The organism is Sediminibacterium goheungense (assembly GCF_004361915.1).
In the GTDB taxonomy this organism is placed as follows: domain Bacteria; phylum Bacteroidota; class Bacteroidia; order Chitinophagales; family Chitinophagaceae; genus Sediminibacterium; species Sediminibacterium goheungense.
The window spans coordinates 115343-173013 of the sequence record NZ_SNWP01000013.1; the positions used below are offsets into that span (position 1 = coordinate 115343).

General features: G+C 41.4%; 46 protein-coding genes (2 of these 46 running past the window's edge). 23 read left to right on the plus strand and 23 right to left on the minus strand.

Features of this window, described 5'->3' with window-relative positions:
- From BC659_RS14305 to BC659_RS14320, 4 genes are all read right to left on the minus strand, one after another.
- Positions 1 to 1283 carry the 5' portion of a TolC family protein gene (locus BC659_RS14305; RefSeq protein WP_133475499.1) on the minus strand. The gene continues 160 nt to the left of window position 1, outside the view, so the window shows 1283 of its 1443 coding nt (coding positions 1-1283); it begins with the start codon at positions 1281 to 1283; the stop codon falls past the left edge of the window.
- Between the two features lie 11 nt (positions 1284 to 1294).
- Entirely contained in the window at positions 1295 to 4465 is a 3171-nt protein-coding gene (locus tag BC659_RS14310; protein ID WP_133475500.1) for an efflux RND transporter permease subunit, read from the minus strand.
- 6 nt (positions 4466 to 4471) lie between these two features.
- On the minus strand, positions 4472 to 5488 hold the full coding sequence (locus tag BC659_RS14315) for an efflux RND transporter periplasmic adaptor subunit (protein ID WP_211340794.1): 1017 nt from the start codon (positions 5486 to 5488) through the stop codon (positions 4472 to 4474).
- A gap of 206 nt (positions 5489 to 5694) precedes the next feature.
- Positions 5695 to 6102 carry a hypothetical protein gene (locus BC659_RS14320; RefSeq protein ID WP_133475502.1) on the minus strand — a complete coding sequence of 136 codons (408 nt, stop codon included), beginning with the start codon at positions 6100 to 6102 and terminating at the stop codon, positions 5695 to 5697.
- Positions 6103 to 6209: 107 nt separating this feature from the next.
- Between BC659_RS14320 and BC659_RS14325 the strand changes: the two genes are divergently transcribed.
- Both BC659_RS14325 and BC659_RS14330 read left to right on the plus strand, forming a co-directional pair.
- Positions 6210 to 6791 (plus strand): thymidine kinase, encoded by a 582-nt coding sequence (locus BC659_RS14325; protein WP_133475503.1) that lies wholly within the window; start codon positions 6210 to 6212, stop codon positions 6789 to 6791.
- 57 nt (positions 6792 to 6848) lie between these two features.
- Positions 6849 to 7508 (plus strand): heme exporter protein CcmB, encoded by a 660-nt coding sequence (locus BC659_RS14330; RefSeq protein ID WP_133475504.1) that lies wholly within the window; start codon positions 6849 to 6851, stop codon positions 7506 to 7508.
- Positions 7509 to 7587: 79 nt separating this feature from the next.
- On the opposite strand, the gene BC659_RS14335 is transcribed toward BC659_RS14330, so the two are convergent.
- Positions 7588 to 8358 (minus strand): AMP nucleosidase, encoded by a 771-nt coding sequence (locus tag BC659_RS14335; protein WP_133475505.1) that lies wholly within the window; start codon positions 8356 to 8358, stop codon positions 7588 to 7590.
- A gap of 87 nt (positions 8359 to 8445) precedes the next feature.
- Between BC659_RS14335 and BC659_RS14340 the strand changes: the two genes are divergently transcribed.
- Entirely contained in the window at positions 8446 to 8889 is a 444-nt protein-coding gene (locus BC659_RS14340; protein ID WP_133475506.1) for a type I restriction enzyme HsdR N-terminal domain-containing protein, read from the plus strand.
- A 165-nt stretch (positions 8890 to 9054) separates the two neighbouring features.
- Here the strand turns inward: BC659_RS14340 and BC659_RS14345 are convergent, their stop codons facing one another.
- The 4 genes from BC659_RS14345 to ccsA form a co-directional block, all read right to left on the minus strand.
- Positions 9055 to 15150, minus strand: coding sequence for an HYR domain-containing protein (locus tag BC659_RS14345; RefSeq protein WP_133475507.1), 6096 nt, complete (start codon positions 15148 to 15150; stop codon positions 9055 to 9057).
- 673 nt (positions 15151 to 15823) lie between these two features.
- Positions 15824 to 17245 (minus strand): Glu/Leu/Phe/Val family dehydrogenase, encoded by a 1422-nt coding sequence (locus tag BC659_RS14350; RefSeq protein WP_133475508.1) that lies wholly within the window; start codon positions 17243 to 17245, stop codon positions 15824 to 15826.
- Between the two features lie 87 nt (positions 17246 to 17332).
- A complete protein-coding gene (locus tag BC659_RS14355; RefSeq protein ID WP_211340795.1) occupies positions 17333 to 17548 on the minus strand; it encodes a CcmD family protein in 216 nt (71 codons plus the stop codon).
- Positions 17541 to 18221: a cytochrome c biogenesis protein CcsA gene (gene ccsA, locus BC659_RS14360; RefSeq protein WP_211340796.1), complete on the minus strand. Its 681-nt coding sequence runs from the start codon at positions 18219 to 18221 to the stop codon at positions 17541 to 17543. Before ccsA ends, BC659_RS14355 begins: the two co-directional genes overlap by 8 nt.
- A 176-nt stretch (positions 18222 to 18397) precedes the next feature.
- Here ccsA and BC659_RS14365 point away from each other — a divergent pair, with 176 nt between their 5' ends.
- Entirely contained in the window at positions 18398 to 20131 is a 1734-nt protein-coding gene (locus BC659_RS14365; protein ID WP_133475509.1) for an ABC transporter ATP-binding protein, read from the plus strand.
- A 51-nt stretch (positions 20132 to 20182) separates the two neighbouring features.
- Positions 20183 to 21232, plus strand: coding sequence for a tRNA preQ1(34) S-adenosylmethionine ribosyltransferase-isomerase QueA (gene queA, locus BC659_RS14370; protein WP_133475510.1), 1050 nt, complete (start codon positions 20183 to 20185; stop codon positions 21230 to 21232).
- Positions 21233 to 21463: 231 nt separating this feature from the next.
- On the opposite strand, the gene BC659_RS14375 is transcribed toward queA, so the two are convergent.
- Complete coding sequence (locus BC659_RS14375; protein WP_133475511.1) at positions 21464 to 21967, minus strand: SRPBCC family protein; 504 nt, start codon at positions 21965 to 21967, stop codon at positions 21464 to 21466.
- A 1-nt stretch (position 21968) separates the two neighbouring features.
- Positions 21969 to 23075, minus strand: a complete 1107-nt coding sequence (locus BC659_RS14380; protein ID WP_133475512.1) for an ABC transporter permease — start codon at positions 23073 to 23075, stop codon at positions 21969 to 21971.
- 102 nt (positions 23076 to 23177) lie between these two features.
- On the opposite strand from BC659_RS14380, the gene parS reads away from it, so the two are divergent.
- Together parS and BC659_RS14390 are read left to right on the plus strand one after the other, a co-directional pair.
- Complete coding sequence (gene parS, locus BC659_RS14385) at positions 23178 to 23600, plus strand: type II RES/Xre toxin-antitoxin system antitoxin (protein WP_133475513.1); 423 nt, start codon at positions 23178 to 23180, stop codon at positions 23598 to 23600.
- The gene (locus BC659_RS14390; RefSeq protein WP_133475514.1) at positions 23597 to 24061 is read left to right on the plus strand and encodes an RES family NAD+ phosphorylase; all 465 of its coding nucleotides are present in this window, start codon (positions 23597 to 23599) and stop codon (positions 24059 to 24061) included. Before parS ends, BC659_RS14390 begins: the two co-directional genes overlap by 4 nt.
- Here the strand turns inward: BC659_RS14390 and sppA are convergent.
- Positions 24047 to 25807 (minus strand): signal peptide peptidase SppA, encoded by a 1761-nt coding sequence (gene sppA / locus BC659_RS14395; RefSeq protein WP_133475515.1) that lies wholly within the window; start codon positions 25805 to 25807, stop codon positions 24047 to 24049. The two genes, BC659_RS14390 and sppA, sit on opposite strands and share 15 nt — an antisense overlap.
- 94 nt (positions 25808 to 25901) lie before the next feature.
- On the opposite strand from sppA, the gene folK reads away from it, so the two are divergent.
- The 3 genes from folK to BC659_RS14410 are packed head-to-tail and all read left to right on the plus strand — an operon-like array spanning position 25902 to position 28342.
- A complete protein-coding gene (folK, locus tag BC659_RS14400) occupies positions 25902 to 26381 on the plus strand; it encodes a 2-amino-4-hydroxy-6-hydroxymethyldihydropteridine diphosphokinase (RefSeq protein ID WP_133475516.1) in 480 nt (159 codons plus the stop codon).
- A gap of 51 nt (positions 26382 to 26432) precedes the next feature.
- A complete protein-coding gene (locus BC659_RS14405; protein WP_133475517.1) occupies positions 26433 to 27065 on the plus strand; it encodes a deoxynucleoside kinase in 633 nt (210 codons plus the stop codon).
- Between the two features lie 32 nt (positions 27066 to 27097).
- Positions 27098 to 28342 (plus strand): MFS transporter, encoded by a 1245-nt coding sequence (locus BC659_RS14410; RefSeq protein WP_211340797.1) that lies wholly within the window; start codon positions 27098 to 27100, stop codon positions 28340 to 28342.
- A gap of 263 nt (positions 28343 to 28605) precedes the next feature.
- Here the strand turns inward: BC659_RS14410 and BC659_RS14415 are convergent, their stop codons facing one another.
- The 5 genes from BC659_RS14415 to BC659_RS14435 form a co-directional block, all read right to left on the minus strand.
- Entirely contained in the window at positions 28606 to 30477 is a 1872-nt protein-coding gene (locus tag BC659_RS14415; protein ID WP_133475518.1) for a M1 family metallopeptidase, read from the minus strand.
- A gap of 147 nt (positions 30478 to 30624) precedes the next feature.
- A complete protein-coding gene (gene rsmI / locus BC659_RS14420; RefSeq protein WP_133475519.1) occupies positions 30625 to 31293 on the minus strand; it encodes a 16S rRNA (cytidine(1402)-2'-O)-methyltransferase in 669 nt (222 codons plus the stop codon).
- 76 nt (positions 31294 to 31369) lie between these two features.
- Positions 31370 to 31618 carry a phosphoribosylformylglycinamidine synthase subunit PurS gene (gene purS, locus BC659_RS14425; RefSeq protein ID WP_133475520.1) on the minus strand — a complete coding sequence of 83 codons (249 nt, stop codon included), beginning with the start codon at positions 31616 to 31618 and terminating at the stop codon, positions 31370 to 31372.
- Complete coding sequence (locus BC659_RS14430; RefSeq protein WP_133475521.1) at positions 31615 to 32379, minus strand: CDP-alcohol phosphatidyltransferase family protein; 765 nt, start codon at positions 32377 to 32379, stop codon at positions 31615 to 31617. Before BC659_RS14430 ends, purS begins: the two co-directional genes overlap by 4 nt.
- 83 nt (positions 32380 to 32462) lie before the next feature.
- The gene (locus tag BC659_RS14435; RefSeq protein ID WP_133475522.1) at positions 32463 to 33755 is read right to left on the minus strand and encodes an aminopeptidase P family protein; all 1293 of its coding nucleotides are present in this window, start codon (positions 33753 to 33755) and stop codon (positions 32463 to 32465) included.
- A gap of 267 nt (positions 33756 to 34022) precedes the next feature.
- Between BC659_RS14435 and BC659_RS14440 the strand changes: the two genes are divergently transcribed.
- Entirely contained in the window at positions 34023 to 34775 is a 753-nt protein-coding gene (locus BC659_RS14440) for a hypothetical protein (protein WP_133475523.1), read from the plus strand.
- 110 nt (positions 34776 to 34885) lie between these two features.
- Here BC659_RS14440 and BC659_RS14445 read toward each other — a convergent pair whose 3' ends face one another.
- The 3 genes from BC659_RS14445 to recG are packed head-to-tail and all read right to left on the minus strand — an operon-like array spanning position 34886 to position 41858.
- Complete coding sequence (locus BC659_RS14445; RefSeq protein WP_133475524.1) at positions 34886 to 35905, minus strand: PorP/SprF family type IX secretion system membrane protein; 1020 nt, start codon at positions 35903 to 35905, stop codon at positions 34886 to 34888.
- 9 nt (positions 35906 to 35914) lie between these two features.
- Positions 35915 to 39634, minus strand: coding sequence for a T9SS type B sorting domain-containing protein (locus tag BC659_RS14450; RefSeq protein WP_133475525.1), 3720 nt, complete (start codon positions 39632 to 39634; stop codon positions 35915 to 35917).
- Between the two features lie 58 nt (positions 39635 to 39692).
- Positions 39693 to 41858, minus strand: a complete 2166-nt coding sequence (recG, locus tag BC659_RS14455; protein WP_342775751.1) for an ATP-dependent DNA helicase RecG — start codon at positions 41856 to 41858, stop codon at positions 39693 to 39695.
- 189 nt (positions 41859 to 42047) lie between these two features.
- Here recG and trpS point away from each other — a divergent pair, with 189 nt between their 5' ends.
- From trpS to BC659_RS14470, 3 genes are all read left to right on the plus strand, one after another.
- Positions 42048 to 43058, plus strand: coding sequence for a tryptophan--tRNA ligase (gene trpS / locus BC659_RS14460; protein ID WP_133475527.1), 1011 nt, complete (start codon positions 42048 to 42050; stop codon positions 43056 to 43058).
- Positions 43059 to 43237: 179 nt separating this feature from the next.
- Positions 43238 to 43873, plus strand: coding sequence for a deoxynucleoside kinase (locus BC659_RS14465; protein ID WP_133475528.1), 636 nt, complete (start codon positions 43238 to 43240; stop codon positions 43871 to 43873).
- 268 nt (positions 43874 to 44141) lie between these two features.
- Positions 44142 to 44786, plus strand: coding sequence for a DUF998 domain-containing protein (locus BC659_RS14470; RefSeq protein WP_133475529.1), 645 nt, complete (start codon positions 44142 to 44144; stop codon positions 44784 to 44786).
- 12 nt (positions 44787 to 44798) lie between these two features.
- Here BC659_RS14470 and BC659_RS14475 read toward each other — a convergent pair whose 3' ends face one another.
- Positions 44799 to 45206: a VOC family protein gene (locus BC659_RS14475; protein ID WP_133475530.1), complete on the minus strand. Its 408-nt coding sequence runs from the start codon at positions 45204 to 45206 to the stop codon at positions 44799 to 44801.
- Between the two features lie 69 nt (positions 45207 to 45275).
- Here BC659_RS14475 and BC659_RS14480 point away from each other — a divergent pair, with 69 nt between their 5' ends.
- The 6 genes from BC659_RS14480 (at position 45276) to BC659_RS14505 (ending at position 51547) form a co-directional block, all read left to right on the plus strand.
- Positions 45276 to 45740 (plus strand): GNAT family N-acetyltransferase, encoded by a 465-nt coding sequence (locus BC659_RS14480; RefSeq protein WP_133475531.1) that lies wholly within the window; start codon positions 45276 to 45278, stop codon positions 45738 to 45740.
- Positions 45741 to 45838: 98 nt separating this feature from the next.
- Positions 45839 to 46543, plus strand: a complete 705-nt coding sequence (locus BC659_RS14485) for a DUF2490 domain-containing protein (RefSeq protein ID WP_133475532.1) — start codon at positions 45839 to 45841, stop codon at positions 46541 to 46543.
- Positions 46544 to 47008: 465 nt separating this feature from the next.
- Positions 47009 to 47254, plus strand: a complete 246-nt coding sequence (locus BC659_RS14490; RefSeq protein WP_133475533.1) for a hypothetical protein — start codon at positions 47009 to 47011, stop codon at positions 47252 to 47254.
- Between the two features lie 12 nt (positions 47255 to 47266).
- The gene (locus BC659_RS14495; RefSeq protein ID WP_133475534.1) at positions 47267 to 47512 is read left to right on the plus strand and encodes a hypothetical protein; all 246 of its coding nucleotides are present in this window, start codon (positions 47267 to 47269) and stop codon (positions 47510 to 47512) included.
- A 724-nt stretch (positions 47513 to 48236) separates the two neighbouring features.
- Entirely contained in the window at positions 48237 to 49385 is a 1149-nt protein-coding gene (locus tag BC659_RS14500) for an HlyD family secretion protein (RefSeq protein WP_133475535.1), read from the plus strand.
- Positions 49382 to 51547, plus strand: a complete 2166-nt coding sequence (locus tag BC659_RS14505; protein WP_133475536.1) for a peptidase domain-containing ABC transporter — start codon at positions 49382 to 49384, stop codon at positions 51545 to 51547. The genes BC659_RS14500 and BC659_RS14505 overlap by 4 nt, the downstream gene beginning before the upstream one ends.
- Before the next feature lie 251 nt (positions 51548 to 51798).
- On the opposite strand, the gene pckA is transcribed toward BC659_RS14505, so the two are convergent.
- The gene (pckA, locus tag BC659_RS14510; RefSeq protein WP_246027153.1) at positions 51799 to 53391 is read right to left on the minus strand and encodes a phosphoenolpyruvate carboxykinase (ATP); all 1593 of its coding nucleotides are present in this window, start codon (positions 53389 to 53391) and stop codon (positions 51799 to 51801) included.
- A 272-nt stretch (positions 53392 to 53663) separates the two neighbouring features.
- Between pckA and BC659_RS14515 the strand changes: the two genes are divergently transcribed.
- A complete protein-coding gene (locus tag BC659_RS14515; protein WP_133475538.1) occupies positions 53664 to 55085 on the plus strand; it encodes an FAD-binding oxidoreductase in 1422 nt (473 codons plus the stop codon).
- Positions 55086 to 55114: 29 nt separating this feature from the next.
- Positions 55115 to 55711 (plus strand): hypothetical protein, encoded by a 597-nt coding sequence (locus BC659_RS14520; protein ID WP_133475539.1) that lies wholly within the window; start codon positions 55115 to 55117, stop codon positions 55709 to 55711.
- Here BC659_RS14520 and BC659_RS14525 read toward each other — a convergent pair.
- On the minus strand, positions 55692 to 56231 hold the full coding sequence (locus BC659_RS14525) for an LOG family protein (RefSeq protein ID WP_133475540.1): 540 nt from the start codon (positions 56229 to 56231) through the stop codon (positions 55692 to 55694). The two genes, BC659_RS14520 and BC659_RS14525, sit on opposite strands and share 20 nt — an antisense overlap.
- A gap of 160 nt (positions 56232 to 56391) precedes the next feature.
- Here BC659_RS14525 and BC659_RS14530 point away from each other — a divergent pair, with 160 nt between their 5' ends.
- On the plus strand, positions 56392 to 57671 hold the 5' portion of the coding sequence (locus tag BC659_RS14530) for a sodium:solute symporter (RefSeq protein ID WP_133475541.1). 169 nt of this gene lie beyond the right edge of the window; 1280 of the gene's 1449 nt are visible here — the first part of the coding sequence; the start codon lies at positions 56392 to 56394; its stop codon lies beyond the right edge, outside the window.

Below are 57671 nucleotides of genomic sequence, written 5' to 3' on the forward strand. Positions count from 1 at the left end.
GTTACCACAGCCGATTCCAGCGCCTGTGCCTGCTTTTTTTTCAATTCATATACTTCCTCATTATTTACCACCGCAGCCATACTGGTAGCTACTTCATGATAAGCTTTTACAATGGTTTGCTGGTATTCATACCATAATTCAGCCTGCTGTGCCTCTGCTTCTTTTAACATTCCTTTGAGTCTTCCGCGGTTCCATACCGGTCCCGTAATACTACCCAGCAACCCGTACGCAACAGAACCGGGGGTTATCATTTGCGCGGCATTGAAGGAGTTGAATCCGATATAAGGTGTGATATTAAAAGAAGGCAGAAATGATTTCCGGGCAGCACTCAGTTCGGCACCTGCCGACATCAATTTCAGATCCGCAGCCTGTATATCGGGTCTGTTCACCATTAAATCTGAGGGAACACCCGTTTTTACCGTACCCGTCAATTTCAGGCTGAATAGAGATTTTTTTCGTTTTACTGGTTGTGGCAATCTACCCAGTAAACGATTTAACTCATTTTCTGTTTGCACAATGCTTTGCCTGATAACAGCAGAAAAACTCCTGGTGTTGTACAATTGAGCTTCAAATTGCTGAACCGCTAATTCATTGGCCCTCCCTCCTGCTTTCTGTATTTTCACTACGCTTAATGCATCTTCCTGAAGACGGATATTTTTCTCGAGAATTTCCATTTCACTATCCAGTGCCACCAATTCATAATACATATCGGCTACCTGCGCTACCAGTTGTGTTACCAGCCATTGACGTTCTTTTTCTGAAGCCAGTACTTTTGAGAAAGCGGCTTTTTTTCTGTCATTGAGCTTGCCCCATACATCCATTTCCCAGTTACTTTTTAAACCGAGAAAAAGATCAGGGGTCAATACCGGTATTCGCTGGTCTTTTGAAATATTGGGAGAAAGATTCGTATCGAAATTACCCACACCATCAATGGTATACTTACCAAACTTTGTAAATCCCGCCGATGCAACTGCTTCCAGCATAGGTAGTCTTGCATTGGCTGCGATATTCATCTGCGCCTTTGCCATACTGATTCGCTGTACCGCTTTCCGGAGATCGAAATTCTGTTTGAGTGCCACTTCTACCAACTGCAGCAAAGCAGTGTCTGCGAAAAAACTCCGCCAATCCATGTTCTGCATTTTTGAACTATCCTTACTACCCTTATAGGTAGCCGGCAATTCAATTTCCTTGAATGACTGTGTTGACTTTGGTATGGAACACCCCACCATGATCACAACAGAACAGACTATAATGTATATAGATGATTGTATTCTCAGTTTCATGAATAAATGATTTATCGATCAGTATATTGTTCAACATTTTCTTCCGTTACTGTTACCACTGTATTTTGGCTGTTACTTGTTTTTTCAGACAGCTGCGCAAATAAGTAGTAGAGTCCGGGTATTACAATGACGCCGAATAAGGTGCCAATCAACATTCCGGCTGCAGCAGCAGTACCAATAGAGCGGTTACCCATGGCACCTGCACCAGATGCAATACATAAAGGAATGAGCCCCGCTATAAAGGCAAAAGATGTCATAAGAATAGGTCTCAGCCTTGATACAGCCCCTTCAAGGGCAGCATCGATAATACGAAGTCCCTGTTTGCGCCGCAATATGGCAAACTCAACAATCAGAATGGCATTCTTTCCCAGCAAACCAATCAGCATCACCAGTGCTACCTGGGCATAGATATTGTTTTCCAGTCCGAATAATTTCAATCCCAGAAAAGCCCCAAATACACCTGCGGGTAAAGAAAGAATAACCGCCAAAGGCAAAAGGAAACTTTCATATTGCGCTGCAAGCAACAAATACACAAACAATAAACAGATAGCAAAAATGAAAACAGCCTGATTACCTGATAGTATCTGCTCTCTCGTCATACCAGACCATTCATAACTGAACCCTCGTGGCAAAGTTTTTTCTGCGGTTTCTTTCAATGTATTAATCGCATCGCCACTACTGTATCCCGGTGCTGCATCACCTGTAATAAGCGCAGAAGTGTACATATTGTATCTCGTTAGCTGTTCCGGACCGAATACCCTTTCCAGTTTTATGAACGTAGAATAAGATACCATTTCACCCCTGTCATTCTTTACATATAACTGAAGTATATCTTCCGGTTTTGAACGGTATTGCGGATAAGCCTGCACCATCACTTTGTACATTTGCCCGAAACGGATAAAGTTGGTAGCATAATAACTGCCTATCAGTGTTTGGAGTGTGCTCATGGCATTTTCGATGGTAACACCTTTTTGCGCTGCCATATCCTGATCTACATGTATCATATATTGCGGAAAGGAAGGATCGAAGCTGGTAAATGCAGCCCCTATGACTTTTGTTTTTTTCAGTGTATCAATCAATGCGTTGGCCACTGCAGCTGTTTTTGTAAGGTCGCCGGATCCTGTTTTATCAAGAATACGCATTTCAAAACCACTCGCATTACCAAAACCCGGAACAGTTGGCGGAGGAAAAAACTCAATATCGGCATCTTTGATATGTGCGGTTTTCTGTTTCAGCAATGTAATGATCTCATTCACCGATTCGGTTCTTTCCTTCCAGGGCTTCAGGTTAATCATAGCCATTCCATAGGAGGCCCCTGCCACTTCTGTTACAAGACTATAACCTGAAAGTGTAGATATATTTTCAATGGCTCCGATACCCTTCACCGATTCCTGCATCTCATTCATTACGGCTGCTGTTCTTTCCACTGTAGAGCCAGCCGGCGTAGTTACATTCACATATACCATACCCTGGTCTTCTGTTGGAATAAACCCTCCCGGCAATACAGCTGAAATACCCCATGTTGCCATAAAAAATACAACCAATAGTGACAATGTAACCACCCTTTTTCCGGCGATGGCCTTCAAAAGTTTTTGGTATCGGGAAGAAGTACTGTCGTACCTTTTATTGAACCCTGCGAAAAAGCGTTGCAGCCAGTTTTTCTTAGCCGGCAGGTGCTGATGTTTTAACATAATGGCACATAAGGCCGGTGTAAGTGTTACTGCATTAATACCTGAAATAACAATGGAAATAGCCAGCGTGAGTGAAAACTGACGGTAAAACACGCCAACCGGCCCCGAGAGAAAGGCAACTGGCACAAACACGGCCGACATCACCAGTGTAATGGCAACCAATGCGCCACTTATCTCCTTCATGGCTGCAATGGTTGCATCCATGGCCGACATATGGTATTCCTGCATTTTAACGTGTACGGCTTCCACCACCACAATGGCGTTATCTACCACAATTCCAATGGCAAGTACAAGTGCAAACAAGGTCAATAGATTAATGGAGAAACCAAGTAGCTGCATAAAACAAAGCGTACCGATCAATGCAACCGGTACGGCCAATGCAGGAATAAGTGTGGACCTGAAATCCTGCAGGAATAAAAATACCACGATAAATACCAGTATAAAAGCTTCAAATAATGTTTTGATTACTTCTTTAATAGAAGCATCCAGAAAGCGTGATACATCATACGCAAAATTGTATTTCATGCCGGGAGGAAAAGCAGTTGCCTTCAACTCTTCCATCCGTTTTTTTACGTTATTAATAACATCTCTTGCATTTGAACCGGGGCGTTGCTTCAGCATAATGGATGCTGAAGGTTTTCCATCCGTCTTCGATTCCATACTATAGGTCATGGAACCAAATTCAACATCTGCAATATCTTTTAACCGCAATACAGACCCATTTGACTCGGCTCTTATTACAATATTTTCATACTGTACAGCTTCTGATTTTTTTCCGGTATAACGCAAAACATATTGCAATGATCCGGCATCCATACCAGAGCTTTCGCCTGTTTTACCAGGTGCCGCTTCAACATTCTGATTCCGCAAAGCATCTACCACATCCTGTGCTGAAATATTATATGAAAGCATCCGATCGGGTTTCAGCCATACCCGCATGGCATACTCTCTCGATCCCATAATCTCAGCAAAACCTACCCCATCAATACGCTTCAACTCCTGAAGAATATTGATATCCGCAAAATTGTAAATGAATTGTTCATCAGCAGTTGTATCCTCACTCATGATATTGAGGTATAACAACATGCTGTTTACTTCTTTCTCGGTAGTTACCCCGGCCTTAATGACTTCTTCTGGCAACTCATCCAATACAGTTGTTACCCTGTTCTGAACGTTTACAGCTGCCTGATCGGGGTCTGTACCTACTTTAAAAGCAATGGAAATCAGTGTAATCCCATTGTTACTGGATACCGACGACATGTAAGTCATGCCGGGTACACCATTGATCGCTCTTTCAAGCGGTGTAGCAACGGCTTTGGCACATACTTCAGCATTTGCTCCGGTATACTTAGCCGTTACAGTAACAGAGGGCGGAACAATATCTGGAAACTGCGTAACAGGCAATGTAAATAAAGCCAGTAATCCTAACAGGGTTATTAATAAAGAAATCACCAGCGACAACACGGGCCGCTTAATAAATATTTCGAACATGACTGTTTATTTGGAATAAGCAATAAAGTTGGCTTCTGTAATCATACGCGGACTGATCTTCATACCATCACGGATATTCTTCACACCTTCGTACACGATTCTTTCTCCAGGCTGAATACCCTGCTCTACGATATAAAAATCAGCTACCCGGTTTCGATAGGTAAAGCCCCGCATCTTCACTATATTATCATTGCCTACTACAAATACATAGTTCTTATCCTGTATTTCAAACACTGATTTTTGCGGAATCAACATGGCATCTTTTACCACGCTGGTTAATCTGATTTTCCCGGATGCACCGTGTTTCAGTAATTTAGATGGATTCGGGAACCGGGCACGAAACGCAATGGCACCGGTATTTTCATTGATCTCCCCATCCATGGTTTCAATACGCCCTCTCTGCGGATATTCTGTTCCGTCTGACAATACCAGTTGAATGGCCTCTTCTCGTGAGGATGCGTTTGATTTATCTTTTCTGAATCGCAGATATTCACTTTCAGATACATGGAAATAAGCGAACACATCATGTATATCAGAAATAGTTGTAAGTAATGCGCCCGGATCAATCAGACTTCCTATTTTCAAGGGTATACGGTCTATTACACCATCGAAGGGAGACTTAATACTGGTGAATGATAATTTATTCTGTGCACTTGCCAGTTCAGCATTGGCTTCTTCCACTTTAGCTTTAGCAGCCCTCAGTTTGGCAGATGCAAGTTCAAACTCGGTGGAAGAAATCACTTTCTTATCCACCAGCATCTTGATCCGATCAACTTCCAGTTCAGCTGCTTTTGCCTCTGCTACTGCATTTGATACATTGGCTTTTGCCTTGGCCACTTCGGTTACGTATTCAAGGTCATTAATCTGAAAAAGGAGTTGACCTTTCTTTACCTCCTTTCCTTCATCTACAAATATATTTTCGAGAAAGCCATGCACCCTTGCACGGATTTCTACATTGCGTACAGCCTGTATTTCAGAAACATATTCTGTAAGTAACAGGGTATCTTTTTTCTGAATCGCCAAAACCGGCAGTTCAGTATTTTCATTTTGATTTTGCTGACCGTTGTTTTTGTCCTTACAGGACATAAAAAATATAACCAGAAAATATACGAGGGGTAAAAATGATCTCATTGTACTTTTTGATAACTGTGAATGGAATAAATACAGGATTACCCGCACTGTAACTTGTAACAGTGCCGGGGCAAATGAATCAATAAAGTAGCCTGAAATCAGAATGGAGTGAGCCGGAAGAGAAAACCGTGGAAATGCCCCAGTTCGGGTGAGGGGTAAAACCGGTTAAAAGCACCTGTATGCGTTAATGTGTGCGAGGGTGATGGCAGCATTTTTTCCCGCTGTATCGCCACAACTACCCTGGGTAGGGCTGTTTTACCTGTTACCCTGAATATACTATAATGCGCCCCTGACTCTTCGTTATTGGGAATATTATCCTGTAAACCATGCACCGACTCAAGTACATACTCAAGTACCGTAAATGATTCGGTTTTATTAAAGCGCAGCTGACCGGCATCATCGGCGAGGGATCCGGATGAAAAATGACAACCTGGCCGGGCGGTCACCATATTAGCAAAACCCATGAGCAGTAGCACAACAATAAGCTTCTTAAAAAATTCTGTCATATAATCTTTTATTTGCTCAAGGGACGAACCCGGGATATATAAAACAAAAATAGGAAAATAAGGTTCGTTTAAAGTAATTTGCCCCACCCCATTATTAAAACATTAACATGTTTATTGAACCCAATTTAACAGGTGAACGCAGAGGATGGATTGAAGTGATCTGTGGCAGTATGTTCAGTGGCAAAACAGAAGAACTGATACGCAGACTAAAAAGGGCGAAGATTGCTAACCTGAAAGTAGAAATTTATAAACCGGCCGTTGATGTTCGTTATGATGAAACACAGGTGGTAAGTCATGATGCCAACAGTATACAAAGTACACCGATAGATAATTCACAAACCATTCTGCTGATGGCCCAGGATGTGGATGTGGTTGGTATTGATGAAGCTCAGTTTTTCGATGCAGAAATTATGCATGTATGTGAAATGCTGGCACTGAGGGGCACCCGCGTAATTGTTGCGGGACTGGATATGGATTATCTGGGGCGTCCTTTCGGACAAATGCCCAATTTACTGGCCATTGCCGATTATATTACGAAACTGCATGCCATTTGCATGAAATGTGGCAATATTGCCAATGTTTCTTTCCGTAAAGTGGAAAATGAAGGACAGGTATTACTGGGAGAAAAAGAAACCTATGAACCCCGTTGCCGCAAATGTTTCCATGAAATGAGCCCCAGCAAGGGTTGATAGAACCCTCGTAGCAAGGTGCAAATTGAATGGGACAAAAACAATAGTAATGAACACATGAAAAGTAGCAGCACGATACTCGCACTGGTAAAAAAAGACCTGTTGCTGGAAATGCGCCAGCAATACACGCTGTATGGCATACTACTTTATGTAGCTTCCACCATTTTTGTTGTTTATCTGTCAATGGGGCAGCCCGACGACGCTGTCTGGAATGGCCTGTTCTGGATCATCCAGTTGTTTGTATGCGTAAATGCCGTGGCAAAAAGTTTCCTTGCCGAAGGCCGTGGAAGGATGTTATATTTCTACACCGTAGCCGGGCCTGTTGATTTTGTATTGGCCAAACTTATCTTCAACCTTTTACTCATGCTCATCATGAGTTTATTGAGCTTGTTGATCTTCTCACTATTACTGGGTAATCCACTGCAAAATTTTCTGAAGTTTACAGGTATTGTTTGCCTTGGCGGCATCAGCCTGAGTCTGGTATTTACTTTCCTTGCTGCGATAGCCGCAAAAGCACAACAACAATCGGCTATGATGGCCATAATGGGTTTTCCCCTCATTATCCCACAGTTATTGTTGCTGATGAAGATTTCAGGAACCGGCTTCTCTGATGTAATTCAGGCAGGCTGGTGGCAAATGGTAGCCATGCTAGCCGGATTAGACATACTCGTGGTTGCCCTGGCCGTGATATTGTTTCCTTTTTTATGGAAAGACTAAGCGCAAATGTCTGATATCAGATGGCAGATGTCAGATGTAAGACATAGTGAATATCAAATCTGCCATCTGACATCTGACATCAAAACCTTAGGTGCCTTACGGTCTGGCCTTTATTAATGAGTTGTTTTAGTGAGTCTATACCTATTTTGAGGTGTCGTTCTACATAGTCTGCTGTTACTTTTTTATCGCTGGCTTCTGTTTTTACACCTTCGGGAATCATGGGCTGATCACTAACCAGTAATAAGGCACCGGTTGGAATCTTATTGTAGAAACCTACGGTAAAAATGGTAGCCGTTTCCATATCAATGGCATAGGCCCGAACTTTTGTGAGATAAGCCTTAAACTCATCATCATGCTCCCATACCCTTCGGTTGGTGGTATATACGGTACCCGTCCAATAATCTACCTTATAATCGCGAATGGTGGTTGAAATGGCTTTCTGTAAGGCGAATGCAGGCATGGCAGGTACTTCTGCAGGAAAATAGTCATTGGATGTACCTTCTCCTCTTATAGCTGCAATGGGTAATATCAGGTCTCCGAGTTTGTTTCGTCTCTTCAATCCACCACATTTCCCCAGAAACAATACCGCTTCCGGTGCTATGGCCGTAAGCAAATCCATAATTGTGGCAGCACCGGGACTACCCATACCAAAATTAATAATGGTAATACCATTGGCGGTGGCACATTGCATGGGTCTGTCGGCTCCCACCACTTTCACTTTGTTCCATTTGGCAAACATGGTTACATAGTTACTGAAATTGGTCAGCAAAATATATTTCCCGAAATTTTCGAGTTTTTCTCCGGTATAACGTGGTAACCAGTTGTTCACAATTTCTGCTTTCGTCTTCATAATATATTTTTTTAGTGTTCCTGCCCGGTATCTTTGATACAGGTTAATTGGCTAAAATACAAAAAATCAATTCCATTTACAAGCATTATGATCAAAATTGCCTACCCATCCTATCCTTTTAAAATAGAAATGAAAGATGGCAAAGAGCAAATTTTTGACCCTTTGCGCAAAAAATGGATCCGGCTTACACCAGAAGAATGGGTTCGACAGAACTTCCTGCAATACCTGTTACAAATAAAGCAATACCCTCCTTCTCTGATTGCCATTGAGAAAGAAATTACGGTCGGAGAACTTAAAAAACGCTTTGATATTCTTGTCTATAAAAATGATTCCCCCTGGTTATTGGTAGAATGCAAGGAAATGAATATACCTGTTGATGAAACAGTATTTCATCAATTGCTTCGATATCAGTCATCTTTACAAGCCGGATATATCATCATCACCAATGGCAATGAAACAAAGGGCTGGGCTACCATCAATAAAGAAATTGTCTATTTAACTGCCATACCCGACTACCACGACACCCCTTAACCATTCTGCATCATCCAAAATTCAGGGGTTTCTCATATAGGTTTTATATGATCCCAATGTATGGCAATCGATGTTATATTAAAAAACACACAGTAAGCTGAGTATCTGTTATAAAAAAGAGGCTGCCTTAAAGGCAGCCTCTTTACAGACAGTTAATACCCAAAATTAACCTCTGCTTTTTATTAACCTGACAACTTTTCTTTGTGTTCCCTGAATGAATTCAGCATAATAAATACCACTGTTGTAATTATGTCCAACCTGTATAGAACTGTTGGCACCCAGTTTAGATCTAGCATCTACTACTCTACCACCTGCATCTATTATGCGAAGTTCAACCGGAGTCTGGTTTTTACTTTCCAGTTTTAGCGTGAAGTAGGTAGTGCTTGGGTTAGGCATTACTGTTACTTTCAGATCTTCCTCTGTTTTGTTAACTGTGGCAACTTTTTCAGATAAAGTCGTTGACTTCATACTACTACTACTGGCCGCTACAGGCTGTGCCGGTGTGGTGCAATCAAAACTGTTCCAGATGACCGTATTACCTTTACTTTCCACCTCTTCTGCTATGAACAATCCTGTCATATACACATCATCTTCACAACTTGCAGCAGAATGGCCTTTGTGATCACAATCATTGTGATCATGCGATTTATGACGACAGGTTTTGCTGGTATGCGCTTTGTGGTCGCAATTATCCCGATCGTCATCACCTGAATCGGTTGCTGTTACACGAAGCTTACCATCCGGCATATAAATATTGGCTATTATTCTTGTATCACCTCCTTTCACCGTAAATTTCTCTTCATCCTTACGGTTATCACCCATATAGAAAGTTACTTTGTAGTTATCAGGATTTACTAATACCTGACTGCCAAAACTAACTTTAGCACTAACTCGTACACTTGTATTGGGCGCAAAACGGATATAACTGTAAGTATTATTCTTAGCTCCTTTTTCTGCTACCAGATCGCCGATGTTCAATACTGCATTTGTAAACCTGACACTCGCTCCCTCTTCCAGTTTTATAGTACCAAATGTTGTATTGGTAACCGTCACACTGATACCTTTCTTAATAGTCAGGTTTTTATAATTACCAGTTAACGTGGCATTATTTACAGAAGCTGTAAAATTGGGAAGGTTATTGGTATTGGTGTTATTATACTGCATAACAGGCAGACTTACGTTTGCGACACCAATAATCTGTGTTGGAATACCAATACCGGAACCATCTTTATCAATACGTGGTGCTTTTACAAATGCGCCTGGTCCGTTTACCGCACTATTACTTTTGAATTCGGCCTCACCTTTGGCAGTAAGCACACCTACACTTCCTGTTGCTACTTTGTTGTATTTACCCAGTTCTACTTCCTTATAAGCGAGTATGGTATAATTACCCGCTACATTTTGTTTCTGGTAGTTATACACTGCCGGCCTTGCGCTTACACAACCGCTTGCTGTAGCTTTCACAAAGAGATAGTAGTTACCATCTGCATTGCCGAGTCCAAGACTCAATTCAGGATTCGCACTAAAGCTGCCCGCTGCATTAACAGTAGACCAACTATAGGTAGCGGCATTGATACTTGATGCACCTGTTACAGTGGTTTTGTTACAGAAAGCATCTGAATTGCTGCTTACATAAGAAGCTACTGGCAATGGGTTCACCGTTACAGTTGTTTGTGCAGTATGGGTATTACCATTTACATCTGTCACTGTCCATGTAATGGTTGAAGCACCCATGCCGAATACTCCACTTGCATTTAAACCAGTTCCTGTTCTGTTTACCCCACCTGTTACTGTATACATAACAGTTGCAATACCACAGTTATCAGCAGCTGTCGCCGCAGGAACAGTATAGGTGTTGTTTCCATTAGCACTTGCACAGGTTACTTGATTGCCAGGTGCTTGTATGTTTGGTTTTTCTGTGTCTTTAACTGTTACAGTAAATGTGCAACTTGAAGTACCAATCGCATTGGTTGATGTTGCAACGATGGTGTGTGTACCGATGGCAAAGAAGCTACCCGATGTTACAGGATTACCATTCTTTGTATAACTGATGACAGCAGCGGGAATGGCCGTATTATCAGTTGCCGCAAAATTCACAACAGCCCCACACTGACCTGCATCATTTGATACAGTAATATTCGCAGGACAAACAATGACAGGAGGTAATCCTGACACCGTTACAGTAAAGGAGCAACTTGCTGTTAATCCTGCTGCATCAGTTGCCGTGTAGGTAACAGTCGTTGTACCCATCGGGAAAACCGAGCCGGATGGCAATCCAGCAGTTTGGGTTACAGTTACACCGGTACAGTTATCAGTAGCTGTTGGTGCCATATAATTTACGACCGCACCTGCTGCACTTGTTCCGGTAATTGTGATATTCGCTACACATTGAATAGTAGGCGGTGTTACATCCCGGACTATTACTTTCTGTTCAGCAAAAGAGCTATTACCACTTGCGTCGGTAAATGTCCAATGAATGATAAATTCACCCTGTGTTTGATAAGTTAACGGATCTGTTGTTGTTCCTGTAACCTGTCCACTACACGCGTCTGTTGTTATTGGTGCGGTGACTGTAGCTGCGCATTCTGCAGTGATATCTACCAATACCGGTACCACAGGTGGTACATTATCCTGAATATGTACAGCAATCGTATTTGAAGGATTAGAGCTACAACCATTGGCAGTAACAACAACGCTGTAATCGCCACTCGAGGTAGCTGTATAATTTGCAGAAGTAGCATTTATAATATTATCTCCATTCTTTTTCCACTGATAGGTGAATTCATTTCCAGTATTTGCCTGAAGTACTACTGAACTGCCCGGACAAACAGTTGTTGCACCCGCTGCAGAGATAGAAGCAGATATTACAGGGTTCACGGTAATATTGAACTGTCTGGAAGTTCCACAACTCATGGTTGCACCCGCATAGTTTGAAATAGCAATAATACTTGCGGTGACAGGGGCATTGCCGGTATTGACAGTAGTAAATGAAGGGATGGTGTTACCACTTCCATTTACCAAACCAACCGATGCACCGCCAAACCAGGAATAAGTTGTTCCGGCAACCTGCCCAACAAAAGTAACAGGTGTTGTGGTAGAACCCGCACAAACTGTCTGGTTCTGAATAGCAGCAAAAACAGGTATCGGATTTACCCTTATGGTAAAACTTACTGGTGTGCCTACACATCCGTTATAAGATGGTGTTACAGTTATGGTTGCTGTTACAGGGGTGTTACCGGTATTTTGCCCAACGAAAGAAGCTATGTCACCAGTTCCGCTTGCGGCAAGCCCTATAGAAGGCGTATTATTTATCCAGTTATACACGGTACCCGGTATTGCTCCACTAAAATTAATCGCTGTAGTTGCTACAGCATTGTGGCAAACTTCCTGATTGGCCACCGGATTCACCGTTGGAGCCGGTGTTGTGGTGATGGATACGGGATTAGATGTAACGAGACAACCAGACGCGCCTGGCACAGTAACTGTATAATTACCCGCTGAAGTTACTGTTATTGACTGTGTAGTTTGGCCATTGCTCCACTGATACGATGATGCAGCAGGTGCAGTGAGGCTTACAGAACCGCCACCAACACAGAAACTTGTTGGTCCATTGACCGTAATCACAGGTTTAGGCAGGTCTAATTCATCAATAATAACACTTCGTGTCAATGAACAACCATTTGCTGAAGTAATCACCACCGTATGTTCACCTACAGTTAGTCCTGTAGCCGTTTCTGAAGTCTGTCCATTATCCCACAGATAAGTATATGAAGTACCACCACTGGCTAACCCGTAAATGGCACCATCAAATGATTCTTCAATAAATGTAACATTCGCATTTGATTTATCTACCTGCAGAAAATTACTACCTCCTTGATAGTTATCATTCACTACATACAGATTACCACTGGCATCAAATATCATATCGGTAAAGTAATAATATTGATAGCCGGAGTTATAATACAGGTTTCCTATATTGTTTATACTTAAGTTATTAAGATCAATGGTAAATAACTCGAAATCTGTAAGTGCATACAGTTGCCCGTTTGTAGGATCAAACTGAAGAGACTTGAATTCATATCCAAAATAGCCAATATTGGTAACCGAATTTGTATTTAGGTCAACCGTATAAAAGTACCCGTATGCATCTGAAAGATACAATACTCCATTATTGTCAAATACGATCGATCTTGCATAATATGGACCGTTACCATCAATATTTAAAGCAACTGGTGTTGCATTGCCCGTTAAGGGGTCAATCTTCCACAATGGATTATAATAATCGTCAGCTGTCGCATAGATATCACCTGAAGGGCTAACCGCCAATCCAAGAAAATAGGCATATGCGTTCGTTCTTCCGATTTCAGTAGTGGCACCCGTAGCCAGATCGATGGTTAATAGTTTACTATCCGAATAGTCGCCGGTTATAGCATAATTTTTTCCACCGCCACCTTGTATTGATACTGTTGCTGTTCCATTATTAAGGCCAACACAGGTTGCAGTTTTTGTAAAGCTTGCCTGAATGGCATTGATTTTAAATACTTTGGTAACTGATTTTACACAACCGTTTTCATTGATTACTTTGTATGAAACTGTTGCTGACCCACTATCAGCTGTACTAAGCAAGCCATTAGGATTAATGGTTGCTGCATTAGTGTTATTGATGCTCCATTGTCCGCCGGTTGCAGTGTTACTTAGCTGTATATCCGAAGATGGGCATACATTATTTAATCCCATAATGGGCGATAGTTCGGGAAGTGCATTTACGGTTACGGTTTTATTGGCAGAAATGGTACCACAGCCGGCCGGAGCAATACTATACGATATCACTGCTGTGCCGGGTCTGACAGGTGTTACCAATCCATCACTATTTACATTGGCTATACTGGTATTACTGCTGCTCCAACGCCCCCCGGTCGTGGTGGTATTGAGACGGGTAGTAGTATCCATACAAATCACATCATTTCCGGTAATTGGATTTACAACGGGTGTAGATGAGTAGACATTGACTGTTGTAGTAGCTGTATTCACACAACCATTCGTTCCGGTTGCCGTTACCGTGTACGTAGTTGTTGCAGATGGCGAAGCTACCACAGATGATCCGGAACTTGTATTTAGACCGGTTGACGGGCTCCAATTAAAAGTAGCCGGAGAAGAAAGTGGCAGTGAAGTACTCATGGTAGCCTGTATTTCTGCTCTTGACCTCACTACATTCCATATCCTTATTTCATCCAGATTACCTGCAAACGGATTACATCTACAAGTGCTTGGAGACTGTCTGGCTATGTTGATAGGTCCTCCGCCAAAATACAATCCACTTCTATAAAAAAGATCTGTTTGTACACCGTTTACATAGAAGCGCAACTCACCGGTCGAAGCTTCCCATGTACAAGCTACATGTATCCATTCGTTATAAGGAAGCTGATAATCGCTGAATGACCATCCTCCATAGGGATTATAGAAACCCAAACCTCTGCTGTATGCTTTTGCCTGAAAAAGAAAATTATAATCTCCTCTGTCAATAATGGTATTATCCGTTTTGGTACCATCCATTTTAATCCATGCTTCAATGGTAAATTTGCTTTGCATGGTATTGATAACGGAGGCATCGTTCACTTCTATATAGTTACTATTGTAACCTGTACCCATATTAATAGAACCAGATGATGCCGGAATACTAGCTGCGTTTGACCAGGATGGGTTACCCCTGAAATAGCCTGTAAGATTATTTCCACTGTAATCAGTAACGGTACTGCCTGAACCTTCATCCATTTTCCAATACCCTACCAACCCATTGGATTGGGTAGATAAGGTAGATGAGCCTCCAACACAAACATTCGCATTGCTGGATGAAAGAAACAAAGCAGGGCTTGCCGATGCTGTTACAGTTACCGAAACAGGCGTGCGTGCTGAAGATGTGTTACCTCCACTGGTAACATCTACATAATAGACCTTATTTGCTGTAAGGATAGGTGTATTAAAAGACGCTCCTGTAAATAATAGATTTCCACCCACAGCTGCATCGTACCAGTTATAAACCGGAGATGCTGCAATCGACGAAGCTGTTAAAATGGTTCTCGCACCGTTACAAATAGTGGTATTGCCGGTTACAGCACTTATAACGGGCAACTCTACCTTTCTCACTCCTTCGGGGATACGCCCTGCAGCGTCATGACCAATAAAAAGAAGCAAAGTGCTACATAACACAACGCGTACCAACATGTTAACAGTAAATCTGTTCAGGGTAGAAATCAATTTCATAATAGTGATTTTGGTATATATGCACTTATGATGGTTTCACAGAACGCATACAATTCTGCAAAATGGCCTAACCGGGATAATTGGACGGAAATTGGATTAAAAGGCGTGATATAATCCAGACTGAGACGTCAGATGAATATATCCAACAGATTAAATACTTACGTAGTTAATTAGAATGTTAAATTAAATTGCACGGGAATTGCTGAATCAACAAATGGTACCAAACACAAAAGAATGGTTATCAAATGCATTTAAAACAGGTCCATTTTTCAGTTTCACTGCATTTTCAATGTCTTTATAGTATTCCGCAAAATTTGCTATTACCAACGCGTGTTTATAAGGTTCCCTTTTATAGAACTTAATGGCCGTCTCTGACGCTTACCCAAAATTTACCAAGGTTCGTAATATTATATATCAGGAAAGAGAAAATCATTTACATGATCGCACACTTTGTTACTTACAAGGGCTCTCACAAACACCTCACTAGTTGCTAAACACGGAGGCAGATATGGCTTACAAATGGATTTTCAGCGGTTTCAAAAGTAAAACGAAGGATATTAATCACTTAGCACAAAGCTTTCTCTCTCAGGTTTACAAATAGCAAGAGGCTGTATCAGATTTTGATACAGCCTCTTGCTATTGTTTATTATATATACTATGGTTTCCTAAAGTATTATGGGAAAATACCCAGTTCAGCATACGATGTCCCTACTTTATTAATAGCGCATACATAGGCTGCAGTACGCATATCTGGAATATCAGGATTGCTTTTCCAGATTTCCATGATCTCGCGGGTAGCCGTAATCATCGTTTCCTCCAGACCACTGTGAACCAGATCTACTTCTTCCGGGCCATGCAGAATGAATGAGCGTTCCTTATCTGTTACCTGCTTACCTGTAAGTTCTTCAATCTGACCGAGAATATGATTGTTCATATTTTCAGTGAAACGTTTCTCCATACGGCCATAGCGTACGTGGCTCAGGTTTTTCAACCACTCGAAATAAGATACCGTTACACCACCTGCGTTAAGGTACATATCAGGTACTACCAATACTCCTTTTGCAGAAAACACCTCATCAGCTTCCGGCGTTAATGGTCCGTTTGCGGCTTCTCCGATGATTTTTGCTTTTACTCGTGGAGCATTCTCACCATTGATTACATTTTCCAGTGCTGCCGGAATCAATATATCACATTCCAGTTCCAGTGCATCTGTACTTTTAGCCAGATTGGTGGCGCCGGGGAAATTTAAAATAGAACCGGTTTTCTTTCTGAACTGAAATACTTCTTCTTCATTCAATCCTTCCGCATTATAAATCGCACCTTCATATTCTGCAATAGCTACTACTTTAGAACCCGCTTCACGGAAAAATTTAGCAGAATGATACCCTACATTACCTAAACCTTGTACCACTACTGTTTTACCCTGTACACCAACACTCAGGCCCAGTTTCTGCATTACGTCAGACATATTACATACCTCTCGTATGCCATAGAAAACGCCCAGACCCGTTGCTTCTTTTCTTCCACGCACACCACCCTGTGTTACTGGTTTACCAGTTACGCAACCAGCAGCATCAATTTCGCCTGGTTTTAAAGAAGCATAAGTATCTACGATCCATGCCATTTCACGTTCACCGGTACCATAATCAGGAGCAGGAACATCGATACCAGGTCCGATAAAGTTTTTCTTTACCAGTTCCGCAGTATAACGGCGTGTGATTTTTTCCAGTTCATAAGCACTGTGGTTACGGGGATTGATTTTAATACCACCTTTACCGCCACCAAAAGGCACATTTACAATCGCACACTTATACGTCATCAATGATGCCAGCGCCATCACCTCATCCTGATTTACTTCTTCGCTGAAACGAATACCGCCTTTACAAGGTGATTTATGCTGCGAGTGCTGCACACGGTATGCTTCAATGACTTCTATGCGACCGTCATCCATTTTAACAGGGAAACGCATGCTGTAAATACTGTTACAGGCTTTGATCTGTTCAAGCAAACCTTTCTCCCACTTGGTGAATTTGGCCGCTTTATCAAAACTTCTTTCAACACTCTGAAAGAAGCTATACGGTTTGTGTTCTGACATGAGCTAATCGTTTTTGTTTTTGACGTTTATTGTATGGCAAATAGCATATAGATTATGGCTTATGGCCCATTCTCTATTTGCCATAAGCTATTTACTTTTCTCCAGTTTACTGATTTTACGGTCGAGACTTGCCACATAGATGAAGAGGCCGGCTACAATGGTGATGACCACTGCCATTACCACATAAATTTTACCGTTACTTCTCATGATATCTGTGTTAGCTTCTGCATTCTGCGCCATGGTTTCCATCGTCAGGAATAAGGCAGTAAGCATACAGACTGTTTTTTGCAGAATCTTATTCATGTGCTAGTCTTTGTTCTTTAATAATGTCATAGCGGATTTTCAGGGTACTGATCCACACGCCTAATAAGGTCCATCCAATAACTGCAGGATAAAATACCAACCGCATTTTAGCGTCCATATCCTTACCATTTAACCCCGGATTACCTTCACTCCCTTCTCCTCCCGGATGTAATGATTCTGTTAATCTGGGTAATATCCAAAGTGTTGGGAAAAGCATGAAAAAGGCGAAAATATTGTACACAGCACCAATCCTTGCTTTCTTCTCTTCTTCATTCATACTGCCACGCAATACAAAATAAGCGAGGTATATAAGCATGGCGATGGCTGCACCATTCTGTTTCGGATCGCCGCTCCATGGGCTACCCCACTGGTAATTGGCCCAGATGGCACCGGTAGCAAGACCTAAAAAACCAAATAGGGTACCCGTAATGGCAAAAGCCACAGAGTAATGGTCATAAACCGGTTTATTGTTACGCAGATATTTGATGGCATACACAACCGATACCCCTAGTAGAATCATCATGGAAAACCACATGGGGACGTGAAAGAAAAAATTGCGGATCGATTCCTGTAGCCTGTCATCCAGCTTTGGTACCTCTACCAAAAAACCATAGGAGCATACATACATAAGTAACAGAAAGGATAATATCTTCCACCAGGCTTTTCGAATCATGATCATTTTTTTACAGTTTCCCAGCCCACTAATCAAACTAACAACTGTTTGGCGCAAAATTAGGTGAAAGCCCCTCAATAATTGCCAGTAAAGGGTAAAATTATCTATTCACATCATTTCCGAATTTGCCCCCAATCCGGCAGAATCCATAAATCGAACTTATATTGTGGCAGACTATGTCCTTACCCGTTCTCGCTATCCGAAACCTTTGTGTAGATTTCACATCTTCAGCCGGTAAACACCGGGCAGTAGACCATCTGAATTTACACCTGCAAAAAGGCGAAATGCTGGCTATTGTTGGGGAATCCGGCTCGGGAAAATCAGTAACGGCTCTTTCCATCCTGAGACTTTTGTCAGACACACAGGTATCCTATCCTTCAGGTGAGATTATTTTTTTTGACGAAAATGAAGAAACCGATCTGCTGCAACTGCCCGAAGAAGCTATGCAAAGTCTTCGCGGACAAAAAATAGCTATGGTTTTTCAGGAACCGATGACGGCCCTGAACCCGGTTTATACCTGTGGCGATCAGGTAGCCGAAGCTATTCGCCGGCACCTGGATCTGAATGAAACGGCTGTTCAGCAAAAGGTGGTGGAATTATTCCGTCAGGTACAACTCCCAGATCCCGAAAAAATCGGATCCAGGTATCCCCATCAACTCAGTGGTGGACAAAAACAAAGGGTAATGATTGCGATGGCCATGAGTTGCCATCCCACTGTATTGATCTGCGATGAACCTACCACTGCGCTGGATGTAACTGTTCAGCAAAATATGCTGAAGCTCATTAAAGAGTTGCAGTTGCAACATCAGATGGCTGTTATTTTTATTACACATGACCTCGGTGTGGTGGCAGAGATTGCAGACCGTGTGGCGGTTTTATACCGTGGAAAACTATTGGAAGAAGGAAATGTGAGAGAGATTTTCCAGCATCCTTCCAGTCCTTATACCAAAGCCCTGCTGGCCTGTCGACCGGCTTTACACCCGAAAGGCAAAAGATTACCGGTAGTCAGTGATTTTATGGATGGGAAAATGACAACAAACAGGTTGGCATCTTCACATGACCCCATCGAACAAATAAAGACTACCGGCACAGCTAACACGATACTCGAAGTAAAAAATCTTTGTGTCTGGTACCCTGTAAAAAGAAGTTTTCTTGGAAAACCACTTGCCTTTATGAAAGCGGTAGATGAGGTAAGTTTTGTTGTCAAAGAAGGCGAAACATTGGGATTGGTGGGAGAATCAGGTTGCGGAAAAACAACACTTGGCAGAACCCTGCTTGGTCTTAACCCCGTTACCTCGGGCTCCATTATTTACAAAGGACAGGACCTTACGCATGCCAGCCCGAAACAAAGAATGCCATTCAGGCGGGATATGCAACTTATTTTTCAGGACCCCTATTCATCACTGAATCCTCGCATAACCATTGGGGAAGCCATTGCAGAACCCTTAAGGGTACATGGGCTGGTAAAGACCCGAAGAGAAGAAAAAGAAAGGGTCATTGACCTGCTTGAAAAAGTGCAGTTAGAACCCGCACATTATGCGCGTTATCCGCATGAATTCAGTGGCGGACAGCGACAAAGAATTGTAATAGCCCGGGCGCTTGCATTACAACCTTCCTTTATTGTTTGCGATGAAAGCGTTTCGGCACTGGATGTTAGTGTGCAGGCACAGGTTTTGAACCTGTTGAATGACCTGAAAAGAGTCTTCTCATTTACAGCTATTTTCATTTCTCATGATTTATCGGTGGTAAAGTATATCAGCGACCGGATTATGGTAATGAGGGCTGGTAAAATTGAGGAGAGTGGTGATGCGGAAAGTGTTTACCATCAACCCCAGACTGCCTATACAAAACAACTGATTGATGCGATTCCCGGCATGAAAACAGACCTGTTTGGCTCTCAACGAGGCTGATAACAATAAAATACGTACCTTTGCCGACTTCATAAAAAATCATGCCGTAACATGAAATTATCTCAATTTAAGTTCGATCTACCCCTTAACCTCATTGCACAAAACCCTACCAAAAGAAGAGAAGACAGTCGCCTGATGGTAGTAGACCGTAAAAGCGGTCACATGGAGAACAAACATTTCCGTGATATCCTCGAATATTACGATGACAAAGATGTGTTTGTAGTAAATAACACCAAAGTATTCCCTGCGCGTATGTATGGCAGGAAAGAAAAAACCGGTGCAAAAATCGAAGTGTTTTTGTTGCGTGAGTTGAACAAACCCAATCGTTTATGGGATGTTATTGTTGATCCCGCAAGAAAGATTCGTGTGGGTAACAAACTCTATTTCGGCGACAACGAAGAACTGGTTGCTGAAGTAATTGATAATACCACCAGCCGTGGTCGTACCATTCGTTTTTTATGGGACGATGATGATGAAAGCTTCAAAAAGATGCTGGAGTTTTTAGGTGAAACCCCTTTACCTAAATACATCAAACGCAAACCTGATGAGGAAGACAAAGAACGCTACCAGACTGTGTATGCAAAACATGAAGGTGCTGTTGCCGCTCCTACTGCCGGATTGCATTTCAGTAAAGAACTGATTAAGCGCTGCGAAATATTAGGTATCCGCTTTGCTGAAGTTACTCTCCACACCGGTCTCGGTACTTTCCGTCCGATTGAAGTAGAAGACCTCAGCAAACACAAAATGGATGCAGAATATTATGCGATTTCTGAAGAAGCCTGTAAAATTGTGAATAAGGCCAAAGAAGGCGGGCATCGTATCTGCTCTATTGGCACTACCACCATGCGTGCCATGGAAAGCAGCTTTACTGCACAGAAATTACTGAAACCAAGTGAAGGATGGACCAACCACTTTATTCACCCACCTTACAATTTTAATGTGGCAGATAGCCTGGTTACCAATTTCCATTTGCCTAAAACAAGTCTGCTGATTATGACCTGTGCATTTGCAGGTTACGATCTGGCTATGGAGGCATACAAAAAAGCCATCAAAGACAAATATCGCTTCTTTAGTTATGGAGATGCGTTATTGATTATCTGATAAAGGCCCGAAAAAAGATAAAGCCATCCTGCCTGAGCGGGATGGCTTTTTTCATTTAACAACCAACAACTCCCATATACCCTAATCAGAAGTTGTTAAAACTGAATCTAACGTTTCCCTAAACTAACAAACATTAGTTGTAATGCTGGTATAAAACTGCAACTATTTTTTCAAAAACGCAAATAACCGCAACTATTTTTTACAAATTGGGGATAAAATTGCAGAAAAACTCTACAAATTGCTGTTTTTCGCTTCCAGGTATTGCCGGAGTTGTTCCAGATTTTTTTCCATCATGGGGCCAAGTATCTTGTCGTTCATCATCGTCCCCAGCTTTTCCCAGGGCAACCAGCCAACAGATTGTTCAAACTGCCATTGCACAATGGTTACCGCCTGTTGTGGCTGATATAGTAAACGAATGGTGCTTATTTGCATTTTTTTCTGCGGACTGATCCATTCACTCACCACCATAGAATCAGACACCTGTGTAATGCGTACTTCACTTTTACCGATAACAGCTTCCTGAGCAGATCTGATTCGCACAATTGTATCACGCATCCCCTCCACCCAGTTTTTCCAGTGTTCGATATCTTTTATTTCAGCCTGTATTTGTGTTACAGGTGCTTTTATGTTGACAGCCCTTGACACCAATACTTTTGATGGAAGCAATGCACCTATCGCAGTTGCCAGTGCAAATAAAAATACCACACTGATCAACCCAAGTTTCAGCAATTTCATATCATTCCCATTTAAATGTTTTAAATGCTACCGCATATACCACAACGATCCAGGCACCCAATATCATGAGTTCCTTTCCACAAGCCGACAATGCAGCTCCTTCAAATGCAATATTGCGCATGGCATTATTAAAATGAGTCAGGGGTAACACTTTACAGATAGGTTGCAGCCAGGTAGGGAATGCATCAATTGAAAAGAAAGTACCTGCCAATAAAAACTGTGGCAGCGTTATCAGGTTTGCCAATGGAGGAATACTGCTTTCATTTTTAGCCAGACTACTCACTATAAAACCAAAGCCCATAAAAAGTAGCAAGGCGATAAAACTCAGTAACATAATAGTGAGAAAAGTTTCGAATCCATTTACCAGCGTAAACTTAAAGGCGTAATGCCCGACCCCTATAATGATAATAGCCGTCATCATTTGAAAGATAACCCGGCTTAAAGCTTCACCCAGGACAATATAGGGCCTGCGGATAGGCGTGGCATAAAATCTTTTCAGCACCAGTTGCTGCCGCAGATTAAAAAACAAAAAAGCCACACCAAATACACCTGCACTTAACAGGGAAAATCCTAACTGACCCGGTAAAATGAAATCAATGGTTCGATATACCCTTCCCGGTATTTTTTCAATCCGGCTATTCACCATGGCAATGGTGGGTGTATTGCTGAAAGTTTGTTGGTTAATACCGGCGATAACTGCATTTAATATGGATTGCAGTACCTGCAGGTTTTGTGGATTTACGGCTTCTGAACTGGAGATATTGATGGTATAAGGAGGATTTTCAATACCCGATTTACGTATGTCAATAATAGCCGTCACCCTACCCTTTTCAAGATCCTCTTTAAGTGCCTGACCCGATTTATCGACAATCCGTATACCGGCAATTTTTTTGAGTGCAGGATATATCGGATTAAGGGTGTCTGTTTCTGCCGAAAAGGCAATACTCAGCGATACGCGGCTGCCTCCACCAATAAAACCAAATACCAAAATAAAAATCAGCGGAAAAGCTATACTGAAGATGACCGCTGATGGACTCCGAAAAACAGCTTTCAGACTTCCTTTTGTAATGGCCATCATGGCTTTTAACTGACTGTACTTTACAGACATAGGAATTTACTTATAGAACAAAGCTATTTATTCTCAGGCAAGAAAAATGATTATTGAAAATAAGTGACAATTGTCGTATATTTAGTAGACAAATGTTACTAAATGGCAAAACCGAAAAAAATACCTGCCACACAGAAGCCTCCCATGGTTGAGGAAGCTGCAGCAGCGTATCTGCCCGCTATTGCCGATTTTACTTATCGGAAATTCAAAAAAATTTACGACCAGGTTCCTTTTACCCAAGCTGAATGGGCCGGTATACTGCACCTCTCTGAAAGAACCCTTCAACGATATGCAAAAAATAATAGTGTATTTGAAGGTATTTATGCTGACCGTATTCTCCAATTACAGGAACTCATAGAAACAGGGCTCGCCACTTTTACTTCCCCCGATGCTTTTTATCAGTGGCTCAAAAAAGATAAACCTGTTATGGGACATCTCCTCAACTTTAGTTCTTTATCTACCAGCCGTGGTATACAGGAAACCCTTAATCAGCTTATTCGTATACAACAGGGTGTTTACGCATGATACTCTACCGTTTTGCACATCACAAATTTGCCCATGATTTATCCGGAACCGGCGCAAAACTAAAAGGTGGTCGTTGGAACCTGACCGGCACAGCCGTTGTATATACCAGTAGTTCCATATCGCTTGCATTATTAGAGACATTGGCGAATACAGGTAGTTTTCAGGAATTGCAGTTATATAAATTGATGCAGCTCAACTTACCAACTGATGCAGCTATTTATCACATCCAAAACAAAAACCTGAAGAAAAACTGGCCCCAGGATTTTGGGTATACACAATGGATGGGCTCTGAAATTATGCAGGATAAAAACGCGCTGGCCATTGCCTGTCCTTCAGGAATTGTACAACATGAAGTAAATTTTCTACTGAATCCTTTACACAGCGATTTCCATAAAATCCGTTTGCAGGAAGTGAAAGATTTCTATTTTGATGAACGCTTATTCCCGTCAGTGTATCGTTAAGAAATAAGGCATACGGGCCTGGGGTTCTCCTACCATTTGCTTTACCTGTTTAAACTGTTGCATGAGTTGCCATTGTTCCACACCTATTTCATCTTTGATCAGATTGGTTTTAATGGAACGCTTATAGTTACCCATGATTTTCTCCAGAAAATTTTTCTTCTCCGGGTATTCGCGTAAACGATAATCATCTTCTATTTTAGCCAGTTTAGCTGCATATTTTACAGCATCCTGCAGTGTACCGATTTTATCCACCAGACCGGCATCAAGTGCCCTAGCACCTGTCCAAACCCTACCCTGTGCGATACTGTCGATGTATACAATATCTTTTTTTCGACCTTCGGCTACACGGCTTTTAAAAGTGTGGTAAATAGAATCAGTTGCAGACTGAAAAAATCTTTTTTCGGTGGCCGTTAATGGACGATCGCCCGAACCCATATCAGCATAAGGAGCTGTTCGTACCCTGTCGGTTGTAATGCCCAGCTTATTCTTCAGAAAGGATTCAAAATTGGGAACAATGCTAAACACACCGATTGAACCGGTAAGGGTTGTTTCATTGGCAAATACAGCATCTGCATTACAGGAAATATAATAGCCACCTGATGCAGCTACATCTCCCATACTTACCACTACGGGCTTCTCTTTTCTTGCCAATGTTATTTCACGCCAGATAACATCACTGGCGAGTGCACTGCCCCCTGGTGAGTTTACCCTCAGTACAATGGCTTTGATAGTGTTATCCAGTCTGGCCCTGCGAATTACATTTTTGTATACATCACTGCTTACCTGCTCTTCATCACCCTCCTGACTTACAATATCGCCCTGTGCGTATATGATGGCGATTTTGCCACCACCAGCATAATCATCTATGGTAGTGGCTGCTGCATATTCATTAATGGTAACAAAATTGATACTTGTTCCGGATGCTTTTTTCAGCTTTTTCAGTATCTCATCTTTTATCTCATCATCGTATTTCAATCCATCCACTAACTGATATTTTTCTGCATCTACCGCTGTTTGTATATCACCTTCATTCGCTAACTGGTGTAATACTGCGGTATCGATTTTACGGGCTACGCTTGCTGCTTTCAGAAATGCGCCATATAGATCACCCAGCCAAACCGAAGTCTGTAAACGGTTTGCTTCCGTCATTTTTGTCTCACGTAATGGCTCTGTAGCACTTTTAAATTTCCCTGCATAAAATATCTGTGGTTCAATCTGTAGTTTCTCCAGCATGCCTTTCAGGAAAAAAAGATTGGAAGAAAAACCAGACCATTCCAATCCGCCTTGCGGATGAACATATATACGTTCTGCAGCACAGGCTACATAATAGGCTTTCTGAGTCATGGTTTCGCCATAGGCTATTACAAACTTCCCGGACTTCTTAAAATCGAGTACTGCTTTTCTCAATTCTTCACTGGATGAGAATCCGTTTGCATTGTCGCTTGCCAGTATATAAATACCCTTAACCGCTGAGTCTGATTTAGCCTTACCAATCAATCTTACAACATCAAACAGAGAAGGCTTATTCGCTTCTGCCGATGATATGAGTTCTCCAAAAGGATCTTCTTCTGCCTGCTCTTTGAAATTAACAGAAAGATCCAATACCAATACAGCTTTGGTACCAACAACCGGTAATTCTGATGTGGTAGCCGATGATATAAACCCAATCAATATAAATACACCAATTACCGTAAATACAATTAATGCCAGCAGAGAGGCAAAGAATATCTTAAAAAATGTCCGCATAAATTTTCTTTTCAGTTATCCCAAGTTATCCTGAGCGAATACCGCTTTGTTTTGTGAATTTAAAGATATTTGAGGTTGCTAATATCTTCAATTTATGAATACAGCGTATTTGCTGACAGGCGGCAATATGGGAGACCGGGCTTTTCACCTGCAACAGGCCGAACAATATATACAACAATACTGCGGCGAAATCGTTTGCAGCTCTTCCATTTATGAAACGGCAGCCTGGGGTTTAACCGACCAACCTTCGTTTTATAACCAGGCCATTAAGCTCCAAACTTTACTTTCTCCCGACCAGTTAATGCGCAAGCTGCTTGAAATTGAACTGGAAATGGGACGTATCAGAATACAGAAAATGGGACCCAGAATCATCGATCTTGATATTTTATTGATTGACGACCTCATTATTGAAACAAATTTGCTTTCAGTTCCTCACCCTGCCCTACCCGACAGGCGTTTTGCTTTGATGCCGCTGGCAGAAATTGCACCACAGCTGATACATCCGATTGAAGGCAAAACGATCAGTGCATTACTGGATGCCTGTAAAGACCCTTTAAATGTGCAAAAAAAATAATAGCCCGCTTAGCTCTGGCAGTTAATTTTGACCGCATTGCAGAGAACCAATATGAAGTATCAATATATTACAGTAGAAGGTAACATTGGGGCAGGAAAAACCACATTAGCACATTTACTATCAAAAAAACTCAATTCCAGACTTATACTGGAAGAATTTGCAGACAATCCTTTCCTGCCAAAATTCTATGACAACCCACAACAATACGCTTTTCCGCTTGAATTGTTTTTTATGGCGGAACGATACAAACAATTGAAAGATATGCTGCATACAAAAGATATGTTTCAGCATATTACCGTCTCCGATTACCTGTTTACCAAATGTTTGCTCTTTGCCAAGGTAAACCTGCCGGAAGAAGAATTCAGGCTTTACCAGAAACTGTTCGATATTATTCACCAGCAACTTGTATTCCCCGATATCTTAATATATCTGCATGCACCGGTTCAAAAACTACAGCAGAATATCAGAAAAAGAAACCGGGAGTATGAACAATCCATACCTGATGAATATTTATTTAATATTCAGGAAACTTATACCAGCTATATCAAACAACACAATATCAAAACTATTTTTATTGATGCCAGCAATGCAGATTTTCTGGGCAATGAGAAACACCTGAATATTGTGCTTGAAGCACTGGAAAAGGACTATGAAGGAGGTCAGCATTATTTCAGCCTGCCATAACCGCAGAATAGATTTGCAAGAAATAAAGAGAGATGAAAACGGAAACAACATATGATCCCTTTGCAGCCATGCGCATTCCCGAATACCGGAACCTGATGATGGGACGATTTCTGTTTATCATGGGTTTACGCATGATGGGTACACTGGTAGGCTGGTGGATTTATGAACTCACGAATGATCCATTCGCTATTGGACTCATCGGCTTATCAGAAGTGATTCCTGCTGTTTCACTCTCGCTATATGCAGGGCATATTATTGACATCAGTGAAAAAAGAAAATTACTGTTACGTGGTGTTAGCCTATATCTTACCTGTGCTATTTTTTTATTGTTGCTATCGGGTAATTATACAGCAACCCAATTAAGCAATCACTGGATTGCTTTCAGTATTTATGTGATCATTTTTTTTACGGGCATTATCCGGGCTTTCACAGGCCCTACATTCGGAACCATGGTAGCTTCTATTGTTCCCAGAGATTTATTGCAGAATGCGACCACTTGGAATCAGGGTATCTGGCTCACTGCTTCGGTAAGTGGACACGCCACCGTTGGTTTTATGATTGCCTTATTAGGCAATACCGGCTCTCTCATCATCATTTGTACCCTTGTTGCCATCGGCTTCCTGTTTATGTATCAGATAAAACCCAAACCTTCATTGAATGAACCCGGTGAGAAAAAAACGATGGACAGTGTGAAAGAAGGGCTCCGATTTGTATTTAAAACCAAGGAAGTTCTGGGCGCTTTAAGTCTCGACTTGTTTGCGGTACTCTTTGGAGGGGCGGTTGCCATGATACCTGTATTTGCAAAAGACATTCTTAAAATAGGACCCATAGGTTTTGGCTGGCTGAATGCAGCATCTGATATGGGTGCCATTATCGTTGTGATTCTACTCACGCTTTTTCCACTTCGTAAACAACAAGGCAAAAAACTACTACTGGCTGTTGGTGGATTCGGTATCTGTATCATCACATTTGCCTTATCTGAATGGTTCTGGCTATCTTTTTCTGTTTTGCTATTAAGCGGGATTCTGGATGGTATCAGCGTAGTAGTAAGAGGCACCATTCTACAGCTAAAAACCCCCGATCATATGCGAGGAAGAGTGATGAGTGTTAATTCGATGTTTATCAACAGCAGTAATGAACTCGGACAATTTGAGAGTGGCGTGGCTGCTAAATTACTGGGGGTTGTTCCTTCTGTTGTTTTTGGTGGATGCATGACCCTGCTTGTTGTTATTACCACCTGGTTTAAAGCACCAAGTTTGAGAAAGATGGAGTATTAGAGCAGTTAGCCTTTAGCAATTAGCTTTTAGCCTTTTTCAATAGAAGTGAAAATTTGCTAACATGAGCAAATTGGCTAAGGGCTAATAGCTAATAGTCAATAGCTGATAGCATACAGTTAGTCTTTAGCTCTTAGCTTCTGGTTCTTTTCAATGCAAGTGAAAATTTGTTGCCATGAGCAAATTGGCTAAGGGCTAAGGGCTAAAAGCAAATGGCTAATAGTTCTCTCAAACTATTAGCCATTTGCCATTTGCTACTCCTGATTTTAGTCCGGTATAACCAGTTTATTATTATTTCGATTCAAGTCCGCCAGTCGCATAGACGGATCTATTTCAATTGATTTGATTTCAGGTATGGTTTTACTGATAGAAAACTTATACTCAGGATGTGTCCAGCGCCATGGCGTATGCACGGTTCTGGGCACTTCATTTTCCGCAGGTTTTGTACCATACATCAGATCCAGCGGAATAACATGCATTTCCTGTGACCCATCCTTATATGTAACCAGTACATCAACGGGCATGGGCATTTTTCCGATCCGTTTTACAGAGAGCGTTGTTTTACCATTTTCTACATTGATATCACCTACTGCATAATCGATGGTTTTGGTTGAATTGATCCAGTATTCTTTATACCAGTCAAGTTCCATCCCACTTCTTTTTTCTGCCACTCTGATAAAATCATTGGGGTTCGGATGTTTGAAGCGCCATTGATAATAATAGTCGAGTAAAATCTGATCCCGTACTTTATCACCTACTATATAACCCAACTGTGCAATGAATACAGCTCCTTTACTATATGCAGCTGCACTGTAGGCAAAATTGGTATTAAAATGATCCGCATGGGTACTGGCAGGTTCTTCCAGTCCGCTTTTTGCCAGATTGAAATAACTTCTATAAGATCCTTCGGCGGAAAAACCGCTTCTACCCCTCATTTCAGCCATTACACGAGATGAAGCATAATCAGTAAACCCTTCATCCATCCATGGATACAGCGCTTCATTACTACCCATCATCATCTGGTACCAGCTATGCATCCATTCATGGATGGCTGTTCCGATGCTTGCATTTTTCAGTAATGTAGCCATGGGGTATTCCATTCCACCATCTCCACCCTGAACAAATGTGTAGGTTTTGTAAGGGTAAGGTCCAAATGTTTTAGCGATGATCGGATAAGCCAAAGCTGTTGAATCGGCCACACGCTGCCAACGGTTATCTAATGAATCAACCGCTTTATACACCACACGGATCAACGGACCATTTGCGGTAGTACGGGTTATCATTTTATAATTAGGGTCTGCTGCCCACATGAAATCGTGTACGTTGTATGCCTGCCATTTCCAGGTAATGGTATTTCCTGAAGGAGCTGGTATTTTAACACCCGCAGCTTCATACCCCCTGCCTATTTCGTTTGCATTCACCAGATCACCACCAGCTGTTACAAAATAGTTTTTATCGATGGTAATATTTACATCAAAATCGCCCCATACACCATAGAATTCCCTGGCTATATATGGATTGGCATTCCAGCCCTGGTAATCATATTCCACTACTTTGGGATACCACTGGCTCATGCTGTAGCGGATACCTTCCGCATTGTCGCGTCCGCTTCTTCGGATCTGTAAGGGGACCTGCGCCTCAAACTGAACATCCATTTGCAGTTTCGCTTTAGGCAGTAAAGGTTTAGCCAACACTACTTCCAGAATGGTTTCATGCACTTTTAATTCCTGCGCTACACCCGCAATCTTTACAGAAGCTACATTCTGAAAACCGATCTGTTCCGGCGTAAGCTTACTGATGCGATCTTTTACCCTTGCATCCCAGTCCAGCCCATCACTCATTCGGGAAGGTTCCCTTAAAACGGTTTTACCCAATTCACGACTGCGAACATCCATACTACTATTGGGTTGAAATGCATTCCAGTATAAATGGAAAAAAATACGGTTGAGGGTATCCGGAGAATTATTCCAGTAATCAATTTTTTCTGTACCACTAAAACGGTTGGTGGTTACATCCATGTTAACATTGATCTGGTATTTAATACGCTGCTGCCAGCGATCAGGCTGCGCATGTATTGCTGTTGAAAACAGGCAAATAACAGTTGCCAATGCAATGGCGGGTAAGAATGTTTTTTTCATGTTGCATGAATCATTTTAGTAAAACAGAAAGAATGTCAATAATTTTTAATAAGTACCAACCCCTTCTTTCTCTATGCGTAAAGAAACAGATTATGCTTTGGAATTGATCAAATGAGCGGTAAAAATTTATAAATGGGCGAACAGGTTTCAATCCGCTTTTCCTGCAACAACAATCACGATTTCCCCTTTCACTGCTTTTGCACGGAAATGATCTGCTACCTGTTTGAGTGTGCCCCTGAAATTTTCCTCATATAGTTTTGTTAGTTCGCGGCTCACAGCGCAGGTCCTTTCTTCGCCAAAATAACCACTCATTTCATCCAGGGTCTTTACCAGCCTTACAGGGCTTTCATAAAAAATCATGGTTCGCTCCTCAGTAGCCAGTTGTTTGAAAAGTGTTTGCCGCCCTTTTTTAAGTGGCAGAAATCCTTCAAAAACAAAACGGTTACCCGGAATACCACTATTTACCAATGCAGGTACAAAAGCAGTTGCTCCAGGCAAGCATTCTACTTTGACACCCTCCTGTACACAGGCCCGTACCAATAAAAAAGCCGGATCGGAAATACCCGGTGTTCCTGCATCTGTAATTAATGCAAACTGCTTGCCTGCTTTCATCTGTTCGACCAGATGATTCACTACTTTATGTTCGTTGTGCTGATGATAGGGAGAAAGGGGTTTCTGAATCTGGTAATGATTCAAGAAACGTGAAGAAGTACGTGTGTCCTCGCATAAAATCACATCCACCTGCTGTAATACTTCCAGAGAGCGAAGTGTTACATCTTTCAAATTACCAAGTGGTGTAGGAACGAGGTACAGCATAGTTTAAATGGCAGATGTCAGATAGCAGGTGTCAGATATTTAAAATCTGCCATCGGCCATCTGACATCCTAAAATATTATTGTATCATTTCAATCTCATAAAACTCCATTACCGGATTGGCGAGCAGTTTTTTACTGGCTTCTTCGGCAATTTCGCGGGCTTCCGCTTCAGATGCTGCATTGATCTGTAAAGTAATGTGCTTACCCACCCTCACATCGGCTACGGCACCGAGTCCGAGATTATTCAATCCACCCAACACAGCTTTACCCTGTGGATCGAGTAGGTCTTTTAAAGGCATTACTTTGATCTGCACGTTATAAGTCATGATTCTTTTTGTTTAAGGAGCAAAGATAAAACTACATAAGCAATAAAACTAAGCGGAACTGCGAGCCAACCAAATAATAAGGCCCCAACCAATGCTACCAGAGCAATAAGCAGGAATGGCAATAATTTGGAGAAGGTTACACCTTTGAATTTTAATGCCATCATGGGCAAGGTAGATACCATAAGATAGCTTACTGCTATCACAATAACATACCACCACCATTTATTCAACAGGAGGCTAAGTATCCATGATTCAGATGTGTTCCAATAGATCAGCGGAAAAGAAGCGAAAAGCAATCCGGCTGCCGGAATCGGCACACCTTTAAAGCCATAGCTTTGCTGTGTATCGATATTAAATCTTGCCAAACGGTAAGCTCCGGCACAAGGCAAAAGAAAAGCAGGCAATAACCATACTATTGAAATGTCAAGTCCGTCGGGTTCCTGTGCCAGAGATAAGCGGAGGAACTGGTAAACAATGAGCCCTGGTGCCACACCAAAACTAACCACATCTGCCAGTGAATCCAGTTGTTTCCCCATTTCAGAAGGCACTTTAAGTAACCTGGCCATAAAACCATCACAGAAATCTATAATTGCTGCGAGTGCCAGAAAAAGACTTGCCCATTGCATCTGCGCCGGTATCTCTACGATGGGTTCTCCTGCAGATGTACTGGTTATCTCCAGCCCTGTCTGCATAATACAAACAATGGCAATACAGCCAAATACAAGATTCAGCAGGGTGAATATATTAGGAATCTGTTTCATGGGGAATGCTTATGGCTTATGGCAGATAGTTGATGGTTCATAGCATTTTCTATTCGCCGTCAGCTATTTGCTATTGGCAGGTATTATTTTTTCTTCATCAAGGCTTCAATCTCTTCTACTGTAATCGGAATATTTTTCATCAGGTCTATATTGCCGTTACGGGTAATCCAGAAATTGTTTTCGATACGTACGCCCATTTGTTCCTCTTCAATATAAATACCGGGTTCAATGGTAAATACCATACCCGGTTTAATGGGTTCGGTTTTGGTACCTAAATCATGTACATCTATACCGAGATGGTGAGAGATGCCATGATACAGGTATCGACGATAAGCACGATTTTCAGGCGTTTCATTCTTCACATCCGATTTTCTGAGCAAACCGATCTTCAGGAACTGTTGTGTAGCTTCCTCACCTACTTTTTCTGTATAATCTACAACGGTGATACCAGGCTTCAGGATACTTTTTGCATAGTTATGTAAATGTAAACAGGCATTGTATACTGTTTTTTGCCGGCGTGTAAATTTTCCGTTAACAGGTACCGTACGGGTAAGATCGGCACAATAACCACCATATTCAGCACCAAAATCCATCAGCACCATTTCGCCATCTTTACATTCCTGGTTATTGGATACATAGTGAAGAATACGGGCACGGTCGCCACCGGCTATAATGCTGCCATATGCCGGCCCCGTTGCACGTTGGCTATAAAAATCGTGGTAAATCTCCGCTTCAATTTCATATTCCATCACCCCGGGTTTAATAAAACCCAGCAAACGACGGAAGGTATGTTCTGTTATATCGATTGCTTTTTGCAATACAACGATTTCCTCTTTTGTTTTGATGGAACGCAGCGAACGCATAATTTTAGCCGCACGCAGGTAATTGTGAAGCGGGTACCTTTCTTTCATTTCATCCACAAAACGATAATCACGACTTCTGATCTGCGAAGCTTTCCGGTCGTTTTCATTGGTATCGAGATATATATTATCAGCCAGGTGTACCCAGGTCTGCAGTAAAGCATCGATACTATCGAGCCATACGATGGTTTTGATACCTGAGATAGCTGTGGCTTCGCTCACACGGAGCCTTTTTCCATCCCATTTTTCCTTCAGTTCATTAGGACGTACCAATACCAGTACTTCCCTGTATTTGGGATCAGGGCAGTCGGGGAACAATACCACCATCGAATCTTCCTGTGTTATACCACTTAACCAGAACAGGTTACTGTTTTGTTTAAACTTGTGCAAGGCATCGCCATTCAAGGGCCATTCATCATTGCTCACAAAAATGGCTATGCTGTTGGGTTGCATGGCTTTTATAAAACGTTCCCTATTGGTAATGAAGATGTTAGCATCTAAAGGAAGGTATTTCATGTGTTGATTTTCACTGGTTTTGATCACATGTAATTCGCCCGTCAACAATCAGGGTTTATACCACCCCTTTTGTGAAAGCTTATTTCATATGGGTTATTTTGAAGTGGCTGCAATATAAAACATAATGCTTAGTGCACCTGCCACAATTCAACCCGCCCTATAGCCATAAATGTTAAAAAAAGACCGGTTATCCAGATTAAGGATCGATTTACGAATATAATCGTATGTTTACTACGAAAATATTCGTCAATCTATAAAACAAAGAACATGAAATCGATCTTACTCAACAAATGGGCCGCAGGTATTGTACTGGCACTGGCTGCCATCAGCTTCTCAGCCTGGAAAGTGGCTGATAATAGAAAAGAAAACCAGCAACCAGATTCCGGACAATTCTACCAGGATACAACCAAAACAAAAAAGAAATACAAACTCAGGTACGATGATGACCGCGATTATAAAATACGCGACTTAGATAAAGCCATGAGAGAATTAGACAAAGCTTCGCTGGAACTGGACCGCGAAATTAAAATTGATATGGGCAAAATGGAAAAAGAACTCAAAAAAGCCATGGAAGAGATCAAGAAGATTGATGTTGATAAAATTCAGTCTGAGGTACGCAAAGCCATGAAAGAAGTAGAACTGGCACTAAAAGAAATAGACTTCAAGGAAGTGGACAGGGAAATGGTGAAAGTAAAAGAAGAACTAAAATCTGAAAAATTCAAACACGATATCGACTTCAGCAAAATCACCCGTGAAGTTGAAAGAGGTTTGGCAGAAGCAAAAGAGGGGATCAATACCGCCAAAAAACAATTGACCAGGATCAAAGCTTTTGTAGATGAGCTTGACAAAGACGGACTGATTGATAAAGACAAAAACTATAAGATACAGGTGAAAAGCCACAAGTTATACATCAACGGCAAGGCCCAGTCTGAAGCAGTGAATAAGAAATACAGTAAATACCTGGATGATGAGGATTACAGCATTAGTAAGGATGCGGGTGATGAAGATATTGAGATATAGCAGATGAATTATGGGAGATAGCGTATGGTCAGTAGTCTGTAGCTTTAAATAATCAATTCAGTAAAATGCTAATAGACTATAGGCCATATGCTATTCACTATTTGCTAAACTCAAAATCTTACTGTCGGGCATTTCACACTTCTACCACCATTAGAAAAAATCCCGCTTTTGATAATGGAGATTTCGTAAGCACCGCGGGCACCGTTGATCCCACCTAGGTTGGATGTAGTAGCATCATAATTAAATGTAAAGCGGGTATCGTTTACCTGGTAACCTACCAATGGTATCACGGCATCTTTATGGCGGTAGTATAAACCTAAGATCAATTGCTGTTCTCCATCGCCACTGAGGTTCCGGTTGGCATTAAAGCCTACTACCGTTTCCCAGGCACTGGCCATTTTACTCACATAAATATTCGGGTTCACAATCCAGAGGTCCTGCAGTTTGATACTGGCATTTACAAAACCTGTATATCTTCTGTTCACCCTCGCGTCTGCAACATTGGGTGCAAAAAAACTTTCCTGAGGGGTATTAATGTGCATCACACTCAGACCTGCATTGAAGTACAAATTATCAGAAGCAAAATAAGCATAGTTCATGCCTGCCTGTAAGTCTACATAAGAGGTTTGTGTGTAAGCAAAGGGCTCATTGGATGGGATATTGACATCAAAGAACTGACCACTCCACTGATTATCAAAATTGAGCTTGGTAATATCTATTCGTTTTGTAACAAGTCCTACGCTAAACCCACCGCTTAATAAACTATTATAACCCAGCATCTGATGCCAGGCTGCACTTACATAGGCATTGGTGGAAACAAGATTACCACTACCGGCTTTGTCGCTATATAAAGAAGCTCCCAAACCCATCCAGCCATTTTCGAAGCGATTGGCGAATAATTTGGTATCACCCCATACACTCATGGTCCGGAAGGGATTACCCACACTGGCCCACTGGTTCCTGTAATTACCCCCGATACGATAATCATAATCCGGATTGAAACCTGTATTGGCCGGATTGACCAGCATAGGAGCATTATAGTATTGAGAGAAATGCAGCCCCTGCCCTGTTACATTTTGCACCATGAACAGTAATACAGCAAACCCTCCTGTTTTCAAAACTCTACGCATAGCTTGCATTTATCGAAGTAAAGTAATGTCTCCTTTTTTTGAGACTTTATCGCCATTGGTAAACTCTATCTGTAAAGTATAATGATATACATCCTGCGGCTGTAAGCGACCTTTATAGGTACCATCCCAACCTTCAGACTGGTTATTCGTTACAAATACCTGTGTACCCCATCGGTTATAAATGCGCCAGGTCATTTTACCGATACCATATCCACGTACAAAGATTCTATCATTGGTACCATCTCCATTGGGTGAGAATGCATTCGGCACAGCGGCTGTTGCATTTACGGTAACACTGATCGACTGACAGGTTGAATCACTACAGCCTGATGCATTATAGGCAATGAGACAGGCATTATAGGTTCCGGTACGATTGTATAAATGTGAAACCGGTGCATCGGGGTTAGTGGCAAGTGTACTGTCTCCATCGCCGAATAACCATTTGAATGAAACCGCACCGGTTGATCCGTTACTGAAACTGATGGGTGTATTGGGCTGTGTTGGATTGGGCGAATAGGTATAGGCTGCAGTTGGACTACCACTCACGGTAATCGTTTGTCTGGTGGTATCCCGTATATTACAGGTTGCATTGTCTACTGCAATCAAAGTAACTGTATAAGTTCCTGGTGTAGCATACAGATGCGTTGGACTGGTTGCCGTAGATGTTGAGCCATCACCAAAATCCCAGAAGAATTGTTGTCCGGCCAATGAAGTATTATTGAATACTGCATTGTAAGGTGCACAACCTACAGAAGGCGTGGTAAATCGCGCAGCTACATTGGGCGCAATACGGATTTGTTGCACAATACTGTCGGCATGGTTACAGTAATTGGTATCGATCAACACCAGTTTTACATCATAGGTACCACCTGCAGCATAACTATGTGTTACAATACCCGGGCCTGCAATTCTGCTATTGCCATCGCCAAAATCCCATCGGAAACTCTGATTGGTAAAAGGTTTTCCGGCAGGCGCAACAGATGTATTGTTAAACTCGAAAACCAGTGATTGACAGGGCGGAATTTTGGTAGCGGTAAAAGATAAAGCGGCTTCATCACCACGTACACGCATATTGATATAGGCTGTGTCTGTAAAATTACAGGTAGTAGAATCTACCGCCACCAACATTACCCTGTATAGGCCGATATTATTGAAGGTATGCGAGATAGAAGGTGTTGTGGTACGCACAGCTGGTGAGCCATCTCCAAAATGCCACCAATAGGCTTTACCCAATGCGAGTGTATCTCTGAAATCAACGGTTAAAGGCACACAACCAGCTGTATCACGAGCTACTCCATTAATAGAAGCCTGAAGACCTGCGCCAACGCCTGCCAGATCGAAAGAAAACTTAATAGCGAGGAGATTACATCCTCCTCCCGAATTAGAGCCAGCATTTTGATTATTTCGTGACCAAACGCCCGCTGAACCAGTTAATCGACCCGGATCATTAATATCACGTGAACAGGAACAAATGGATTGATAAATGGTACCATTCCGATCGAACCTGCTTGTTCCTCCATCTACATGGTCTCCAGTGGAACCCGTACCGGAATTAGCACCAAAAAAAGTAGCATACAAAACAGACTGAGCATCTCTTTCAATTACATAAAAATATAAATCCTCTCCGTCTGTTGTTGTCTTAAATTGACCTGATCCAGTGGTAATTAAACCCCGTGTTCCTGCAGAAGGCATCCCTGTATTTAAAACACCTCCCCATCCTGAAACATATACATTTTCACATCTGTCTACAAGAAAAGCTGTAGGAGATATATTTGGCGCGTTGCCTGTTACTGTTCCAAAATTCGTTGAATAAACAAAAGCAGAAAGATCGGGCTGCAGTTTCGCAATAAATTGTTTGCCTGTGGCCTGATTACCATTGGCATTGATTGGTGCATTTACTACCTGCCAGGGAACGGTTGATGTTCCCATAATATATGGGAACCCCCTTCTATCAAACTGAATTCCATAAATAAGGTCAGTACCATTGGTAGCAAAATAGCTGGTTTTAAGTATCTGTGATCCATCAGGACTTACAATACTAATGAAGCCATCAACAGAACCTCCCTGAAATGTGGGATATAATACACCTGATTTATCTCCAGGCAAATCATTACTAGCAGTTCCTCCGGCTACATAAATATTTCCGTTTAGAGGATGAGTTGCTAAAACAAAAGCTGCATCATCACCGTTTCCTCCTAAAAAAGAGCTAAACAAAATATTATTCAAATCAGGTGTAAGTTTAATTAATACCCCATCCTGAAAACGGGTCGAACTGTTATTACCCCGAGTTGTTTGAAAAGCTCCTGTAGTTACCTGAAAATTAGTTGATTGCGTTGCAGATGCAAGAATCGGATTTCCTGCCGCATCTAAAATAATTTCACTTCTTGCGTCATCTCCATAATTTCTTCGGGTTGTTTCTGCTACTCTGGGGTCTGCATAATTTGCTCTGACATTTATTCCATCATCCCCGGAACCACCGATTCTTATTGAACTTATGATATCAGTACCGGCTGCATTTAATTTCGTGATAATGATATCGTAAGCACCACCACTTCCATACAATCCTAATCCTCGTGTAGGAAAAGAACTTCCAGAATTGGATCTTCCAGCTACAAATAAATTGCCTTGTGCATCGGCTACTAAACTGTGCGGCTGCTCATTTCCAGTACCACCCAGATAAGTTGCATAAATCCTATTAGCACCTGAAGGATCAAATTTTATAATGGCAATATCATAACCACTTACACCATTTTCATTTATCCCTCCACGAAAACTGGTTTGAAAAGCTCCGTTATTTACAGGAAACTGTCCACCAGGAAATACTATACCTCCCCCATAAAAATTTCCCAGATTATCGTAAGTGGCGGTGAATCCCCAGTTATCAGCTGTACTTCCACTATATCCATAAAACACAATCGAAGGATCTACCACCAAAGTAGCATCCTTATTATAATTACCATTCAGTTTAAAGCGTACAATATTTCCTTTTACTTCGAAACTACAGGGTACTTCTGTTCGGGTATTTCTTGATAGCTGATAGGTATAGGGCGCCATTTCCTGCACATCCATAACCGATGTTTTGATAACAAGGTTCTGGTCTTTTACTTTTAAACCATCAGCCCCTTCAAAATAAAGATTTACATCATTGACATTACCACCCGGATTTATAATCAGGTCATATTTCAAAGTTCCATTCGCCGTATAGTAGCGGATATCGATATTGGGATAAATGTTTTTGAATGTTACAGCCTGGTATATCTTACAATTGGAGGCCCATTTTGAAGGATCATTCCCCAGTATATAATTATTATAAGTAGCCTGTGCTTTATCGGGAACAACTTCGGCCTTAGGATTGGCATTCAGGAATTTTACCTGATAAGCATGCCCACGGAGAATAAGATCGCCGTTTGATGCCTCACCGCCGTCATCTCCCCCTCTTGAAGGATCACCCACCGCCGATTTTTTGATAGCTGAACTGGCAGTAGAAGTAATATGTTCATGCGCATGTGGATGCGGATTCAGTTTTGCAAGATCCTGTTCATTGTGCAGCAGTACTCTATAACCATCAGCCTGTAATGCCACAGACCCAATACCTGTATTGGCCAGAAACAGGATTTTTTTATCCCATTGTCCCTTGTTCTCTACAAATTCAAGATAATTCTGTCCATAGGTTATGAGTCCTATCATTAGCAATCCCAATAATCCCGCTATTTTCTTCAGTGCTGCCAATCCTCAATTTTTTAATAAGTTACTACAATATACGTTTCCAGACCTGTTAAAGTTGTCATCAGGAAATCCGACTCCATGCATTTTTACCTTTCTGTGACCTGAGGTAGTTTTTTAACAGCAAATTCTTTGCCATATCCAGTTCCGGATCCTCTTCACATATTTGCTCAGCGGTTGTTTTGGCGAGTTCAAGTAGTTCTTTATCATTAACAATACTAGCTACTTTAAAGTTCAGTGCCCCACTCTGTCTGGTACCTGAAATATCCCCGGGACCACGTAATTCAAGGTCTTTCTCTGCTATAGCAAACCCATCATTGGTGGCACACATTGTATTGATCCGTTCTTTGCCCTCTTTGCTTACTTTGGCACCCGTTAATAAAATGCAAAAACTTTTCTCACTACCCCTTCCTACCCTGCCACGGAGCTGATGCAACTGTGATAAACCAAATTTTTCTGAGCTTTCAATCACCATCACCGTTGCATTGGGCACATTTACCCCTACTTCGATCACCGTTGTACTGACCATAATATGGGTATCACCGGTCACAAAGCGTTGCATATTGGTTTCCTTCTGTTCGGGGGGCTGTCTGCCATGCACCATGCTGATCCGGTACCTGGGTTCGGGAAAGAAACTCTTTACCTGTTCATACCCCTGCATCAGGTCCTCATAACTCAGTTTTTCACTTTCTTCGATAAGGGGATAAATAAAATATGCCTGACGTCCTTTCTGTATTTCTGTTTTTACAAAATCCATCACACTGGCCCTTGCCCCTTCATTACGGTGAACGGTGGTAATGGGTTGTCTGCCTGGTGGTAATTCATCCATCACACTATAATCAAGGTCACCATAGGCGGTCATGGCAAGGGTACGGGGTATGGGTGTGGCCGTCATTACCAGCACATGGGGTGGTATAAGTGATTTCTCCCATAATTTGGCCCTTTGTGCCACACCAAAACGGTGTTGCTCATCTACAATCACGAGGCCCAGGTTCTTGAACTGTACCACATCTTCAATAACAGCATGGGTACCTACTACAAAATGAATACTATCATCCAGTAACCCTGCCAATATTCTTTTTCTTTCCTTTCCCTTCACCGTTCCGGTAAGAAGGGCTATTTCAACGGGTATTTCTTTTAATAAAGCCTTTAACCCATTGTAATGTTGTTGTGCCAGAATTTCTGTGGGCGCCATCAAACAACTCTGGTATCCATTGTCGGCCGCCAGCAGCATACTTAATAGGGCTACAATGGTTTTTCCACTGCCCACATCGCCCTGCAATAAACGATTCATCTGATGCCCGCGGCCGGTATCTGTTCTTATTTCACGGATCACTCTCTTCTGCGCACCTGTTAATGAAAAAGGCAGGTGATGATTGTAGAAGTCATTAAACAACTCTCCTACTTTTTCAAACACTACCCCCCTGCTGCTTTTGTGTCGTTCCAGACGTATGAGATTCAGTCTTACCTGCGCAATAAACAATTCCTCAAACTTCAGCCTTTTCAATGATCTTTCATACGCTACTTGTGATACCGGAAAATGAATATTGCAATATGCTTCATAGCGATTGATCAATTGATTTGCTGCAATGACAGCTTCTGGGAGATTTTCGGGTATATCGTCAGGTTTGAGCTGAGAAAATAACTGATAGGTCAGTTTTCCCAACTGGCGTCCATTCAATCCCCTTGCCTTTAATTTTTCCGTAGCCGGATACACCGGTTCCAGATATTCTTTCCCATCTGCTTTTGCAGCAATAAAGGGTTCAATTTCAGGATGCACCATCTGAGGTCGGCCGCTAAAAAAACCGGTGCGGCCAAATACCAGGTATTTCTGCCCGGGTACCAGATTTTTCTGCACCCAACTGATGCCCTGAAACCAGGTAAGTTCAAGGCTGCCGGTTTCATCTTTCAGATGCGCCACCAATCTTTTGGCTCTTTTTTCACCCAATATGTCAAACTGCTGCAGCACACCTGCTACCTGAACAAAATCTGTCTGGTAATTGATAGTGCTAATTTTGTTTACCCTTGTTTTATCAATATGCCTATGCGGGAAATGATCCAACAGGTCGCCAAAACTGAATATCTCCAGTTCCTTACGGAGCAAATCGCCCCGCAGCGGACCAACGCCTTTCAGGTATTCGATGGGGGTAGATAATATGGATGATGTTGTATGGATGATGTCGGATGAATTATAGATTTTTTGATCTTTGATTTTTTGATTGGGAAGGATCTTGGCTTTTGCACGCGGTCTCCTTCTTTACAAATATCCATCCTGATGCGGATATAGAAAATTCAATCTTCGGAAAGAACGAAACTGGCTATAAGATACAGGGAACAAGATTTGTTCCCTGTATCCTGATTCTTGCAGCTTGAGGCTTGCTGCTTGCAGCTTATAGCTTCTCTTCCTTATCTTCGCGGCATGGAAAAAGAGGTTGTTTTAAGTGGTATACGCCCTACGGGTTTTTTACACCTGGGTAATTATTTTGGCGCCATGCGCAACTATGTGCGTATGCAGGATGAATTTAACTGCTATTTTTTTGTAGCCAACTGGCACAGCCTCACCACACACCCTGATACAAAAGAACTGAAAAACAGTGTTCACCGTGTGATTGCAGAGAATGTAGCCTGTGGTCTTGATCCGGATAAGGTTGCACTCTATGTACAAAGTGATGTACCGGAAATTGCAGAACTTTACCTGTACCTGAATATGATGGCCTATAAAGGTGAACTGGAAAAAACAGTAACCTTTAAAGAGAAAGTACGCCTGCAGCCGGACAATGTGAATGCAGGCTTATTGACTTATCCGGTTTTACAGGCTGCCGATATTCTGATACACCGTGCAGTAAAAGTACCGGTTGGAAAAGATCAGGAACAACACCTTGAAATGGCCCGCAATTATGCGGAAAGATTTAACCATCGCTATGGTGATGTATTGCCACTACCCTATGCATTTAATTATGGCGGTGAACTGGTAAAAATTTTAAGTCTGGATGGTGTGGGAAAGATGAGCAAGAGCGAGAACCAGATGAATACTCTCTATCTCGCAGATGAAGATGAAAGTATTCGTAAAAAAATCATGAAGGCTAAAACAGATCAGGGACCATCAGAACCTCATTCAGTAAAGCCTGATTATATCGAAAACCTTTTCACACTGATGAAACTGGTAAGTACGCCTGATACCGTGCAGAAATTTGAAGATGATTTTAATAACAGCAGCACCGGTAATTGTATTATTCGTTATGGCGATATGAAAAAACAACTGGCAGAAGATATGATTCGTTTTATTCAGCCGATCCGTGCCAAAGCTGCTGATATTCAGCATAACCATGAACTCCTGCAAAAAATCATCCGTCAGGGGGCAGACAAGGCCCGTGCCAGTGCCAGTGAAACATTGAAACTGGTTAGGGCAGCCGTGGGAATGGATTATTGAGCTGATAGCATATAGTTCATAGCAAATAGAGTATAGCATTGCGGTGTGGTGGTAACGGCCAGGTTTTATGAAATGAACGATCTACTATAAGCTATGATCCATTAGCCATTAGCGATTAGCCATTTGCTCCCTTTTAAAAATCTCATCCTAATTCTCTCAACTTTCGTATTTTCATTTTTATGGCGAAACCCAAGAAACCAAAACATGTGGCAATTGCCGGTAATATCGGTGCCGGAAAGACCACGCTGACTGAGATGTTGAGTAAACATTATCGCTGGATACCTCAATTTGAGGATGTTGACCACAATCCATATTTGATGGATTTTTATGAGGATATGCCCCGATGGAGCTTTAACCTGCAAATCTTTTTTTTGAACAGTCGCCTGAATCAGTTACTGGATATCCATCACGGAACAGAAACCGTAATTCAGGACCGTACCATTTATGAAGATGCCAACATCTTCGCCCCCAACCTCCATGAAATGGGCTTGATGAGCAAGCGCGATTTTGATAATTACTACCAGTTTTTCCAGACGCTTAAAACCATGGTACAACCACCGGATTTATTAATTTATTTAAAAGCCTCTGTACCCACACTCGTGGCACAGATACAGAAAAGAGGCCGTGAATATGAAGAAAATATCCGTCTCGATTACCTGAAAAGACTGAATGAATACTATAATAAATGGATTGATGGTTATAAAGAAGGTCAGTTACTGGTAATCGATTGCGATAAGAATAAATTTGCTGAAAGCGAAGAGCATTTTGGTGAGATCATCAGCAAAGTGGATGGTATGTTGTTTGGCTTGTTCTAGGCCTGGCTTCTACACCGGATAGCTGGCATTTGTATTGCCACTGAAGACCCAGAATTTTACAATTTTCTGTGCCTTCAGTGGCAACTTTATTTTCCGAAGTGACATTTGAATCCATTATATCCCTCAGTCTCCCATCCTATTTTAACCTTTCTTTATTCTAACCACACATTGTATAGATTCCCGCATTGGTACAAATAAATTTTGCGAAACCAGATAGTTGCATTTATATTTGCAACCGAACGGTTTCTTATCTAAGTAAATTCATGTTATGGAAGCAGTATCATTCTTATTACTCTTAACAGGCAGTATATCTGTATTATCATTACTGTTATTGCATTTTACCAGCCCTGAATTCGATCCAGGCTGGCGAATGATCAGTGAATATGCATTAGGCAAATACAAATGGCTGCTGACGATTTTTTTTGTTTGCTGGGGCACCTGTTCACTCTTGTCAGCTCTGTTATTATGGGCCGAAGTAAGCGGCTTCTGGTCAACTTTGGGTATTCTCTGCCTCATATTAACAGGTATCGGTGCCATCATGGGAGGTTTATTTGATGTGAAACACAAACTACACGGAATGGCATTTGGCATCGGCATTCCGTTTATGCCAGCTGGTGCTTTATTGATCAGCTATCATTTGATAAAATCCGAAAGATGGGGCCATGCTCAATTCAGTATACTGGCATCTGCGCATGCGATCTGGATATCGGTTGTACTAATGGGCATTACCATGGCACTTCTTTTTTCAGGATTCAGAAAAGCAGGTATTGCTTTTGGTCCTGACATAGCACCTCCTGAAAAATTGCCGCCTGGTGTTATTGGCATCAATGGTTATTTCAACCGCTTGCTGGTACTTTGTTATCTAACCTGGCCCATGCTGATGGCTTATATTTATTGCTGCTACAAAAGCTGAGTTCGGAGGTACTTATGCTTTAACCGGCTGGTTGGGTTGTAACAGATCCCATAAATTACCATACAAATCTTTAAAAACAGCCACTGTACCATACGGCGCTGTTTGAGGTTCACGAATAAATTCAATGCCGGCTGCTGTCATCCGTTGATAATCGCGCCAGAAATCATCTGTCTGCAGAAAAAGAAAAACCCTGCCACCGGTTTGATTACCGATTCTGCTTTCTTGTTCTTCGCTGGATGCTTTGGCGAGTAATATCTGTGTTCCATTTGAACCAGGTGGCGCTATCAGCACCCATCTCTTATTTTGTTCCGGCTGAAAACTGTCTTCTACCAATGAAAAACCCAGGCGGTTTACGTAGAATGCGATGGCTTCATCATAATCTCTCACTACCAATGCGATATGCAGAATAGACTGTTTCATACTGATACGATCGTTTAGAACTAAATTAAGTTAAATATTCCCTGCCCTATTGTGTGAACCATTAATTTTATGCCATTACGAAAATTCAATTTTGTGTTTACACTACGAAAAGCGTTGCCAGCTGATTACAATGAATTGTTATCGATCTGGGAATTGTCTGTAAAAGCTACGCATGATTTTCTGAATCCTGCTGATATCGTTTTCTTCAAATCACAGATTCAGGAGCACCAGGCTTTTTCGCAGGTTGATCTGACCTGCGCAGTTCATGAGAATGGAACATTAGTGGGATTTATAGGCATCGCAGAAGATAAAATTGAAATGCTTTTTCTTGACCCTGTCGTAATCGGTAAAGGATTGGGCAAACAACTGTTGCAATTTGCAATGCAGGAATACAGGATTACCAAAGTAGATGTGAATGAACAGAATACTGCTGCCCGTTTATTTTATGAACATTTCGGGTTTGAGGTAAAAAGCCGGTCGCCTCTTGACAGTACAGGTAAACCTTATCCGATTTTACATATGGAATTAACTTAACCATTGGTACAGGTAATTCTTCATACGAGCAATATTGATAATCCGAAATAGCTTTTGTTAAAGCAGGTGAAATAATGTAGATTGGTAATAGAAGATACATGAAGCGAATAATAAATAATTTACGGGTATGGGTAATGCTCCTGGCATTACATTGTTATGGCACTTATGATGTATCTGCACAATCAGCTGGTATTGGTTCATGGAATATCGTAAACCTTAAATACCAGGTTTCAAACCGTTTGAGTTTTTTTGGTGAAGCGCAGCTCCGTTCACTTAAATTCTATAACCAGTTCCATTATTATGAATATAAGGGAGGCATCAACTATAAAGTTAATGATAAGCTGGTTATGTCGTTGGGAGCAGGTAGTTATCAGACCTTTGCGGAAGGAGGTAATTTCCTCAGACCCAAAAACAATGATGAATTCAGGTTATGGCCACAAATACTCTTACTTCAATCAATTGGTCGATTTACCATTGAACAACGATACCGGGCAGAACTAAGGTTCACAAGTAATGGGTACAGAAATCGTTTCCGGTACAGGCTGGGTATCAATTTCCCTTTGGGCGAAAAAAAGAAAGATAAAATTCCCTTTCAGGCTTTTCTGAATAATGAACTTTTTTTTACGGATCGTGAGCCCTTTTTTGAAAGAAACAGAATGGCCATGGGCTTACAATACCGGATGAATGCAAATACTAATATCCTGCTAGGTTATCTACATCAGTTTGATTATCGAATCAATGATGAAACCGGGCGAGATTTTATCCAGATAGGCTATTATCTGAATATTGGACATAATAAGTAAGGATGAATTGATAAGAACCGTTTTTATGCTACTTCGTGTCAAACTTAGCAGCTATTCGTAAAAATACTACACCACAGATTTAGTACTTCAACTACGACGTAGTTTACAAATACACTACATCTACTTTTGTTAATAACCAACATCTCGATCATCATTTTCTCCGGTTAATTTTACATACGCACAGAGAGAACTCTTTAAAAAAACGAATACATTCTTATAACTGCCCCCCAAAAAAGAAAGTGCTACACAATATATTGTTGTAGCTGTAAAGGTTTCTATATCTCAACAAGAGATACTACCATTTTGTACCCGCTTCAACAAACAGATTCAGTAGCTACGAATTGCGGGATGGAACTGATCGGTTAACCCAAAGAAAAACAAACCGGTTAAAGGGAGTATTTACTGTATGCCCTGTCTGGAAGTACAACAGATAAAGACGAGTATTTATCACCAAAATCAATTTGTATGCAAACACTTGAATTACAACGCATGGGTTTATTACCCATGGGAGAAATCGATATGGAAGAAACAGATGGTGGATTTATTTGGTTTGTGATTGCCGGAGCTTGCTTATTGCTCGGCGGATGTGTCCAGAATAATCAACAAAACGGTACTGGTAATACACAGAACAACAGACAAACGAATGCGCAAAATCTGGGTGATTCTATCCATAATACAAATCAGGGTACCCTTCATGTATCACCAAAATAATGAGCCATGAAAATGATGCAAACAGAGATGATGGGGCTAACTAGCCTTACATCTGATGAACTTCAGGAAACGGAAGGTGGCTTCTTACCATTATTAGTACTCGGCGTTGTCTTTCTGGCTGGCTGCAATAGTCAGAGAAATCAACAGTCAGGCGGCGACCACAACTGTCAGATCAATTTACAGTTTAATGGACCCCGTTATCCCGACACCACAGTTATCCATTGCAATGGACACAACCACACGATTGTAAACAAATAAAAAAAAGCTGTGCAGTTACCTGCACAGCTTTCAACAAATGAATAAAGAATTCCGCCATATCGTATTCCTAATGTCGTTCGGAAATTTACTGGATATAGCTATGACCTATTTCGCCATGCCTGATTTATATCATGAAGCCAATTATTGGGTTAGGGAACATCAGTTTGGATGGCCTGGACTTATTACTGTATTGTTGATCTGGCAAATAATTTATACAATACCACTCGCATATCGCTGTTTCTGGTATAAACCAGTGATATATGAGATGCCGATAAACAACTACTGGCAGCTATTAAATTATTACTCATTTAAGCAAACAAAAACTATTTTTTTTCCCAATCGAATACAACTCATTCATTTTATAAAAAGCATTGGCAATTTTCTGGGTTATTATTGGCCAAGATATTACTGCCTAAGTAAAACACTTGTCATTATTGACAATTTTTTTCAGGGTCTGGTTTACCGAAATGCTATTGCAATTCAAAGAAAAGATGGATGGTCAACGCTGACATTAGACAGTAAGAGTTTTTTTTACACCCATCCGATTGGTAAACTTATTCTGAGGTATACAGACTTAAATCATTCACAGATCCTCGCTTTTCAAAATACCGTCTTATTGATTGCATTCGTTCTCGTTATAATATTTTTTCTAAAATCAGAAATGTCAAGATACCAACAACAAGAAAATTGAATTCTGCAGGTATAACACAATGAATGATTACTTATGAAGCTCCATACCATCAACAGCCCACAAACGCCTTTTCAAATAAAAAGCAATGCCATCTACCTAACTACTCTTCTCTTAATCATTACAGGAATTGCCTGCCTCCCATTGGTTTCCACGACTATTTCCATTAAAAGCACAGGAATTATAAGACCACAAACTGAACGAACAGAAATCAAACCCTTTACCAGTGGCTTTATAGATCACCTATTTACCAAAGAGGGAGATACTGTTTCGCAAGGACAGTTATTGGCCTGCATACAAGACCGAAACAGTTTACCAAGGTTACGCCTAAATGAAATTGAACGTATACAGAGACAGGTTTATATAAAGGACCTCACATTGCTCACCAGTGAAGAAAAAATAGCCGTATCTCATTTGCAGAGTCCATTATACAAGCAACAACTCAACCGTTTTCTGTTTCAGTTAGCGGAGCAGGAAGCTGCGCTGAAAAAAGTACAGAAAGAAAGAGAAATCAATCAATCACTGATCACCGGCAAAATCATTACTCCGAAAGAATATTTCGATAAAGAAATTGAAGCCGAAAGAATGTCTGCTTCCTTTCAGAGCTTTCAAAATGAACAAAAAATAAATTGGCAAAACGATCTCAGCCGCTACCGGATGGAACTGGTTCAGTTTATTGCACAACAATATCAAATAGAAGCAGATAAAAAGAACCACCTGATTTACGCACCTGTAAGTGGTATCATTCAAAACAGTCAGCACCGATATGCAGGTGGTTTCATACAAGCAGGTGAAACTTTATGTACCATATCGCCACAGACAACACTTATCGCTGAATGTTATGTAAGCACGAGGGATGTAGGTTTATTACAAAAAGGGCAGACAGCAAAATTTCAGATAGAGGCATTCGATTACAATTATTTCGGAGTATTAACCGGTACCATTGCATCTATAGACAACGACTTTAGTCTTATAGACAATAAACCTTTTTTCAAGGTAAAGTGCAACTTTGATCGTAAACAGTTACTCTTAAAAAACGGGTATAGCGGTGAATTAAAAAAAGGACTCAGTTTACATGCTCGTTTTATTGTTGCAGAAAGAACCTTATGGCAATTACTTTTTGATAAAATCGACGACTGGTTTAATCCCAATGCGCCATCTCCCATCCAAACCATTTCCAGATGAATACCGCTAGAATATGTGTCAAGCAAAGAGATATAACCGATTGTGGTGCTGCCTGTATTGCATCTGTAGCCATGTTCTACCGCTTACAGGTACCCGTTAGCAGGATTCGCCAATACGCTGGTACCGATAAAAAAGGAACCAATGTAACTGGCATGATTGAAGCTGCTGAAAAACTGGGTTTTCAGGTTAAAGCTGCCAAAGGATCAACAGACAGCTTATTGAAAATACCCTTACCAGCTATTGCACACATCATTTTAAAAAATGGTCTCCATCATTATATTGTTATTTACCAAACAACCCGTAAAAAAATCAGTTATATGGATCCTTCCGACGGGTTAATACATCGCATTAGCTATTCAGCTTTTAAAGAAATATGGAGCGGTGTACTGATCTTACTGCTTCCTGATGAAAACTTTAAAAGAGGTACCCATACCATCAGCAACGCCTGCCGATTCTGGCATTTGATACAACCACATAGCGCCATTATGATACAGGCTTTGGTGGGCGCGTTGCTATATACCCTGCTGGGGCTTTCCACATCTATCTATATTCAGAAACTGATCGACTTTGTTTTGGTAGAAGCTAATCTCCGGTTATTGAACCTGCTCAGTTTTGCCATGATCCTGATCCTCATTTTTCAACTCATCATAGGCTCTTATAAAACCATTTTTGGCCTGCAGACCGGACAAATGATAGATGCCAGACTGATTCTGGGATACTACAAACACCTGCTTCAGTTACCCCAACGTTTTTTTGATACCATGCGGGTAGGAGAAATCATCAGCCGTATAAATGACGCCGTAAAAATCAGAGACTTCATCAACAGTGTTGCATTGGGTATCATTGTAAACATGTTGATCGTTTTCTTTAGTCTTTTAGTGATGTTCTTGTATTACTGGAAGCTGGCTTTACTGATGTTGGTCATTATCCCGATTTATCTGATTCTATACTGGATCAACAATCGTATTAACAGAAAATGGCAACGAAAACTGATGGAAGAATCCGCAGAACTGGAAACACAGCTGGTAGAAAGCCTGAACGCCTCTGGTACTATTAAAAGATTCGGATTAGAAGCTTTTGCCAATGAAAAAACAGAAACCCGCTTCTTCCGGTTATTAAACAGTATTTACAAAAGCAGTATCTACTCCTTATACATTGGTATATCGTCCGAATTCTTCACCCGTTTATTTACGATTGGATTATTATGGACCGGAAGTTATTTTGTCATTAACCGGGAACTATCACCCGGAGCCTTACTTTCATTTTATACCCTGATCGGCTACTTCACGGGGCCTGCATCTGCCCTCATTGCCGCCAACAAACAAATTCAGGATGCACTGATAGCGTCCGACAGGTTATTTGAAATTATTGATCTCGAAACTGAATCAACAGAGGAAGCCAGCATTCACCTTACATCCGAACAAACAGGCGATATCGTTTTTAACGATATATATTTCAGATATGGTTCAAGAAGCATGATATTTCAAGGTTTAACATTACATATCCGAAAAGGGGAATGCACAGCGATTGTTGGAGAAAGTGGTAGTGGCAAATCAACCCTATTGTCTTTGTTACAGAAACTGTATCCGCTCAAAAAGGGTACTATTTATATCGGAGACATCAATATCCAACAGATCAGTTATAAAAGTCTGAGAGAACGTATTGCCATAGTACCACAACATATTGATTTATTCAGCGGCACCATCACTGAAAATATAGCTATCGGTGATCCAGAACCGGATCTTAAAAAAATACTTTTTCTCACTCAAATGCTAGGCATTCATTCATTTATTGAACAGTTACCCAATAGCTATAATAGTATTATTACTGAACAGGGTGGTAATCTTTCCGGTGGACAAAAACAAAGAATCGCTATAGCACGTGCATTATACAGAGATCCTGAAATACTGTTAATGGATGAGGCAACCAGTAATCTTGATCCGCATAGCGAACAAGATGTTCAGCAAACCCTGGAATGGTATAAACAACAGGAGAAAACCATCATCATCATTGCTCACCGTTTATCAACCATTCGCAACAGTGATCATATCATTGTCCTTGAAAATGGTGAACTCGCAGAACAGGGAACACATGCAACACTTCTTAACAATAACGGGGTTTATAAAAAACTTTGGGAATATTATGCAGGAGATAAGAAATAAGAAATAAGAAATAAGAAATAAGAAATAAGAAATAAGAAATAAGAAATAAGAAATAAGAAATAAGAAATAAGAAATAAGGGGAAACAGCACTACCGGGATACTTATTGTGTAACCGGCAGTATTTTTCTTTCTATTCACCATTCACAAAAAAGAAATCCCGCCAATGCTGACGGGATTCCATTCAAACAGACAAAGCAATCGAAGAGACCAAGTTGATATCGTATAGCCTAAGACAATACGATAGTAATCAGTTATACATTAGGGGCTGCCTGTAGAATTTCTTCGCTTACACCTGCCGCATACTTTGAGAAATTATTCACAAACTGCTGTGCAAGGTCCTTTGCTTTTGCATCGTATGCTGCAGCATCAGACCATGTATTTCTTGGGTTCAATATTTCAGAGGGTACTCCCGGACAGGTTGCAGGCATCATCATACCAAATACTGGATGTACTTCAAATGCAACATCATCCAGTTCTCCTTTCAAGGCAGCTGTAATCATGGCACGGGTATAACTAAGTTTCATTCTGCTACCTACACCGTAAGAGCCTCCACTCCATCCGGTATTAATCATCCATACTTTTACATCATGCTCTCTCATTTTCTGACCAAGCATTTCTGCGTATTTGCCTGGGTGCAAGGGCAAAAAAGGCGCTCCGAAACAAGCACTGAAAGTTGACTTTGGTTCAGTTACACCCGCTTCTGTACCCGCCACTTTAGCAGTATAACCGCTGATAAACTGATACATAGCCTGACCTGGTGTTAACCGGCTGATAGGAGGCAGTACCCCGTACGCATCGCAGGTAAGAAAGAAAATATTTTTGGGAAGACCGCCAATACTTGGCTCTGCAGCATTACTGATAAAATGCAACGGATAACTAACCCTTGTATTCTCTGTAATTTTCTTTGAAGTAAAATCAATCTGATTAGTGCCGGCAACAAAACCAATATTCTCTACCAATGCACCCGGACGTATTGCATGAAATATTTCCGGCTCTTTTTCTTCACTCAGGTCGATCGTTTTCGCATAACAGCCACCTTCAAAATTAAAAACACTGTTGGCTGTCCATCCATGCTCATCATCACCAATAAGTTTTCGGTTAGGATCAGCACTCAAAGTTGTTTTACCAGTTCCGCTCAGCCCAAAGAAAATCGCAACATCACCTGCTTCACCCATATTGGCACTGCAGTGCATGCTCAATACATTTTTCTGTTGTGGCAATACATAGTTCAGAATGGTAAAAATACCTTTCTTCATTTCGCCTGTATAGCCGGTACCTCCAATGAGAATCGTCTTATGGGTAAATGAAACAACCGCAAAATTATGCTGACGCGTTCCATCAACTGCAGGATCTGCTTTAAAACCAGGAGCCTGAATAATATGCCACTCAGGTGTGAAATTTTCCAGTTCCTGCTCAGAAGGGCGAAGGAACATATTGTATGCAAATAAATTACTCCATGGATTTTCATTGATCACACGGATATTCATCCTGTAAGCTGGATCAGCACACGCAAATGCATCACGTACCCAGATTTCGTCCTTTGCATTCAGGTAGTGAAGCATTTTCTCCTTCAACTGGAAAAAGTATTTCTCTTCAATGGCAATATTGAAATTGTTCCAGTGAACAGTGTCTGTCGTAATCGCATCCTTCACAATAAATTTGTCTTGCGGAGAACGACCTGTAAACTCACCGGTTTCAATACAAAGGGCGCCAGTATCATTCAATACACCCTGACCCCGGAAAACGGTCTGCTCAGTTAATACTTCCGGACTTAGTTGATAATGAACTTGATGCATCGGTTTTAATCCCAATGCCGAGAGTTGCTGTAAATTTAGCTGGGTCATAGATTCAGTCATATACGAACAATCGTTAGTTAGTGAGGCAAAAATAATTGTTTAACGCATCCGTTCATTTTTTTATGTAGGAACTACACGTTGTCATTCATCAATCGTTTGCGGAGAATCTTTTAAGATATTTAAGGATATCTACATATTGTATGCAAATGCTCAATTACAAGACCAAAAAATTGAAGTTTTTATAAAAATTTATGCCAAAAGCGCAGAAACCTGCAAACATCTCCCTGCCAACAAGTATTTTTACCAAAATTATCTGAACCATGCCGGCTACCGATGCAAAAGGAACCCTTACCGCAGAACATATACAACAATTTAAAACTATATTAGGCGATACTTATGTACTATCAGACGAAGAGAACCTAACCCATTATGGGCATGATGAAACAGAGCATCTCCAATATCCGCCGGAAGTTGTATTGAAACCAAGAACAGCAGCAGAAATTGCTGCTATCATGAAAATCTGTAATAAAGACCTGATTCCGGTAACACCCCGTGGAGCCGGAACTGGTTTAAGTGGTGGTGCCCTTCCTCATCTTGGCGGTGTTTTATTGTCGACCGAAAGAATGAACAGTATCTTATCGATCGACGAACGCAATCTACAGGTCATAACAGAGCCGGGCGTCATCACAGAAGTTTTACAAAATGCGGTTAAGGAAAAAGGATTGTTTTACCCGCCTGATCCAAGTAGCCGTGGTAGTTGTTTTATTGGCGGTAATATTGCCGAGAACAGTGGCGGACCGAAAGCTGTGAAATATGGAGTGGTCAAAGATTATGTATTGAACCTGGAAGTAGTATTACCGAATGGTGAGATTATCTGGACAGGTGCCAATGTATTAAAAAACTCAACCGGTTATAATCTTACCCAGTTACTGGTAGGAAGCGAAGGTACATTGGGCATTGTAACAAAGATTGTACTGAAACTCATTCCTTTTCCAAAATTCGATCTGCTGATGCTGGTACCTTTTGCTTCGCTTGAAAAGGCAAGTGAAGCTGTAAGCGCCATTTTCAGAGCAGGTTTTGTACCCAGTGCATTGGAACTGGTTGAAATAGATGCATTGAAAATCGTAAGCAAGATGGTAGAGAGTACCGCTGTACCTGTTGACGATTCCATTGCCGCACATCTGATCATAGAAGTTGATGGCAATAATATGGATGTGCTGATGAATGAGATGGAATCCATCGCAGCATTGCTTACTCAGTTTGATGCCGGTGAAATATTTTTTGCAGATGATGCACAACAAAAAGCAGAGCTATGGAAACTTCGCCGCCGTGTGGCCGAGGCTGTAAAAACCAGCGGTTATACCATTGAAGAAGATACTGTCGTACCCCGTGCCGAATTACCGGCACTGATTAAAGGTGTAAAAGAACTGGGTAAGCAATATGGCTTTCATGCTGTTTGTTATGGGCATGCAGGTGATGGTAATCTGCATATCAGAATCAATCACCCAACGATTAAGAACAGCCATGGCAATGCAGAAATGACCGAAGCACTGCGTGCGTTATTTGAACTGGTAAAAAAACTGGGAGGAACAATCAGCGGTGAACATGGTATCGGATTGATACAGAAACCATATATGACTACTGTTTTCCGTGATGCCAATCTGTATATAATGCGGGAAATCAAAAAAGCTTTTGATCCTAACAATATTTTAAACGCAGGTAAAATCTTTGACCTGAACTGAACCGTACCTTTGCACAAATACCTATGATCATGAAAAACAGTGTATTGTTTGCCTGCCTGATGATGCTTGCCACATTTGCAGTTGCACAACAAAATGAGAGTAACGAACAACCCAAAGGTTTCAAAAGAGAGAATATGTTCTTTGGATCAAGCCTTAATCTTTCATTGGGTAATCGTTTTTTTAATGTGGGTATTAACCCTGAACTGGGTTACAGTCTTAATAAATGGCTGGATGCAGGCGTGGCACTGAACATCAATTATTTTTCTCAGAATGCTTCTGATTTCAGCAATACACGCTTTCGCAATTTCAATTATGGCGCAGGAACTTTTTTACGCATATGGCCAGTGAATTTCTTACACCTGCAGGTACAGCCGGAATATAACTGGATCAGTTCTTCGCAGAAGAATGTAATTACCGGACAATCTGCCAGATACAATTACAATGCAGAAAGCCTGCTGGTTGGTATTGGCTATGGCAGCAGGGCTGTAGGCTCTCAATATTCTTATGTAACACTGATGATCGATGTTTTACAGAATATCAATTCACCTTACCGTGATCAGTTTAATGATCCCTTGCCTGTTTTCAGGGCTGGTTTCGGGGTTTATCTTAACAGAAAAAAGCAATAGCCTCATCAGCACTGTTTAAAACTATGAGGCGATCACGCCAATCCTCATATAAAAAACCGGCTGCTGTCATCTGCTCAATATGAGCAATCAAATGTTTATAATATCCTGCTGTATTCAGCAGGATTATTTTTTTATTGTGAATGTTCAGCGTGTTCCAGGTAAGCATCTCAAACAACTCATCCAATGTGCCATTACCTCCCGGTAATACAATGGCAGCATCACACAACTCATACATCATTTTTTTACGGATATGCATATCCTTAACCACATGCAACTCAGTAATACCTTCATGCTGGTGTTCCCACTCGAGCAGCACTTCCGGAATGACACCGATTGCCTTACCGCTATGATCCATCACTGCATTGGCCACAGCCCCCATCAGACCTTTATTGCCACCACCATAAATCAGGGTTATCCCCTGCATGGCCATCAGCATGCCCAGCCTGGAAGCATCGGCCTGAAATACCGGATTATTCCCCTCCTTTGAACCGCAAAAAACTGCAATCCGCTTTATTTGCATATGAGTTAATTTACGCCGCAATGTAAGCAGCTTTATCATTACAAGCCAAAGCAGGCTGTCTTTTATTTAAAAAGTTCTGCTTCCAATTCCCGCAATAAACCGCACACATCCCCTATCTTTACCCTGAACGATTGTTATTCAGCTCATAAACAAGAACGCTATGTCGCCACTTCTGCTGTTTTCTTTTGTAATCATTTATTTCCTGATTTTATTAGTCGTAGCCTGGTACACAGGCAGGAACAGTAATAATGATTCCTTTTTTATTGGCAACAGAAACAGTAACTGGATGCTGGTGGCATTTGGCATGATCGGCACTTCATTAAGTGGAGTAACTTTTGTTAGCGTGCCCGGTGCCGTGGCCAAAGAATCGTTTGCATATATGCAGATCACACTCGGTTACCTGATCGGTTATATGGTAATTGCCTTTGTGTTATTGCCCCTTTACTATAAACTTAACCTGACTTCCATTTATAACTATCTCAGTACAAGACTGGGATTTGCTTCCTATAAAACTGGCGCCTCCTTCTTCATCTTATCACGTACACTGGGCGCTACCGCACGTTTATATTTGGTTGTACGCATATTACAGGATGCCATCCTTGAAAGCTTTCATGTACCCTTCTGGGCCACCACACTGATTATCCTCCTCATGATTTTGCTCTATACATATGAAGGTGGTGTAAAAACCATTGTATGGACAGATACGTTGCAAACTTCCTGTATGCTGATCGGTCTTGTGATCTGTGTCATTTATATCCTTAACCAACTGGATATGGGTATCGGACAGAGTTTTGCGGCTATGGGAGACAAAGGTTATTCCAAAATATTTTTTACTGAACCCGAGAGTCGTTTTTTCTTCTTAAAACAAATACTGGCAGGTGCTTTTGTTACCATTACCATGACGGGTATGGATCAGGAAATGATGCAGAAGAATATTTCGGTGAAAACGCTTAAGGACTCACAGAAAAATGTGGTAACCCTTGGCTTTATTATGCTGGCTGTTATTGGTTTGTTTCTTTTTCTGGGAGGTTTATTACATCTCTATGCAGATACACAGGGCATTGCCGCTACAGGCGACAAGCTGTTTCCTACCATTGCCCTGCAACATATGCCAAGTATGGTATCTGTGATATTTATTATTGCCTTGATTTCAGCACTCTTCCCAAGTGCCGATGGCGCCATTACTGCACTTACTTCTTCTTTCTGTATTGATATTATCGGATTACAACGTCGTACAGACTGGACAGATCAGCAGAAGAAAAAAATCAGACAACGTGTTCACCTGGTATTCGCAGGCATCTTCCTGGTGTTTGTAATGGTGTATAAATGGATCGATAGCAGTAGTATGATTGGTGTGATTTTAAAAGTAGCAGCTTATACTTACGGACCTTTACTGGGCTTATTTACTTTCGGCATTTTACTGAAACGATCAGTAAACGA

What these genes read in the sequence shown, in the direction of transcription:
- BC659_RS14310 (WP_133475500.1), bottom strand. Translation starts at nt 4,465, where the DNA reads ATGTTCGAAATATTTATTAAGCGGCCCGTGTTGTCGCTGGTGATTTCT.
- BC659_RS14320 (WP_133475502.1), bottom strand. Translation starts at nt 6,102, where the DNA reads ATGACAGAATTTTTTAAGAAGCTTATTGTTGTGCTACTGCTCATGGGT.
- BC659_RS14325 (WP_133475503.1), top strand. Translation starts at nt 6,210, where the DNA reads ATGTTTATTGAACCCAATTTAACAGGTGAACGCAGAGGATGGATTGAA.
- BC659_RS14330 (WP_133475504.1), top strand. Translation starts at nt 6,849, where the DNA reads ATGAAAAGTAGCAGCACGATACTCGCACTGGTAAAAAAAGACCTGTTG.
- BC659_RS14335 (WP_133475505.1), bottom strand. Translation starts at nt 8,358, where the DNA reads ATGAAGACGAAAGCAGAAATTGTGAACAACTGGTTACCACGTTATACC.
- BC659_RS14340 (WP_133475506.1), top strand. Translation starts at nt 8,446, where the DNA reads ATGATCAAAATTGCCTACCCATCCTATCCTTTTAAAATAGAAATGAAA.
- BC659_RS14345 (WP_133475507.1), bottom strand. Translation starts at nt 15,150, where the DNA reads ATGAAATTGATTTCTACCCTGAACAGATTTACTGTTAACATGTTGGTA.
- BC659_RS14350 (WP_133475508.1), bottom strand. Translation starts at nt 17,245, where the DNA reads ATGTCAGAACACAAACCGTATAGCTTCTTTCAGAGTGTTGAAAGAAGT.
- BC659_RS14355 (WP_211340795.1), bottom strand. Translation starts at nt 17,548, where the DNA reads ATGAATAAGATTCTGCAAAAAACAGTCTGTATGCTTACTGCCTTATTC.
- ccsA (WP_211340796.1), bottom strand. Translation starts at nt 18,221, where the DNA reads ATGATTCGAAAAGCCTGGTGGAAGATATTATCCTTTCTGTTACTTATG.
- BC659_RS14365 (WP_133475509.1), top strand. Translation starts at nt 18,398, where the DNA reads ATGTCCTTACCCGTTCTCGCTATCCGAAACCTTTGTGTAGATTTCACA.
- queA (WP_133475510.1), top strand. Translation starts at nt 20,183, where the DNA reads ATGAAATTATCTCAATTTAAGTTCGATCTACCCCTTAACCTCATTGCA.
- BC659_RS14375 (WP_133475511.1), bottom strand. Translation starts at nt 21,967, where the DNA reads ATGAAATTGCTGAAACTTGGGTTGATCAGTGTGGTATTTTTATTTGCA.
- BC659_RS14380 (WP_133475512.1), bottom strand. Translation starts at nt 23,075, where the DNA reads ATGTCTGTAAAGTACAGTCAGTTAAAAGCCATGATGGCCATTACAAAA.
- parS (WP_133475513.1), top strand. Translation starts at nt 23,178, where the DNA reads ATGGCAAAACCGAAAAAAATACCTGCCACACAGAAGCCTCCCATGGTT.
- BC659_RS14390 (WP_133475514.1), top strand. Translation starts at nt 23,597, where the DNA reads ATGATACTCTACCGTTTTGCACATCACAAATTTGCCCATGATTTATCC.
- sppA (WP_133475515.1), bottom strand. Translation starts at nt 25,807, where the DNA reads ATGCGGACATTTTTTAAGATATTCTTTGCCTCTCTGCTGGCATTAATT.
- folK (WP_133475516.1), top strand. Translation starts at nt 25,902, where the DNA reads ATGAATACAGCGTATTTGCTGACAGGCGGCAATATGGGAGACCGGGCT.
- BC659_RS14405 (WP_133475517.1), top strand. Translation starts at nt 26,433, where the DNA reads ATGAAGTATCAATATATTACAGTAGAAGGTAACATTGGGGCAGGAAAA.
- BC659_RS14410 (WP_211340797.1), top strand. Translation starts at nt 27,098, where the DNA reads ATGAAAACGGAAACAACATATGATCCCTTTGCAGCCATGCGCATTCCC.
- BC659_RS14415 (WP_133475518.1), bottom strand. Translation starts at nt 30,477, where the DNA reads ATGAAAAAAACATTCTTACCCGCCATTGCATTGGCAACTGTTATTTGC.
- rsmI (WP_133475519.1), bottom strand. Translation starts at nt 31,293, where the DNA reads ATGCTGTACCTCGTTCCTACACCACTTGGTAATTTGAAAGATGTAACA.
- purS (WP_133475520.1), bottom strand. Translation starts at nt 31,618, where the DNA reads ATGACTTATAACGTGCAGATCAAAGTAATGCCTTTAAAAGACCTACTC.
- BC659_RS14430 (WP_133475521.1), bottom strand. Translation starts at nt 32,379, where the DNA reads ATGAAACAGATTCCTAATATATTCACCCTGCTGAATCTTGTATTTGGC.
- BC659_RS14435 (WP_133475522.1), bottom strand. Translation starts at nt 33,755, where the DNA reads ATGAAATACCTTCCTTTAGATGCTAACATCTTCATTACCAATAGGGAA.
- BC659_RS14440 (WP_133475523.1), top strand. Translation starts at nt 34,023, where the DNA reads ATGAAATCGATCTTACTCAACAAATGGGCCGCAGGTATTGTACTGGCA.
- BC659_RS14445 (WP_133475524.1), bottom strand. Translation starts at nt 35,905, where the DNA reads ATGCGTAGAGTTTTGAAAACAGGAGGGTTTGCTGTATTACTGTTCATG.
- trpS (WP_133475527.1), top strand. Translation starts at nt 42,048, where the DNA reads ATGGAAAAAGAGGTTGTTTTAAGTGGTATACGCCCTACGGGTTTTTTA.
- BC659_RS14465 (WP_133475528.1), top strand. Translation starts at nt 43,238, where the DNA reads ATGGCGAAACCCAAGAAACCAAAACATGTGGCAATTGCCGGTAATATC.
- BC659_RS14470 (WP_133475529.1), top strand. Translation starts at nt 44,142, where the DNA reads ATGGAAGCAGTATCATTCTTATTACTCTTAACAGGCAGTATATCTGTA.
- BC659_RS14475 (WP_133475530.1), bottom strand. Translation starts at nt 45,206, where the DNA reads ATGAAACAGTCTATTCTGCATATCGCATTGGTAGTGAGAGATTATGAT.
- BC659_RS14480 (WP_133475531.1), top strand. Translation starts at nt 45,276, where the DNA reads ATGCCATTACGAAAATTCAATTTTGTGTTTACACTACGAAAAGCGTTG.
- BC659_RS14485 (WP_133475532.1), top strand. Translation starts at nt 45,839, where the DNA reads ATGAAGCGAATAATAAATAATTTACGGGTATGGGTAATGCTCCTGGCA.
- BC659_RS14490 (WP_133475533.1), top strand. Translation starts at nt 47,009, where the DNA reads ATGCAAACACTTGAATTACAACGCATGGGTTTATTACCCATGGGAGAA.
- BC659_RS14495 (WP_133475534.1), top strand. Translation starts at nt 47,267, where the DNA reads ATGATGCAAACAGAGATGATGGGGCTAACTAGCCTTACATCTGATGAA.
- BC659_RS14500 (WP_133475535.1), top strand. Translation starts at nt 48,237, where the DNA reads ATGAAGCTCCATACCATCAACAGCCCACAAACGCCTTTTCAAATAAAA.
- BC659_RS14505 (WP_133475536.1), top strand. Translation starts at nt 49,382, where the DNA reads ATGAATACCGCTAGAATATGTGTCAAGCAAAGAGATATAACCGATTGT.
- pckA (WP_246027153.1), bottom strand. Translation starts at nt 53,391, where the DNA reads ATGACCCAGCTAAATTTACAGCAACTCTCGGCATTGGGATTAAAACCG.
- BC659_RS14515 (WP_133475538.1), top strand. Translation starts at nt 53,664, where the DNA reads ATGCCGGCTACCGATGCAAAAGGAACCCTTACCGCAGAACATATACAA.
- BC659_RS14520 (WP_133475539.1), top strand. Translation starts at nt 55,115, where the DNA reads ATGAAAAACAGTGTATTGTTTGCCTGCCTGATGATGCTTGCCACATTT.
- BC659_RS14525 (WP_133475540.1), bottom strand. Translation starts at nt 56,231, where the DNA reads ATGCAAATAAAGCGGATTGCAGTTTTTTGCGGTTCAAAGGAGGGGAAT.